62 protein-coding genes (2 of these 62 cut by a window edge) are annotated in these 53,965 nt (G+C 65.5%); 19 read left to right on the forward strand and 43 right to left on the reverse strand.

Going from position 1 to position 53,965, the window contains the following annotated elements; all coding sequences use genetic code 11:
* The 9 genes from hpf to ABNW52_RS15470 all read left to right on the forward strand — a co-directional run.
* Positions 1-208, forward strand: the 3' portion of a protein-coding gene (gene hpf / locus ABNW52_RS15430; protein ID WP_349589650.1) for a ribosome hibernation-promoting factor, HPF/YfiA family. Its footprint begins 122 nt before the window's first position; 208 of the gene's 330 nt are visible here — the last part of the coding sequence; its start codon lies off the left edge, out of view; its stop codon occupies positions 206-208.
* Between the two features lie 131 nt (positions 209-339).
* A complete protein-coding gene (locus ABNW52_RS15435) occupies positions 340-798 on the forward strand; it encodes a PTS sugar transporter subunit IIA (protein ID WP_349589653.1) in 459 nt (152 codons plus the stop codon).
* A complete protein-coding gene (gene hprK, locus ABNW52_RS15440) occupies positions 791-1,747 on the forward strand; it encodes an HPr(Ser) kinase/phosphatase (protein ID WP_349589655.1) in 957 nt (318 codons plus the stop codon). The genes ABNW52_RS15435 and hprK overlap by 8 nt, the downstream gene beginning before the upstream one ends.
* Positions 1,728-2,585 carry an RNase adapter RapZ gene (gene rapZ / locus ABNW52_RS15445; RefSeq protein ID WP_349589658.1) on the forward strand — a complete coding sequence of 286 codons (858 nt, stop codon included), beginning with the start codon at positions 1,728-1,730 and terminating at the stop codon, positions 2,583-2,585. Before hprK ends, rapZ begins: the two co-directional genes overlap by 20 nt.
* Positions 2,582-2,959 carry a NusG domain II-containing protein gene (locus ABNW52_RS15450; protein ID WP_349589661.1) on the forward strand — a complete coding sequence of 126 codons (378 nt, stop codon included), beginning with the start codon at positions 2,582-2,584 and terminating at the stop codon, positions 2,957-2,959. The genes rapZ and ABNW52_RS15450 overlap by 4 nt, the downstream gene beginning before the upstream one ends.
* The gene (locus ABNW52_RS15455) at positions 2,940-3,473 is read left to right on the forward strand and encodes a Gx transporter family protein (protein WP_349589663.1); all 534 of its coding nucleotides are present in this window, start codon (positions 2,940-2,942) and stop codon (positions 3,471-3,473) included. The genes ABNW52_RS15450 and ABNW52_RS15455 overlap by 20 nt, the downstream gene beginning before the upstream one ends.
* Positions 3,463-4,077 carry a flavin prenyltransferase UbiX gene (locus ABNW52_RS15460; protein ID WP_349589666.1) on the forward strand — a complete coding sequence of 205 codons (615 nt, stop codon included), beginning with the start codon at positions 3,463-3,465 and terminating at the stop codon, positions 4,075-4,077. The genes ABNW52_RS15455 and ABNW52_RS15460 overlap by 11 nt, the downstream gene beginning before the upstream one ends.
* Positions 4,074-5,549: an NAD(P)H-hydrate dehydratase gene (locus ABNW52_RS15465; protein ID WP_349589668.1), complete on the forward strand. Its 1,476-nt coding sequence runs from the start codon at positions 4,074-4,076 to the stop codon at positions 5,547-5,549. Before ABNW52_RS15460 ends, ABNW52_RS15465 begins: the two co-directional genes overlap by 4 nt.
* Positions 5,546-6,439, forward strand: coding sequence for a DMT family transporter (locus tag ABNW52_RS15470; protein ID WP_349589671.1), 894 nt, complete (start codon positions 5,546-5,548; stop codon positions 6,437-6,439). The genes ABNW52_RS15465 and ABNW52_RS15470 overlap by 4 nt, the downstream gene beginning before the upstream one ends.
* Positions 6,440-6,648: 209 nt before the next feature.
* Here the strand turns inward: ABNW52_RS15470 and ispH are convergent, their stop codons facing one another.
* The 8 genes from ispH to ABNW52_RS15510 form a co-directional block, all read right to left on the reverse strand.
* On the reverse strand, positions 6,649-7,599 hold the full coding sequence (ispH, locus tag ABNW52_RS15475; protein WP_349589673.1) for a 4-hydroxy-3-methylbut-2-enyl diphosphate reductase: 951 nt from the start codon (positions 7,597-7,599) through the stop codon (positions 6,649-6,651).
* 46 nt (positions 7,600-7,645) lie between these two features.
* Positions 7,646-8,158 carry a signal peptidase II gene (gene lspA / locus ABNW52_RS15480; protein WP_349589676.1) on the reverse strand — a complete coding sequence of 171 codons (513 nt, stop codon included), beginning with the start codon at positions 8,156-8,158 and terminating at the stop codon, positions 7,646-7,648.
* The gene (gene ileS / locus ABNW52_RS15485) at positions 8,151-10,934 is read right to left on the reverse strand and encodes an isoleucine--tRNA ligase (protein ID WP_349589679.1); all 2,784 of its coding nucleotides are present in this window, start codon (positions 10,932-10,934) and stop codon (positions 8,151-8,153) included. The genes lspA and ileS overlap by 8 nt, the downstream gene beginning before the upstream one ends.
* Positions 10,931-11,866, reverse strand: a complete 936-nt coding sequence (locus tag ABNW52_RS15490) for a bifunctional riboflavin kinase/FAD synthetase (RefSeq protein ID WP_349589682.1) — start codon at positions 11,864-11,866, stop codon at positions 10,931-10,933. Before ABNW52_RS15490 ends, ileS begins: the two co-directional genes overlap by 4 nt.
* Positions 11,867-11,991: 125 nt before the next feature.
* Entirely contained in the window at positions 11,992-12,651 is a 660-nt protein-coding gene (locus ABNW52_RS15495; RefSeq protein ID WP_349589685.1) for an OmpA family protein, read from the reverse strand.
* Positions 12,652-12,904: 253 nt separating this feature from the next.
* Entirely contained in the window at positions 12,905-13,399 is a 495-nt protein-coding gene (locus tag ABNW52_RS15500) for a DUF934 domain-containing protein (RefSeq protein WP_349589687.1), read from the reverse strand.
* Entirely contained in the window at positions 13,383-15,041 is a 1,659-nt protein-coding gene (locus ABNW52_RS15505) for a nitrite/sulfite reductase (RefSeq protein WP_349589689.1), read from the reverse strand. The genes ABNW52_RS15500 and ABNW52_RS15505 overlap by 17 nt, the downstream gene beginning before the upstream one ends.
* 60 nt (positions 15,042-15,101) lie before the next feature.
* On the reverse strand, positions 15,102-15,806 hold the full coding sequence (locus ABNW52_RS15510) for a phosphoadenylyl-sulfate reductase (protein ID WP_349589692.1): 705 nt from the start codon (positions 15,804-15,806) through the stop codon (positions 15,102-15,104).
* A 110-nt stretch (positions 15,807-15,916) separates the two neighbouring features.
* On the opposite strand from ABNW52_RS15510, the gene cysB reads away from it, so the two are divergent.
* A complete protein-coding gene (gene cysB, locus ABNW52_RS15515) occupies positions 15,917-16,855 on the forward strand; it encodes an HTH-type transcriptional regulator CysB (RefSeq protein ID WP_349589695.1) in 939 nt (312 codons plus the stop codon).
* Here the strand turns inward: cysB and ABNW52_RS15520 are convergent, their stop codons facing one another.
* From ABNW52_RS15520 to flgB, 13 genes are read right to left on the reverse strand one after another with little or no spacing between them, the layout of a single operon-like run.
* Positions 16,856-17,419 carry a hypothetical protein gene (locus ABNW52_RS15520; protein WP_349589696.1) on the reverse strand — a complete coding sequence of 188 codons (564 nt, stop codon included), beginning with the start codon at positions 17,417-17,419 and terminating at the stop codon, positions 16,856-16,858.
* A 17-nt stretch (positions 17,420-17,436) separates the two neighbouring features.
* Positions 17,437-18,462, reverse strand: coding sequence for a hypothetical protein (locus ABNW52_RS15525; RefSeq protein WP_349589698.1), 1,026 nt, complete (start codon positions 18,460-18,462; stop codon positions 17,437-17,439).
* A gap of 17 nt (positions 18,463-18,479) precedes the next feature.
* A complete protein-coding gene (locus tag ABNW52_RS15530; RefSeq protein WP_349589701.1) occupies positions 18,480-19,394 on the reverse strand; it encodes a flagellin N-terminal helical domain-containing protein in 915 nt (304 codons plus the stop codon).
* 11 nt (positions 19,395-19,405) lie between these two features.
* The gene (flgK, locus tag ABNW52_RS15535; protein ID WP_349589704.1) at positions 19,406-20,782 is read right to left on the reverse strand and encodes a flagellar hook-associated protein FlgK; all 1,377 of its coding nucleotides are present in this window, start codon (positions 20,780-20,782) and stop codon (positions 19,406-19,408) included.
* 58 nt (positions 20,783-20,840) lie between these two features.
* Positions 20,841-21,194 carry a rod-binding protein gene (locus ABNW52_RS15540; protein WP_349589706.1) on the reverse strand — a complete coding sequence of 118 codons (354 nt, stop codon included), beginning with the start codon at positions 21,192-21,194 and terminating at the stop codon, positions 20,841-20,843.
* The gene (locus ABNW52_RS15545; protein ID WP_349589709.1) at positions 21,194-22,303 is read right to left on the reverse strand and encodes a flagellar basal body P-ring protein FlgI; all 1,110 of its coding nucleotides are present in this window, start codon (positions 22,301-22,303) and stop codon (positions 21,194-21,196) included. The genes ABNW52_RS15540 and ABNW52_RS15545 overlap by 1 nt, the downstream gene beginning before the upstream one ends.
* Positions 22,304-22,341: 38 nt before the next feature.
* Complete coding sequence (flgH, locus tag ABNW52_RS15550) at positions 22,342-22,995, reverse strand: flagellar basal body L-ring protein FlgH (protein WP_349589712.1); 654 nt, start codon at positions 22,993-22,995, stop codon at positions 22,342-22,344.
* Positions 22,992-23,780 (reverse strand): flagellar basal-body rod protein FlgG, encoded by a 789-nt coding sequence (gene flgG / locus ABNW52_RS15555; RefSeq protein WP_349589715.1) that lies wholly within the window; start codon positions 23,778-23,780, stop codon positions 22,992-22,994. Before flgG ends, flgH begins: the two co-directional genes overlap by 4 nt.
* Positions 23,781-23,789: 9 nt before the next feature.
* Entirely contained in the window at positions 23,790-24,515 is a 726-nt protein-coding gene (locus tag ABNW52_RS15560; RefSeq protein WP_349589718.1) for a flagellar basal body rod protein FlgF, read from the reverse strand.
* Positions 24,516-24,518: 3 nt separating this feature from the next.
* Positions 24,519-25,706 (reverse strand): flagellar hook protein FlgE, encoded by a 1,188-nt coding sequence (locus ABNW52_RS15565; RefSeq protein WP_349589719.1) that lies wholly within the window; start codon positions 25,704-25,706, stop codon positions 24,519-24,521.
* A gap of 11 nt (positions 25,707-25,717) precedes the next feature.
* A complete protein-coding gene (locus tag ABNW52_RS15570) occupies positions 25,718-26,386 on the reverse strand; it encodes a flagellar hook capping FlgD N-terminal domain-containing protein (protein WP_349589722.1) in 669 nt (222 codons plus the stop codon).
* Positions 26,386-26,811, reverse strand: coding sequence for a flagellar basal body rod protein FlgC (gene flgC, locus ABNW52_RS15575; RefSeq protein WP_349589724.1), 426 nt, complete (start codon positions 26,809-26,811; stop codon positions 26,386-26,388). Before flgC ends, ABNW52_RS15570 begins: the two co-directional genes overlap by 1 nt.
* Before the next feature lie 15 nt (positions 26,812-26,826).
* A complete protein-coding gene (gene flgB, locus ABNW52_RS15580) occupies positions 26,827-27,195 on the reverse strand; it encodes a flagellar basal body rod protein FlgB (RefSeq protein ID WP_349589727.1) in 369 nt (122 codons plus the stop codon).
* A gap of 100 nt (positions 27,196-27,295) precedes the next feature.
* Here flgB and flgA point away from each other — a divergent pair, with 100 nt between their 5' ends.
* Complete coding sequence (gene flgA / locus ABNW52_RS15585; protein ID WP_349589730.1) at positions 27,296-28,009, forward strand: flagellar basal body P-ring formation chaperone FlgA; 714 nt, start codon at positions 27,296-27,298, stop codon at positions 28,007-28,009.
* A 23-nt stretch (positions 28,010-28,032) separates the two neighbouring features.
* Here flgA and flgJ read toward each other — a convergent pair whose 3' ends face one another.
* The 17 genes from flgJ to ABNW52_RS15670 all read right to left on the reverse strand — a co-directional run bounded on the left by flgJ (position 28,033) and on the right by ABNW52_RS15670 (position 41,273).
* Entirely contained in the window at positions 28,033-28,683 is a 651-nt protein-coding gene (gene flgJ, locus ABNW52_RS15590; protein WP_349589732.1) for a flagellar assembly peptidoglycan hydrolase FlgJ, read from the reverse strand.
* A gap of 34 nt (positions 28,684-28,717) precedes the next feature.
* Positions 28,718-29,143 (reverse strand): flagellar protein FlgN, encoded by a 426-nt coding sequence (locus ABNW52_RS15595; protein WP_349589735.1) that lies wholly within the window; start codon positions 29,141-29,143, stop codon positions 28,718-28,720.
* Positions 29,140-29,421: a flagellar biosynthesis anti-sigma factor FlgM gene (gene flgM / locus ABNW52_RS15600; protein WP_349589737.1), complete on the reverse strand. Its 282-nt coding sequence runs from the start codon at positions 29,419-29,421 to the stop codon at positions 29,140-29,142. Before flgM ends, ABNW52_RS15595 begins: the two co-directional genes overlap by 4 nt.
* A gap of 77 nt (positions 29,422-29,498) precedes the next feature.
* Positions 29,499-30,473, reverse strand: coding sequence for a flagellar motor protein MotB (locus ABNW52_RS15605; RefSeq protein ID WP_349589740.1), 975 nt, complete (start codon positions 30,471-30,473; stop codon positions 29,499-29,501).
* A 3-nt stretch (positions 30,474-30,476) separates the two neighbouring features.
* Complete coding sequence (motA, locus tag ABNW52_RS15610) at positions 30,477-31,340, reverse strand: flagellar motor stator protein MotA (RefSeq protein ID WP_349589743.1); 864 nt, start codon at positions 31,338-31,340, stop codon at positions 30,477-30,479.
* Positions 31,341-31,369: 29 nt separating this feature from the next.
* A complete protein-coding gene (gene fliA, locus ABNW52_RS15615) occupies positions 31,370-32,065 on the reverse strand; it encodes an RNA polymerase sigma factor FliA (RefSeq protein WP_349589746.1) in 696 nt (231 codons plus the stop codon).
* Between the two features lie 15 nt (positions 32,066-32,080).
* A complete protein-coding gene (locus tag ABNW52_RS15620) occupies positions 32,081-32,533 on the reverse strand; it encodes a flagellar basal body-associated FliL family protein (RefSeq protein WP_349589749.1) in 453 nt (150 codons plus the stop codon).
* 32 nt (positions 32,534-32,565) lie between these two features.
* Complete coding sequence (locus ABNW52_RS15625; protein WP_349589751.1) at positions 32,566-33,660, reverse strand: flagellar hook-length control protein FliK; 1,095 nt, start codon at positions 33,658-33,660, stop codon at positions 32,566-32,568.
* A 6-nt stretch (positions 33,661-33,666) separates the two neighbouring features.
* Positions 33,667-33,966, reverse strand: a complete 300-nt coding sequence (locus tag ABNW52_RS15630) for a hypothetical protein (RefSeq protein ID WP_349589753.1) — start codon at positions 33,964-33,966, stop codon at positions 33,667-33,669.
* Complete coding sequence (gene fliS / locus ABNW52_RS15635) at positions 33,959-34,348, reverse strand: flagellar export chaperone FliS (protein WP_349589756.1); 390 nt, start codon at positions 34,346-34,348, stop codon at positions 33,959-33,961. Before fliS ends, ABNW52_RS15630 begins: the two co-directional genes overlap by 8 nt.
* A gap of 11 nt (positions 34,349-34,359) precedes the next feature.
* Positions 34,360-35,724: a flagellar filament capping protein FliD gene (gene fliD / locus ABNW52_RS15640; RefSeq protein WP_349589759.1), complete on the reverse strand. Its 1,365-nt coding sequence runs from the start codon at positions 35,722-35,724 to the stop codon at positions 34,360-34,362.
* Between the two features lie 85 nt (positions 35,725-35,809).
* Positions 35,810-36,253, reverse strand: coding sequence for a flagellar FliJ family protein (locus ABNW52_RS15645; protein WP_349589761.1), 444 nt, complete (start codon positions 36,251-36,253; stop codon positions 35,810-35,812).
* Positions 36,250-37,557, reverse strand: a complete 1,308-nt coding sequence (fliI, locus tag ABNW52_RS15650; protein WP_349589764.1) for a flagellar protein export ATPase FliI — start codon at positions 37,555-37,557, stop codon at positions 36,250-36,252. The genes ABNW52_RS15645 and fliI overlap by 4 nt, the downstream gene beginning before the upstream one ends.
* Positions 37,554-38,240 (reverse strand): flagellar assembly protein FliH, encoded by a 687-nt coding sequence (fliH, locus tag ABNW52_RS15655; RefSeq protein ID WP_349589767.1) that lies wholly within the window; start codon positions 38,238-38,240, stop codon positions 37,554-37,556. The genes fliI and fliH overlap by 4 nt, the downstream gene beginning before the upstream one ends.
* Positions 38,237-39,262 carry a flagellar motor switch protein FliG gene (locus tag ABNW52_RS15660; protein ID WP_349589771.1) on the reverse strand — a complete coding sequence of 342 codons (1,026 nt, stop codon included), beginning with the start codon at positions 39,260-39,262 and terminating at the stop codon, positions 38,237-38,239. Before ABNW52_RS15660 ends, fliH begins: the two co-directional genes overlap by 4 nt.
* The gene (fliF, locus tag ABNW52_RS15665; RefSeq protein WP_349589774.1) at positions 39,255-40,928 is read right to left on the reverse strand and encodes a flagellar basal-body MS-ring/collar protein FliF; all 1,674 of its coding nucleotides are present in this window, start codon (positions 40,926-40,928) and stop codon (positions 39,255-39,257) included. The genes ABNW52_RS15660 and fliF overlap by 8 nt, the downstream gene beginning before the upstream one ends.
* Before the next feature lie 12 nt (positions 40,929-40,940).
* Positions 40,941-41,273 (reverse strand): flagellar hook-basal body complex protein FliE, encoded by a 333-nt coding sequence (locus tag ABNW52_RS15670; protein WP_349589777.1) that lies wholly within the window; start codon positions 41,271-41,273, stop codon positions 40,941-40,943.
* Between the two features lie 470 nt (positions 41,274-41,743).
* On the opposite strand from ABNW52_RS15670, the gene ABNW52_RS15675 reads away from it, so the two are divergent.
* The 7 genes from ABNW52_RS15675 to ABNW52_RS15705 are packed head-to-tail and all read left to right on the forward strand — an operon-like array spanning position 41,744 to position 47,993.
* Positions 41,744-42,622 (forward strand): FliM/FliN family flagellar motor switch protein, encoded by an 879-nt coding sequence (locus ABNW52_RS15675; protein WP_349589780.1) that lies wholly within the window; start codon positions 41,744-41,746, stop codon positions 42,620-42,622.
* 3 nt (positions 42,623-42,625) lie between these two features.
* The gene (gene fliN / locus ABNW52_RS15680) at positions 42,626-42,973 is read left to right on the forward strand and encodes a flagellar motor switch protein FliN (protein WP_349589782.1); all 348 of its coding nucleotides are present in this window, start codon (positions 42,626-42,628) and stop codon (positions 42,971-42,973) included.
* Positions 42,970-43,719, forward strand: coding sequence for a flagellar type III secretion system pore protein FliP (fliP, locus tag ABNW52_RS15685; RefSeq protein WP_349589785.1), 750 nt, complete (start codon positions 42,970-42,972; stop codon positions 43,717-43,719). The genes fliN and fliP overlap by 4 nt, the downstream gene beginning before the upstream one ends.
* Before the next feature lies 1 nt (position 43,720).
* Positions 43,721-43,993, forward strand: coding sequence for a flagellar biosynthesis protein FliQ (fliQ, locus tag ABNW52_RS15690; RefSeq protein WP_349589787.1), 273 nt, complete (start codon positions 43,721-43,723; stop codon positions 43,991-43,993).
* A gap of 7 nt (positions 43,994-44,000) precedes the next feature.
* Entirely contained in the window at positions 44,001-44,777 is a 777-nt protein-coding gene (locus ABNW52_RS15695) for a flagellar biosynthetic protein FliR (protein WP_349589790.1), read from the forward strand.
* Positions 44,770-45,903 carry a flagellar type III secretion system protein FlhB gene (gene flhB, locus ABNW52_RS15700; RefSeq protein WP_349589792.1) on the forward strand — a complete coding sequence of 378 codons (1,134 nt, stop codon included), beginning with the start codon at positions 44,770-44,772 and terminating at the stop codon, positions 45,901-45,903. The genes ABNW52_RS15695 and flhB overlap by 8 nt, the downstream gene beginning before the upstream one ends.
* A gap of 2 nt (positions 45,904-45,905) precedes the next feature.
* Positions 45,906-47,993, forward strand: coding sequence for a flagellar biosynthesis protein FlhA (locus ABNW52_RS15705; protein WP_349589794.1), 2,088 nt, complete (start codon positions 45,906-45,908; stop codon positions 47,991-47,993).
* 30 nt (positions 47,994-48,023) lie between these two features.
* Here ABNW52_RS15705 and ABNW52_RS15710 read toward each other — a convergent pair whose 3' ends face one another.
* The 5 genes from ABNW52_RS15710 to ABNW52_RS15730 form a co-directional block, all read right to left on the reverse strand.
* Entirely contained in the window at positions 48,024-48,764 is a 741-nt protein-coding gene (locus ABNW52_RS15710) for a PilZ domain-containing protein (RefSeq protein WP_349589797.1), read from the reverse strand.
* Entirely contained in the window at positions 48,761-49,726 is a 966-nt protein-coding gene (locus ABNW52_RS15715; protein ID WP_349589799.1) for a hypothetical protein, read from the reverse strand. The genes ABNW52_RS15710 and ABNW52_RS15715 overlap by 4 nt, the downstream gene beginning before the upstream one ends.
* A gap of 88 nt (positions 49,727-49,814) precedes the next feature.
* Entirely contained in the window at positions 49,815-50,729 is a 915-nt protein-coding gene (locus ABNW52_RS15720; RefSeq protein WP_349589801.1) for a flagellin N-terminal helical domain-containing protein, read from the reverse strand.
* Between the two features lie 208 nt (positions 50,730-50,937).
* The gene (gene fabG / locus ABNW52_RS15725; RefSeq protein WP_349589803.1) at positions 50,938-51,678 is read right to left on the reverse strand and encodes a 3-oxoacyl-ACP reductase FabG; all 741 of its coding nucleotides are present in this window, start codon (positions 51,676-51,678) and stop codon (positions 50,938-50,940) included.
* 297 nt (positions 51,679-51,975) lie between these two features.
* Complete coding sequence (locus tag ABNW52_RS15730) at positions 51,976-53,607, reverse strand: ABC-F family ATPase (protein WP_349589805.1); 1,632 nt, start codon at positions 53,605-53,607, stop codon at positions 51,976-51,978.
* Between the two features lie 171 nt (positions 53,608-53,778).
* Between ABNW52_RS15730 and dapA the strand changes: the two genes are divergently transcribed.
* On the forward strand, positions 53,779-53,965 hold the 5' portion of the coding sequence (gene dapA / locus ABNW52_RS15735; protein ID WP_349589808.1) for a 4-hydroxy-tetrahydrodipicolinate synthase. It continues 689 nt past the right edge of the window; the window shows 187 of its 876 coding nt (coding positions 1-187); its start codon is at positions 53,779-53,781; its stop codon lies beyond the right edge, outside the window.

The raw sequence follows: 53,965 nt of genomic DNA on the forward strand, positions 1-53,965 counted from the left end.
GTCCGTGGATAAACTGGTACAAAAAGCGGAGGTCAATGTGCATCTGGCCGGCAAGGACATCCATGTCGAGGCAAACGATTCCGACATGTACGCCGCCATTGATTCCCTGATGGACAAACTGGACCGTCAGGTACTGAAGTTCAAGGAAAAACAGGGGGAGCATCGTAGTATTGCGCCACAGGCTGACGCCGCCGACGCGGCACTGTAAACCAGTCGCCAGCACAAATAACAACGGGAGCCACAGGCTCCCGTTTTTGCTGGCCTCCAGACACGCTGTTGCTATGGAAAACGGCGGACTCAGCGTAGAATGGCCGACGTTTTTCCGCCCCTAAAGACATCATGAGCTTGATCGGCAAGATTCTTCCCCAGTCGCACGTACTGGCGGACCTGGAGATCTCCAGCAAGAAGCGCCTGTTCGAACAGATCGGCCTCTTGGTTGAAAACAGTTTCGGCATTGCACGCAGCGATGTGTTCGACAGCCTGTTCGCCCGCGAAAAGCTGGGCTCTACCGGGCTGGGCCAGGGTGTCGCCATTCCGCATGGCCGCATCAAGGGCCTGAAGGACGCTACCGGCTTCTTCGTGCGGCTGAAAACCCCGATTCCATTCGAGGCCCCGGACGGCAAGCCGGTCAACCTGCTGTTCGTGCTGCTGGTACCGGAGCAGGCCACCGATCTGCACCTGCAGGTGCTGTCGGAACTGGCGCAATTGTTCTCCAGCCGCAGCCTGCGCGAGAAAATGTGCTGCGCCGATAACCTCACCCTGCACGCCCTGCTTTGCGAAGACAGCCACCATGCCTAATGTCAGTGTCCGCCGCCTGTTCCAGGACAATCAGCACAAACTCAATCTGAGCTGGATCGCCGGCAAATCCGGCTCCGACAACCTGATTTCCAACGACGAACAGCGGCCGACACAGGCGCTGGTCGGCCACCTCAACTTCATTCACCCCAACCGGGTGCAGGTGCTGGGTCTGGCCGAGGTGGAATACCTGGACAAACTGGAGCAGGCCGCCGCCCGCACCGCGCTGGACCAGCTGTTCCACAAGACCATGGCGGTGGTGATCGTTGCCAACGGCCAGACGGTGCCCAAGCTGCTGCAGGACTACTGCCAGAGCCACAGCGTGCCGCTGATGAGCACGCCGCTGGAAAGCCCGTACCTGATGGACGTGCTGCGCATCTACCTGGCGCGCGCCCTGGCCGTATCTACCGTGATGCACGGCGTATTTCTGGACGTACTGGAAATCGGTGTGCTGATCATGGGCGACTCGGCAATGGGCAAGAGCGAGCTGGCGCTGGAGCTGATTTCGCGCGGCCACGGCCTGGTGGCCGACGACGCGGTGGAGCTGTACCGCATCGGCCCGGAAACGCTGGAAGGCCGCTGCCCGCCGCTGCTGCGCGACTTCCTGGAAGTGCGTGGCCTCGGCATCCTCAACATCCGCACCATCTTCGGCGAAACCGCGGTACGCCCGAAGAAGGTGCTGAAGCTGATTATCCAGCTGATCAAGGCCAACGATCAGGCGATGCAGGCACTGGACCGGCTGAATATCCAATCCGAAACCCAGGACATCCTCGGCGTCACCGTGCGCAAGGTGATCCTCCCGGTGGCCGCCGGCCGCAACCTGGCGGTGCTGGTGGAAGCCGCGGTGCGCAACTACATCCTGCAGCTGCGCGGCATCGACAGCACCCGCGAATTCATCGACCGTCACACCAATCTGCTTCGGGACCAGGAACATGCAACTGATCCTGATTAGCGGCCTGTCCGGCTCCGGCAAGTCGGTGGCGCTGCGGGTGCTGGAAGACCTCGGTTATTACTGTGTGGATAACCTGCCGGCCACCATGCTGATGGACGCGCTCAAGCTGTACAGCGAGTTTGGCTACCAGCATATCGCCATCAGTGTCGACACCCGTTCTGCCCCCACGTTGGCCGCACTGCCCAAAGCCATCAGCGAGCTGAAAGGCGTTGTCTCCGACGTACGGCTGATTTACCTGGAAGCCACCAGCGAAGTGCTGGTGAAACGCTTCTCGGAAACCCGCCGCCGCCACCCGCTGTCCGGCAATGCCCTGACCGTGGAAGAGTGCATCCGGCTGGAGCGCGAGATGCTGGAGCACGTGGTAGACCTGGGCCACCGCATCGACACCAGCAACCTGTCCGCCAACGCGCTGCGCAGCTACGTGAAAGTGATGGCCGAGGCCGACAGCAGCCGGCTGACGCTGGTCTTCGAATCCTTCGGCTTCAAGCACGGCATTCCGCTGGATGCCGATTTCGTGTTCGACGTGCGCTGCCTGCCCAACCCCTACTACGACGAGACGCTGCGCCCGCTCACCGGCCGCGACCAGCCCATTTGCGACTTTTTTGCCGGCGAGGCGGAAGTCAGCCAGATGCAGCAGGACATCGCCGGCTTCCTGCAACGCTGGCTGCCGCGCTTCAAGCAGGACAACCGCAGCTACGTCACCGTCGCCATCGGTTGCACCGGCGGCCAGCACCGCTCGGTGTACCTGGCCGAACAGTTGGCCGCGGGCTTTGCCGACGAACAGGTACTGCTGCGCCACCGCCAGCTGGATGGCCGCAGCGGCGACAGCCACAAATGAGCGGCCGCTGGCCACGCTTGCTGGCCGGCGACTGGCTGCTGCTGTTGCTGCTGCTACTGGCTTGTGGCGCCAGCTTTCGCTGGCTATGGTGGCAACAGGGCAACGCCGGCGAACTGGTGCTGAGCGCCAATGGCCAGCAGTTTACCCACTGGCCGTTGCGGCTGGATCATCGCTTTGAACTCCCCGGCCCGCTGGGCATCACCGTGGTGGAAGTCCGTGCCGGCCGCGCCCGTATCGTCAGCGATCCCAGCCCGCGCCAGTATTGCGTGCAGCAAGGCTGGCTGAGCCGCGCCGGCGAAACCGCACTGTGCCTGCCCAACCGTACCGCTATCAGCATTGGTGGCCAGAGCCAAGATGATTCACTGGCATTCTGACTCCCGCGAACTGCTCGCCAGCAACCACGACCACCACCTGGCCAGTCTGGCTGCCTGCGGCATCGTGCTGGCCTTGCTGGATGCCGCGCTGCCCAGCCCGCTGCCCGGCATCAAGCCCGGCCTGGCCAATATCGTCACCCTGTATGCGCTGGCGCGTCTGGGCTGGCGTGCCGCAGTGTGGGTCAGCCTGCTGCGCATTCTTGGCGCCGGCCTGCTGCTGGGCAGTCTGTTCACCCCCGGCTTCTGGCTGAGCCTGGCCGGCGGCGGCGGCAGCCTGCTGCTGCTGGCGCTGGCGCAATGGCTGCCCCGGCGTGGCTTCAGCGTGATCAGCTACAGCCTGCTGGCGGCCTGCGGCCATCTGGGCGGACAATTGCTGCTGGCGCGCGGCTGGCTGATTCCGCATCAGGGCGTGTGGCTGCTGCTACCGCCGCTGCTCACCGCCGCCACTGTCACCGGGCTGCTCAACGGCCTGTTTACCCTGCAACTGCTGGAGTCCGCCACGGATGAAACCTGACACCGTAACCGTCGCCCTTACCGGCGCCTCCGGCCTGCCCTACGGCCTGCGCCTGATCGACTGCCTGCTCGCCGCCGGCGTGCGGGTGTGGGTGCTGTACTCGCAGGCAGCACAGGTGGTGGCGCAGCAGGAGATGAACCTCACCCTGCCCTCGCGCCCGGCAGAACTGCAGCAATGGTTGGCCGCACGCTACCAGCCGCAGCCAGGCCAGCTGCGGGTATATGGCCGCGAGGAATGGTTCGCGCCGCCGGCCTCTGGCTCCAACCCGGCCGACGCCATGGTGATCTGCCCGTGCTCGATGGGCACGCTGGCAGCGGTGGCACAGGGCATGAGCGACAACCTGATCGAGCGCGCCGCCGATGTGATGCTCAAGGAAGGCCGCAAGCTGGTACTGGTACCGCGCGAGGCGCCGCTGTCGGCCATCCATCTGGAAAACATGCTCAAGCTGGCGCGCCTCGGCGTGTGCATCCTGCCGCCCTCGCCCGGCTTCTACACCCACCCGCAAACGGTGCAGGACATGGTGGACTTCGTGGTCGCCCGCATCCTGGACCAGTTGCGCGTGCCGCAGCAACTGCTGCCGCGCTGGGGCGAGGAGCGCGCATGAACCCGCACAGCGATATTCTTGACCTGCCCGCCCTGCGCCAGCTGGAGTTGGCTGCCGACGCCGCCGGACTGGCGCTGATGCAGCGCGCCGCCGACAGCATTGCCGACTGGGTACGCCGCCACTATCCACCGGCTAGCCGCATTCTGGTGGCGGTCGGCCCCGGCAACAACGGTGGCGATGCGCTGTTCGCCGCCTGCCGCCTGCGCCGCGCCGGCTATGCGGTGGAGGTACTGCTGCCAGCGCCTGGCAATGCCGCGGTGCAGGCGGCGCTGGCCGAGTGGCAGGCACTGGGTGGCAGCGTGCGGCCAACCTTGCCGCGCGAAGTTCCGGAACTGCTGCTGGATGGCCTGTTCGGTGTCGGCCTGGCCCGCCCGCTGCAAGACAACTGGCTGACGCTGCTGCAAGCGCTGGATGCCCTGCCCTGCCGCAAGCTGGCCATCGACATCCCCAGCGGGCTGGATACCGCAACCGGGCAAGCGCTGGGTGCGGCACTACATGCCGACATCACCCTGAGCTTTCTCTGTCCCAAGCCCGGGCTGTACACCGCCGCCGGGCCGGACCACTGCGGCGAGGTGATCATCGACGACCTCGGCTGCCCCGCCACGCTGTACCCACCGCATGCCGGCACCCTGGCGCTGCCGGATGCCGCCGTGCTGCGCCGCAAGCGCGATTCGCACAAGGGCAGTCATGGCGTGCTCAGCATCATCGGCGGCGCCCCCGGCATGACCGGTGCCGCGCTGCTGGCTGGCCGTGCCGCGCTGGCGATGGGTGCCGGCAAGGTGTTCGTGCACCCGCTGGATGGTGGCCTGACGCTGGACCCGCTGTGCCCGGAACTGATGCTGCGCCCGTGGCAGCACAATCTGCTGATTCCCGAGCAGCACCAGCTGGTGCTCGGCCCCGGCCTGGGGCTGAGCGACCAGGCACATGCCGCGCTCGCCCGCGCGCTGCCGCATGCGGGCACCCTGCTGCTGGATGCCGACGGCCTCAACCTGCTGGCCGCCGATCACGCCCTACAGCAGCAGCTGCTGCAGCGCCACGGCGCCACCATCCTCACTCCGCACCCCACCGAAGCCGCCCGCCTGCTGGATGTCGATACCGCCGCCATCCAGGCCGACCGCGTCGGTGCGGTGCGCGAGCTGGCGCGCCGCTTTGGCTGCGTGGTACTGCTCAAGGGCTGCGGCACGCTGCTGGCGCAGTACGGCCAACCTTATCGCCTGCTGCGCCGCGGCAGCCCGTCGCTGGCGGTGGCCGGCCAGGGTGATATCCTTGCCGGCGCCATTGTCGCGCTGCTGGCGCAAGGGCTGTCGCCGCTGGATGCCGCCCATCTGGCCGCCGACGTGCATGCCAGCGCCGGCGAGCATTACAGCGAACAGGCGGGCGGCCCCATCGGCCTTACCGCCGCCACCTTATTACCTTTGATGACACGCGAGCTGAACCGCCGTGTCAGCCCTGCCGGAGCCCCGTTGTTTTGAAGCAGCAAAGTAAAGCCTATCTGTTTGGTCTGTCCGCCGTTCTTGCCTGGTCCACCGTCGCCACCGCTTTCAAGATCAGTCTGCAACACCTGTCGCCGGCGCAGCTGCTGCTGTACGCCAGCGTGTTTTCATTGCTGTCGCTGCTCGCCATCCTGGGCTGGCAGCGCCGCCTGGGACAACTGCTACCGGCGCTGCGCCAGCACTGGCGCCGCTCGCTGCTGCTGGGGACGGTCAACCCGTTTGTGTACTACCTGATCCTGTTCCAGGCCTATGCGCTGCTGCCGGCGCAGGAGGCACAGGCGCTGAACTACACCTGGGCACTGACCATGACCCTGCTGGCGGTGCCGGTGCTGGGCCAGCGTCTGCGCGCGCAGGACGCCATCGCCGCGGTGGTGTGCTACAGCGGGGTGCTGACCATTGCCACCCGTGGCGCACCGTTCGCGCTGCAGTTCAGCAATCTGCCCGGTGTCGGTTTCGCGCTGCTGTCCACCCTGCTGTGGGCCGGCTACTGGCTGTTCAATACCCGCGACGAACGCGAGCCGGTGCTCGGCCTGACCCTCAACTTCCTGCTGTCGCTGCCGCTGACCTTGCTGTGGTGCGCGCTGCGCGGCGAACTGCAGCCGGTGGCGTGGCAAGGCCTTGCCGGTGCCGCCTATGTCGGCATGCTGGAGATGGGCTTTACCTTCGTGCTATGGCTGTCGGCGATGAAGCTGACGCAGAGCACCGCGCGCATTGCCAACCTGATCTTCCTGTCGCCGCTGCTGTCGCTGTTCCTGATCAACCTGTTGCTGGGCGAACCGATCCTGGCCAGCACGCTGGCCGGGCTGGGGCTGATCCTCGCCGGGCTGCTGCTACAGAAGCTGCCGCTGCCACGGCAGCAGCTGGCGTAGGCGGGAGCGGCGGCGACGAAAACGCCGCGACGCCGGCCATTGCGGCACGGGCGGCGGCGGTTGCCCGCAGCAGGCCGCAGCGCGCAAACCTGCGGCCAACGTTGTGGCCGGCATGGCGCGGAGCCTGCCAGGGTCTTGCCGTGGCGGTATAAAAAACGGCCAACCATGCTCACGCAAGGTTGGCCGCATGTGTTGGCTGCGGTGGGAAGCTAGCCCGCGCTGCCGCCTTTCGGCTCGCGCAGGCCCGGCGGCAAGGCGAAGGTGATGCTCTCCTCCACCCCGTCCAGCTCGCTGACGCTGTTGGCACCGTAAGCCTTGATCTGCTCGATCACCGCCTGCACCAGCACTTCCGGCGCGCTGGCACCGGCAGTCACCCCCACCCGCTGCTTGCCGGCAAACCATTGCGGCTGCAACAGGCTGGCGTTGTCCACCATATAGGCATCCACGCCGCGCAGCGCCGCCACTTCGCGCAGGCGATTGGAGTTGGAGCTATTGGGCGAGCCGACCACCACCACGATGTCGCACTCGTCGGCCAGCACTTTCACCGCGTCCTGGCGGTTCTGCGTGGCGTAGCAGATATCGTCCTTCTTCGGGCTGTGGATGGCCGGAAAGCGTGCCTTCAGCGCGGCGATGATGTCGTGGGTCTCGTCCACCGACAGCGTGGTCTGGCTGACGTAGGACAGTTGCGTCGGGTCCTGCACCTGCAGCGTGGCCACATCGGCAGCGGTTTCCACCAGGTACATGCGGTCGCCCACCTGGCCCATGGTGCCTTCCACCTCCGGATGACCGGCGTGGCCGATCATGATGATTTCCATGCCGGCCTGGTGCATGCGCTTCACCTCCACGTGCACCTTGGTCACCAGCGGACAGGTCGCGTCGTACACCGTCAGCCCCAGCGCCTCGGCCTCCTGCCGCACCGACAACGGCACGCCATGCGCGGAGTAGATCAGCGTGCTGCCAGCCGGCACATCCTTCAGTTCCTCGATGAACACCGCGCCCTTGGCGCGCAGGTTTTCCACCACGAAACGGTTGTGCACCACCTCGTGACGCACGTAGATCGGCGCGCCGTACAACTCCAGCGCACGTTCGACGATGGCGATGGCACGGTCCACCCCGGCGCAGAAGCCGCGCGGGTTGGCCAGCATGATGGTTTTCGTCATCGGAATGTCCTTGCAAGAAAAGGTTGGCCGCAACGCGGCCAACGGGTCAGTGCTGCGGCTTGCGCAGGCTGTCCAGCACCATTAGCGCCGCGCCGACACAGATGAAGCTGTCGGCCACGTTGAACGCCGGGTAGTACCAGCTCTGCTGCCAGTGCACCTGGATGAAATCGATCACGTGACCGTGGATCAGGCGGTCGATCACATTGCCCAGCGCGCCACCGATGATGAACGACGCCGCCAGGTTCATCAGGCAGCTGAAGCTGCCCTTGACGATATGCCAGCCCAGCCAGCCGGAAACCGCAAACGCCAGCCCGGTGAAGAAGAACTTCTGCCAACCACCGGCACCGGCCAGAAAACTGAACGCCGCCCCCGGGTTGTACAGCAGGGTGAAGTTGAGCACGGCCGGGATCACCTCGCGCTGCTCGCCGTACTGGTAGCTGCCATTGAAGTAGATCTTGGTCAGCTGATCCAGCACGATCACGATCAACGCGATGGTAAACCAGCGCAAGCTGCGCTTGGCGGCCGATTCGCCGGCCGCCACAGAACACGCTTTAAGCATGGACACGCGCCTCACCCGCTCCATCGATGTTGTCTACGCAGCGGCCGCACACGGTTTCGTGGCCGGCGTGGCTGCCGACATCGGCACGGTAGTGCCAGCAGCGATCGCACTTGGCATGCGCGGACGCCGCTACCGTGATACGGGTTTCGGCACCTTCGATCAGGCTCACGCGCGATACGATCAGCACGAACTTGAGGTCATCGCCCAGGCTGGCCAGCTGTTGGAACAGCTCGCCGGCAGCGACCACCTCCAGCTCGGCCTGCAACGAGGACCCCAGCTGCTCGGCGCTGCGCAGCGCCTCGATCTGCTTGTTCACCTCGGCGCGGAAGGCGCGAATCTGCTGCCACTTGGCCACCAGCGCGTCTTCTGCGCCAATTGTCGGGTTCGGGAACTCATGCCACACATGGAACAGCGGGGTTTCTTCCTCGCTGCCCAGCATCACTTGCCAAGCTTCGTCGGCGGTGAAGCACAGCACCGGCGACAGCAACAGCAACAGGCTGCGGGTGATGTGGTACAGCGCGGTCTGCGCGCTGCGGCGGGCATGGCTGTCGGCCTTGGTGGTGTACAGGCGGTCTTTCAGCACGTCCAGGTAGAAGGCACCCAGGTCTTCCGAGCAGTAGTTCACGATCTCCTGCATCGCGTGGTGGAAGGCGTAGCGCGGGTACAGTTCGCCGGTCACTTTCTCCTGCATTTCCTTGGCCATCATCAGCGCGTAGCGGTCGATCTCGGCCAGGCGTTCGTACGGCACGGCGTTTTCCATCGGGTCGAAATCCGACAGGTTGGCCAGCAGGAAGCGGATGGTGTTGCGCAGGCGACGGTAGCTTTCGGTCACGCGCTTAAGGATCTCGTCGGAGATCGCCAGCTCGCCGGAGTAGTCGGTGGAAGCCACCCACAGGCGCAGGATGTCGGCGCCCAGGGTATCGTTCACTTTCTGCGGTGCCACCACGTTGCCCTTGGACTTGGACATCTTCATGCCCTTGCCATCCACCACGAAGCCGTGGGTCAACAGCTGCTGGTACGGCGCGCGGCCGATGGTGGCGCAGCCGGTGAGCAGCGACGACTGGAACCAGCCGCGGTGCTGGTCGGAGCCTTCCAGGTACAGGTCGGCCGGCCACGCCAGTTCCGCACGCTGCTTCAGCACCGCGAAATGGGTGGAGCCGGAATCGAACCACACGTCCAGGGTGTCGCTGAGCTTGCGGTAGTTGGCCGCATCCTCACCCAGCAGTTCGGCCGCATCCAGGCTGAACCAGGCTTCGATACCCTGTTGCTCGATGCGCAGCGCCACCTGTTCCAGCAGCGCGGCGGAATCCGGGTGCAGCTCGCCAGTTTCCTTGTGCACGAAGAAAGTCATCGGCACGCCCCAGTTGCGCTGGCGCGATACGCACCAGTCCGGGCGGTTGCCGATCATCGCTTCCAGACGGGCACGGCCCCAGGCCGGGAAAAATTCGGTGCTGTCCACCGCCTGCTTGGCGCGCTCGCGCAGCACCTGGCTGTCGTTGCCGGCCTGATCCATGCCGATGAACCACTGCGCGGTGGCGCGGAAGATGATCGGCGTCTTGTGGCGCCAGCAATGCGGGTAGCTGTGCAGCAGCTTGTCCTGCTGGATCAGGTTGCCTTTTTCGATCAGCGTGTCGATCACTTTCGGGTTGGCTTCCCACACCGACAGACCGGCGAACAGCTCGGTAGTGGATTTGTAGCGGCCGTTGTCGGCTACCGGGTTTTCTACCGGCAGGCCGTACTGCTGGCCGACCTGGAAGTCTTCCAGACCGTGCGCCGGCGCGGTGTGCACCAAGCCGGTACCGGCATCGGTAGTCACGTGATCGCCGCAGATGATCGGCACTTCACGGCTGTAGAACGGGTGTTGCAGGTGGATCATGTCCAGCTTTTCACCCACCGCTTCGCCCAGCACCGACGCGCCTTCGAAGCCGTAACGCTTCAGTGCCGACTCGGCCAGTTCCTTCACCAGGATCAGCTTGCCCTTGGGGGTGTCGATCAGCTGGTAGGTCAGGCTGGCGCTCACCGCCACCGCCTGGTTGGCCGGCAAGGTCCACGGCGTGGTGGTCCAGATCACCGCGTAAGAGTCATCCACGCTGCCGGCCAGGCCGAAGGCTGCGGCCAACTTGTCGCCTTCCAGCACCTTGAAACCGACGTCGATCGCCGGCGAGGTCTTGTCCTCGTATTCCACCTCGGCTTCGGCCAGCGCGGAGCCGCACTCGATACACCAGTGCACCGGCTTCTCGCCCTTCATCAGGTAACCGTTTTCATAGACCTTGCCGAGGGTACGCACGATGTCGGCTTCGGTCTTGAACGCCATGGTCAGGTAGGGATTGTCCCAGTCACCGAGCACGCCCAGGCGGATGAAGTCCTTCTTCTGACGCGCGATCTGCTCGCTGGCGTACTCGCGGCACAGCTCACGGAACTTGGCGGCCGGAATATCCTTACCGTGCAGTTTTTCCACCATCAGTTCGATCGGCAGGCCGTGGCAGTCCCAGCCCGGCACGTACGGCGCGTCAAAGCCGGACAGAGTCTTGGAGCGGACGATGATGTCCTTCAACACCTTGTTGACGGCGTGGCCGATATGGATATCGCCGTTGGCATACGGTGGGCCGTCATGCAGGATGAACTTGGGACGACCGGCCGCAATCTTGCGCAGCTTCTGGTAGCGCTGCTGTTCCTGCCAGCTTTTCAGCCAGCCCGGTTCACGTTTGGCCAGGTCACCACGCATGGGAAACGGGGTGTCCAGCAGGTTTACGGTCTTGCGGTAGTCGATGCTCATGCCTGATCTCGTTGCAAACTGTTCAAATAGGTTTTGGCGCTGGCGGCGTCGCGTTCAATCTGCGCCACCAGCTCGTTCAAATCGTCGTAGCGCGCTTCGTCGCGCAGCTTGTGCAGGAAGTGCACGGTCAAACGTTGGCCGTACAACTCGCCCTGATAATCGAAAAGATGGACTTCCAGCTTGTAGTGCTGGCTGTCGGTCACCGTCGGGTTCTTGCCGAGGCTGGCCACACCGCCCAGACGCCCGTGCGGGGTATCCACCTGTACCACGAACACGCCTTCCAGCGGCGGACGGCGGTGCGGTAGGTGTACATTGGCGGTGGGAAAGCCGATAGTGCGCCCCAGCTTCTGGCCGTGCATCACCTTGCCGGACACTTGGTACGGGCGCCCCAGCAGGCGGGCGGCGCTATCCAGATCGCCGGCGGCCAACCTGTCGCGTACCAGGGTGCTGGAGGCGCGCTCGCCGGCCACCAGCACCGACGGCATCGCCTCGGTGACGAAGTCACGGCAGTTCTGCAGCAACTCGAAATTGCCCTTGCGGTCGGCGCCAAACTGGAAATCGTCGCCGATCAGCAGGTAGCGGCTTTTCAACTCCTGCAGCAATACCTGCTGCACGAAGTCTTCCGCCGCCATGCGCGAAAACGCATGGTTGAAGCGGTAGATGAACACGTAATCGACCAGGTTTCCCTGCGCCAGAAACTGCAGCTTGTCGCGCAGCACGGCCAGGCGCGCCGGCGGCTGGCCCTTGGCAAAGAATTCACGCGGATGCGGTTCGAACGTCAGCAGCGCCGTGGGCAGGCCACGCGCATCCGCCTCGTCGCGCAAGCGGGCAAGCATGCGTTGGTGTCCCAGATGCACGCCATCGAAATTGCCTATGGTCAAGGCACAGGGCGGCAGGTCAAAACGGCAGGGATTTCCCAGAAACGCACGCATGGCTACACGAAAACAAGGTAAAGGGCGATTTTAACCAGCCAACCCTCACAACGCCAGCAAAACCCCCAAACAAAAAGCCCCGGGAATCCCGGGGCTTTTGCAATGAAGATCAGCGATTTAGCCGATTACTTCACTTCTTCTTGCTTGGCGGTTTCAACGGTTACGTCGAAACGGCGATCGCCGGCCAGGCAGGCGATCAGGTCAGCACGCTTCTTGAACTTCTTGGCGGTGCATTCTGCAGTCAGCTTGGCTTCGGATTCGCCCTTGCCTACAGCGGAAACCTTGTCAGCAGCGATGCCGGCGGCAACGAAGTAGTCTTTCACAGCGTTAGCACGCTTTTCGGACAGTGCCTGGTTGTACTTCTCGGAACCCAGGTAGTCGGTGTGACCAGTGATGGCAACGGACTTCAGCTGGCTGTCGGCCTTCAGGCTGCCAACCAGGTCGTTCAGCTGCTGGTTGCCTTCGATGATCTTGGCGCTGTTGAATTCGAACAGGCCTTCAGCGGACAGGCTAACGCTCTTGGTTACATACTTCGGCGCAGCCGGAGCAACCGGGGCCGGAGCAACCGGAGCAGCAGCAACTACCGGAGCGCGGTCGCCACACTCAACCAGGCCATCACGAGCCTTGTCGTAGGTGGTCGGCAGGCGCCAGCATTCGCCGTAGGCATTCTTGATAACGTTGGTCAGCTGACCATCAACAGAATAACCCTGGTTCGGTGCAGCCAGTGCAGCAGCGGAAACCAGCAGGGAAGCAAGCAGGGCGCTCAGTTTGATCGAATTTTTCATGTGAGATCCTCTAAGTTGATGCAAGCATCACAGTGTGACTGCCTGCTCTTTAAAAAGCGCATTTTAAAGATAACAGGCTGAATCCAGTTATCACGCTCGCGTCTGGTTAAGTAAAACAAACGCATCTTTCGTGACTATAGGAAACCGGCAAACCACATGTCAATGTCGCATCTTTAAATAGTCGTGAAAAAAGCAACACTTTGGCGTGCCATTTTGCCGAAGCAGGCCAGAATAGTTGCTGTTTTGCCACACCTTAATTTGAAACACGCCGTTTAAGCAGCGGTACCGGCTTGAGCACGGTGCCCTGGTACTGCTCGCTGAAGTCGGCCAGCCCGTCCAGCGCTTCCGCCGCCGAGCGATCTTCGCGAATGGCAAAGGAATCAAAACCAACCTGCGCCATGTACGACAGTTGATCGCGCAGCACATCGCCGACGGCACGCAGTTCGCCACGGTAGGCCAGCCGTTCGCGCAGCAGGCGTGCAATGCTGTAGCCACGGCCGTCGGCGAAAGCCGGGAAATCGATGGCGATCAGCGGCAGATCGGCAAGATGCGGCTGCAAGGCCAGCGGATCGCTGTCCGGAGCCAGCAAGACCGCCAAACCGCCGCGATGTTCCCCGCCCTGCACTTGCAGAAAGCGGGCCAGCGGCAGGATCACGTCATCGTCGGCAGCAAACGCCGCATCTTCTGCGCGCAGCAGCTGCCAGCTGTCGTCGGTAGCGATCACGCCCTGCTTAATCAAGTTTTGCATATACACGCTCCTTGAACGGGACCAGGCCGATACGGCGCACGGTCTCGATAAAACGCTCACCCGCGAGACGTTGCTCAAGGTAAAGCTGCATGATTTTTTCGAATGCCAGCGGCACGTCGGCCTGGGCGAACGACGGCCCGATCACCTTGCCGATGGCGGACTGGTTGCCTTGGCTGCCACCCAGTGTGATCTGGTACCACTCCTCGCCGTTCTTATCCACGCCGAGGATGCCGATGTTGCCGATATGGTGGTGACCACAGGCGTTCATGCAGCCGGAGAAGTTGCAGTCGATGTCGCCCAGGTCGAACAGGTAGTCGAGGTCGTCGAACTTGCGCTGGATCGCCTCCGCCACCGGAATGGAGCGGGCATTGGCCAGCGAACAGAAATCGCCGCCCGGGCAACACACGATATCGGTCAGCAGGCCGATGTTCGGCGTGGCGAAGCCATGCTGTTTCGCCTGCAGCCAGACCTGGTACAGATCGCTTTCCTTCACGTCGGCCAGAATCAGGTTCTGCTCGTGCGCCACGCGCAGCTCGCCAAAGCTGTAGCGGTCGGCCAGATCGGCGGCCACATCCATCTGCGCCGCGGTAATGTCGCCCGGCGGCACGCCGGTCTTTTTCAGCGACAGCACCACCGAGCGGTAGCCCGGCTGCTTGTGAGCATGGGTATTACGCGCCAGCCAGCGGGCAAACGCCGGCTCGCTGGCCTGCTGCGCCACGAACTCGGCCGGGTTGGCCGCCAGCGCCTCGTAGCTCGGATCGGTAAAGAAGGCGGCGTAGTAGGCCACATCGGCATCGCTGAGGGTGGCCGGACCATCCTTCAGGTGCAGCCATTCGTCTTCCACCTTGGCGGCGAACGCCTCCACTGTCATCGCCTGTACCAGGATCTTGATGCGGGCCTTGTACTTGTTGTCGCGACGGCCAAAGCGGTTGTACACGCGCAGCACCGCGTCCAGGTAGGTCAGCAGATGGCAGGTCGGCAGGAACTCGCGCACCACCTTGCCCACCATCGGGGTACGGCCCAGGCCGCCACCGACGATGACGCGGAAGCCGATCTCGCCATCCTCGCTACGCACCACGTGCAGGCCGATGTCGTGCACCCAGGTGGCGGCACGGTCTTCCACGCTGCCGGATACCGCGATCTTGAACTTGCGCGGCAGGTAGGCGAACTCCGGATGCAGCGTGCTCCACTGGCGGATGATTTCGCAGTACGGCCGCGGGTCGATCAGCTCGTCGGCGGCCACGCCGGCAAAGGCGTCGGTGGTGGTGTTGCGCACACAGTTGCCGGAGGTCTGGATGGCGTGCATTTCCACTTCCGCCAGCTCGGCCAGGATGTCCGGCACGTTTTCCAGCGCCGGCCAGTTGAACTGCATGTTCTGGCGGGTGGTGAAGTGGCCGTAATCCTTGTCGTAGCTACGGGCGATGTGCGCCAGCTTGCGCAGCTGGGTGCTGTTCAGGTGACCGTAGGGAATGGCCACGCGCAGCATCGGCGCATGACGCTGAACATACAGGCCGTTCATCAGGCGCAGCGGACGGAACTCGTCTTCGCTCAGTTCGCCCGCCAGGAAACGCCGGGTCTGGTCGCGGAACTGGGCAACCCGTTCACGCACCAGCCGGTGGTCCACTTCATCGTACTTGTACATGCAGAAACTCTCTTTATCAGGCGGGCCGCCGGATGCGGCCAACCTTTGGTTATTGCGGGCTTACTCTGGGCGCTTGAGCGGGCTGGCCTTCACATGCAGGCCGCACTCCTTGCTGTCCGGGTTCTCCCACCACCAGCGACCGGCACGGATGTCCTCGCCCACGGCGATGGGACGGGTACAGGGCGCACAGCCGATGGACGGCACATGCTTGTCGTGCAGGCTGTTGTACGGCACGTCATTGGCGCGGATGTACTCCCACACCTCTTTTTCGGTCCAGTCCAGCAGCGGGTTGTATTTCATCAGGCCGTTGTCGGCATCGAACTCGGCTTCCGGCAGATCGACACGGGTCAGCGATTGCTGCCGGCGCAGGCCGGTGATCCAGCCATCCAGCCCGGACAGCGCGCGCTTGAGCGGCTCGATCTTGCGGATGTGGCAACAGGATTTGCGCAGCTCAACACTGTTATAGAAGGCATTGATGCCGTTCTGGTTGACATAGGCTTCCAGCGCCGTGGCATCCGGGTAGAACACGCGGATCGGATACGCCGGGTAGCGTTCGCCCACCTGCTGCATCAGGGTATAGGTTTCCACCGGCAGACGGCCGGTGTCCAGGCTGAAAATGCCGATCGGCAGGTTCAGGGTGGCGATCAGGTGCGTCAGCACCATGTCTTCGGCACCAAAGCTGTTGGCCAGCGCCACCTTGCCATGCTTGGCGGCGATGTCTTTCAGCAGCGCTTCGGTACGGGCGAGCTTCTCGGCAAGGCTCATCGGGTGCCTCCGGGGCATACGTTCAGAGCTTGCGATAGTAGCCAAAGCCTTTAAGTCCGAAAAGAATATTGTGTTAGTATTTAATTACTAACGGTTTTAAGAGCACGCCGATGAAACTCCAGCAATTGCGTTATCTGGTCGAAGTCGCCAAACAGGGTTTGAACGTATCCGAGGCCGCAGAAAAGCTGCACACCTCGCAGCCCGGCATTTCCAAACAGATTCGCCTGCTGGAGGACGAACTCGGTATCCAGGTGTTCATCCGCAACGGCAAGCGCGTAGTCGCGGTATCGGAGCCGGGCAAGGAGGTGCTGCGCATCTCCGAGCGCATCCTGCGCGAGGCGCAGAACCTGAAGCGCGTGGGCGAAGAGTTCTCGCGCGAGGCCGAAGGCGCGCTGACCATCGCCACCACCCACACCCAGGCGCGCTATGCGCTGCCGACGGTGATCGCCGAATTCGTGCAGCGCTACCCCAAGGTACGGCTGTCGATCAAACAGGGCAGCCCGACGCAGATCTGCGACATGGTGGTGTCCGGCGAGGCCGACCTGGCCATCGCCACCGAGGGCATCTCGCTGTACAAGGAACTGGCGATGCTGCCGTGCTACGAATGGAACCGTAGCGTGGTGGCGCCCAAGGGGCACCCGCTGCTGGCGCTGGAGCGTCCGATGACGCTGGCCGACATCGCCGCCTACCCGATCATTACCTACGATTTCGCCTTTGCCGGCCGCTCCAAGATCAACCAGTCGTTCCACAACGCCGGCCTCACCCCCAACGTGGTGCTCACCGCCATCGACACCGACGTGATCAAGACCTATGTGCGGCTGGGGCTGGGTATCGGCATCATCGCCAGCATGGCGTTCGAGCCAGAACAGGACCAGGGGCTGGATGCGCGCGAAGCCGGCCACCTGTTCGAGCCGTCCACCACCAAGATCGGCATTCGCAAGGATGCCTACCTGCGCGGCTACGCCTACACCTTCGTGGAACTGTTCGCCCCGCACCTGACGCGCAAGGCGGTGGATAACGCGCTGCACCACGGCGACGAAGACGAATAACTAGCGATACGCCGGCAGCCAGCCCTGGGTACGGGAGCGGTAGAACGGCACCCGCATATTGCGCTCCTCCAGCAACTCGCCCCGCTCGGTATCCGGCCGAAAGCCGTAGGCGCGGGCGGCATAGATCGCCAGCTGCAGATACGCCAGCTTGTCCTGATAGGCCGTCGCACTGTCCGCCTGCAGATACTGGCTGAAGCTGTGCGGCAGCCGCTCCGGCGCCAGCGTGTCGGCCGCCGCCGTCCCCTGCAGCAGCTGGCCAAGCTTGCCATGCAGCTGCGGCGGGTAGTAATGCTGCGGCTTGGCATCGATCAGGTCGACCAGCTTCAGCACCGCGCTCTCAAAATCGCTCTCGGCGCGAACCTCATAGGCAAAGTACAGGATGTAACGCTTGTCGCCGATGGCCTCCATCCGCGCCAGCCGGAAGCTGTCGGCGCGCGCCACTCCGGCAATGTCCTCGTACTGACTGATGTGCTGGATGGCGAGCTGCTCGTCCGGCTGGGCGGCACAGCCGGCCAATGCGGCCAACGTCAGCAGCAACAGTAGCCAGACGGCGCGTGGCAACATGAGTGGACGCGGCGGCATTACAGCGCCAACAGCGACACCACCCGGTAGCGGCTGATGCCGATCAACGCCGGGGCGACATTGCTCAGCAGCGCATAACTGCCACCCTGCTGCAGCGTCTGGTTGAAATCATCGGTAAACGCCTGCGCCCAGTCGCTGTCGCCACTGTCGCGCGCCGCCTCGATCATGCGCGCGGCGCGTTCCAGCGCCAGCTTAACCCGCTCGCGCGCCTGCTCCACCTGGGCGATGGCGCTGACCACCTGCTGCAGGGTACGGCGCAAGCCGGCAATATCGTTGCTGTGCCAGCCAGCAGGCTCGATCGCCTCGCCCTGCGCCTCCACCCGCACGCGGTGCGCCTGGCCACCGGGGAAACGGATGCCGTCGCCCTTGAGCTGTAGCTTGTCCACCACTCCCTGCCAGTCGGCCTCGGCCACACTCAGACTCAGCTCACCGTCCTCGGCCAGACGGGCGCGGATGCCGGCGGCGGCCAGCCCTTTATTGAAACGCTGCACGATCTGCTCCGCCGACATACCGGCGTCGATCAGCACCGACTGCGCCGGCTTGCCGACGCCGTCCGGGTAAAAACTGAGCGTTTCCGCCCCGCCCTGCTGCAGCGCCTGCAGATCCAGCCCGCGCAGGCGGAACTCGCGCCGCGCCTCGCCCGGCGGCACCAGCCCCAGCCGGGCATCCAGACTGCCGCTGGTTTCCCGGCTGCGCCGCGACCAGCCGGCGGCAAACGCCTCCAGCCGCTGCGCCAGCCCGGCCGGATCGCCCGGGCGGCCGGCCAGCCGCGCACCCAGCTCCTGCTTCAGCGCCTGTAGCCGGCTGGCGGTCTGGTCGAGAAAGCCCAGCGCCTGCTGCGCGGCGGTGACCTGGGCATTGAGTCCGCGTTCATTGTTCAGTGGTGCATTGCGCGGTGGCGTCGTGGCGGCCGCGCTGGCCATGCGGCCAACGTCGCGCGCGGCCGGCTGCCGGCCGGTGGCATGGATGCCACCACTACCGGCCAGGGCGCTGCTGCTATCGGCAAACGTTGGCTGTAGCTTCATCTGGCTGAGCCCCCGCCTTACAGCGCGTCAAACAGCGACAGCTGGCTGACGCGGCCATACACCTTCTGCGTCGCCTGCACCGCGGTGGTGTAGCCGTTCAGCTCCACCGCGGCCTTGCCGTAATCGAGCTGCCCCAGCGTCAGCGCCGCCTGCTGGTTGGACAGGCTGACGTTGGCGTGGCTATCGTCCAGCGTCTGCAGCGTGTTCTGTGCGCCGCCCTGCTGCGCGATCTTGGCGGCCACCACGCTCAGGCTGCTGTCCACCTGGTCCAGACTGCCCTTGATGCTGGCCTGGGTGGCCGGGTTGAGGATATCCAGCCCCGGCGCCTGCAATACGGCGATGGTGCTGTCGAGCTGGTTCAGCAGCGTGGCCATGTCGTCCAGGCTGACGTTGGCCGCCTGGGTAACGCCATTGCCCACCATCACCAGCTGCGGGCTGGTATTGCCGCCAAACGCGTAGCGGCTGCCGGCCGCCGCGGCAGCGTTGAAGCTCACCGTGGCCTGGTTGCTGGCGGTGCCGGAAAACAGGTAGTGCCCTTCGTCGTCGCGGCTGTTGACGCTGTAGTACAGGCTGTCACGCAGCGCGGCCAGCGAGTCGGCCATCGCCGCCACGTCCGGATTGCTGTTGCCGCCGTTGTCCGATGCCCACACCAGCAGATCGCGCGCCTGCTGCATGTCCTTGACCATGCCGTCCATCAGTGCCTCGTTCTTGGTCAACCGGGTCCGCAGCGCGCCGATATTGTCGCGGTACTGGCTCAGGGCGGCATCTTCGCGCTCCAGCCGGGCCAGCCGCACGCTGGTCACCGGCTCATCCGATGGCCGCAGGATGCGCTGGCCGGTGGCCATCTGCTGCATCAGGTCGGCCATGTGGCCGCTGGCAAGCTGCAGGGCGTGATTCATGGTGGCGCTGTACTGGGTGCTGGCGATACGCATGCTGACTATCCTCAGGACATCATGGCCATGGTGCTGTCGAACAGCTGGTTGGCCACGGCAATGACTTTCATGTTGGCCTGGTACATCTGCTGGTACTGCACCAGGTTGGTAGCTTCTTCGTCCTGGCTGACGCCGCTGGTGGATTTCCAGCTTTCCTCGGCCTGGGTACGTACGGTTTGCGCGGTGGTCAGCGCGGTCTGGTTCTGCTGGCTCTGGGTGCCCAGCCGGCCCAGCAACTGGGTGTAGGCATCGCCCAGCGTCACCGAACCCAGGCCGCTGATGCTCAGCGCCTGGCCACGCAGGCCGATGATCTGCAGCAGATTGCTGCTGTCGCCCGGCGTGCCGGCATTGCCGGAAAACGCCAGGTCCTGCGCCTGCAACCCGGCGACCACTGCCAGCGGGCTGCTGCTGCCCGGGGTAAAGCTGAACAGCGCCCCACCGGCCGCACCGGCCGGGGTAAAGCCGGCGGCCAGCTGCGCGTTGACGCCGCCCGCCACGCCGGCAGCCATGTCGGTCAGCGATTGCTGCAGCGGCACCAGCACCTGCTGTTCCATCTGCCCCAGGCCGCCCAGCTGGCCGCCCATCTGCGCGTCGCTGAGGGTGAAACTCTCCTTGGCAAACTGCAGCGTCAGCACTTGCGCGCCGCTGGCCGTGCCCTGCACCGCCAGCGTGGCGGCCAGACCGTCGGCCACCAGCGGCGGGCCGCTGAGCAGCGCCACATTGCGCGCGCCGTTGGGCTGATCCATCACCTGAATCCCCGCCAGCTTGGCCAGCTCGTCGATGGACAGATCGCGCTGGTCGATCAGGCCGGAGGCATTGATGCCGCGCGCCTGCGCCGCGGTGATTTCCTGATTGAGCTTGGCCACCGCGCTGCTCAACGAGTTGATCTGCGTCACCATGCTGCCGCGCTGCGCATCCACCGCCGTGCGCTGGTTCACCAGCACCTGCGACAGGCTGTTGAAGCTTTGCGCCAGCGCGCCGGCCGAGGTCAGCACCTGCTGCCGCAGCGGGCTGGAGGACGGATCCACGCTGGCGGCATTCAAGGCGCGGAAGAAACCGTCGAGGCCAACGTTGATGCTGGCGGTGCTGCTGTTCATCACCTGTTCCAGCTGCGTCAGATACGGCTGCATGGTGTCGTGCGCGCCCAGCTGCGAGTTGGCCGCCCACAGCTGCTGGCTCTTGTAGCTGTCGGCAAAGCGCAGCAGCGAGGTGACCTGCACGCCGCTGCCGGCGGTGACGGCGCCGGACATCAACGGCTGTTGCGCCGTCAGCAGCACGCCCTGCCGGGTGTAGCCGGGCGTCATCACGTTGGCGATGTTCTGGCTGCTGGCGTTCAGCGCCGCCTGCGACGCCACGGCGCCGGACAGCGCGATATTGATCATGCTCATGGGGAATACCGTTAAGGTCTTTTGCTCTCAGGGCGACCAAGCGCCGCCCAAACTTAAATCAACCTTCGCTGTCCTTGCCGCCGGCAGCCGGCGCAGACGGCAGCATCTGCCGCACGATCATGTCGGCAATGCCGAAGGCGCGCTGCGAAGCCAGGCTGTCGGCCACCTGGTTGTCGGCGAAATCCAGCATGTCGCGCTCGCGCCGGTTGTTGAAAATGCTGTCCTCGTCGCTGAACGCCTCGCCGCCCTTGCGCATTTCCTGCAGCAGCTGCTTGATGAACATGCCCTCGAACTTCACCGCCGCCGTTTCCAGTTGCTGGCGATACTCGGGCGTCACCGCCGCCAATGCCGCGCCGTCGATGGCCGGCAGTTGCTCAGTGGCGGTCAGCCCGCCAGCAAAAGTCGTCTTCATCAGATCACCACCAGTTCGCCGTCGATGGCGCCGGCTTCGTCCAGCGCCTGCAGAATGGCCATGATGTCGTCCGGCGTGGCGCCAGTGCTGTTGACGGTATCGATGATGGTCTGCAACCCGACACCGGACGGCCACTTGAACATGCGGCCAACCCCTTGCTCCACCTGGATGCTGGACGACGGCGTCACCGTGGTGTCGCCGCGGCCGAAGGCATTGGGCTGGCTGACGTTGTAGCCTTCCGAGATCACCACCTTCAGCACGCCGTGCGACACCGCCGCCGGCCGTACCCGCACGCCCTCGCCCACCACCACGGTGCCGGTGCGGGTGTTGAAGATCACCTTCGGCACCTCGCTGCCCACCTCCACATTGAGCGCATTCAGCCGCGCCACAAACGCCACGCGCTGGGTCGGGTCCACCGGCGCCTGCACCTCCACCGAGGTGGCATCGCGGGTACTGGCGATGCGGCCGAACTGGCGATTCACGGTGTTGACGATATTGGTGGCGGTCTGGAAGTTAGGTCGTTTCAGGCTCAGCTTCACCGTCGGCTTGCTGTCAAAATCGGTGGCAATCTCGCGCTCGATACTGGCGCCGCGGGGAATACGCCCGGCGGTAGGCAGGTTGACGGTGACGCTGGAGCCGCTGTTGCCCACCGCTGCCACCGCCGGCACCACCAGATTGCCCTGCGCCAGCGCATACACCTCGCCATCGGCGCCGCGCAGCGGCGTCAGCAGCAGCGTGCCGCCGCGCAGACTCTTGGCATCGCCCAGCGACGACACTGTCACGTCGATCACCTGGCCGCGGGTATAACCGGACGGAAACACCGCGCTGACCATCACCGCGGCGGTGTTCTTGGCGGTAGGCGAAGTGCCCGGCGGCAACTTGAGGCCGAACTGCTGCAGCAGGTTGTTTACCGACTGCCCGACATACTTGGCCTGGCTGCCGTCGCCACTGCCGGCCAGCCCCACCACCAGGCCGTAACCGAGCAGCTGGTTGTCGCGGATGCCTTCCACGCTCACCAGCGTGCGCAGCGGCTGCGCCGCCAGCAGCGGTGCCAGCAACAGGGCGGCCAGCAGCAGCACGCTGCGGCCCAAAACGGAATCGCGGTTCATCACGGTGTCACACATATATAAGGTTGGCCGCAGCCGGATCAGAACGGCATCCACGGGCTGTTGAAGAAACGCGTCAACCAGCCGGGGTTGCCGGCATCGGCCAGCGCACCCTTGCCGAAGTACTGGATGCGGGCATTGGCCACCCGCAGCGACGACACCTGGTTGTTGCTGTCGATGTCGCCGGCGCGCACGTAGCCGGACAGGCGGATCACTTCCTCGCCCTGGTTCAGCGTCAGGCTCTTCTCGCCTTTCACCAGCAGCAGGCCGTTGGCCTGCACCTGCTGCACGATCACCGTCACCGCGCCCTGCAGCGTGTTCTGCTGCGTGCTGGTGCCCTTGCCATCGAACTTGCGCTGCGCATCCAGCGAGGCATCCAGCTTCACGCTGCTGCCCAGCACCACTGCCGGCTGCACCGCCACGCTGCTGTTCTTGTCCATGGTGGTGCCGGCCGATTTGCTGGCCTGGGTAGTTTCCTGCAGCAGCACGGTAAGCACGTCGCCGACGCGGTAGGCGCGCTGGTCTGCCACCAGCGACCAGCCGCCGGCCGGGGTGTACAGCCCGCCGGACTGGCCGCGCGGTGCGGCCAACTGCGGCGCCGGCGGGTCGTAGCTGCCATCCGGCGGCGGCGGCAACAGCCCGCTGCAGGCGGCCAGCAGCAGCGGGAGCAGCAAGGCGGGCAGACGCGGCGTCATCGTGCTGCTTGCGCCAGGTACTGCAGCATGTTGTCGGAGGCGGACAGCACCTTGGTGTTCATCTCGTACACGCGCTGCGCGGCGATCATGTCCACCATTTCTTCCACCACCTGCACGTTGGAGCCTTCCAGCGCGCCCTGCTTGAGCTTGCCGATGGCGCCCTCGCCCGGCGTGCCCACCGTCGGCGTGCCGCTGGCCACGGTTTCCTTGAACAGGTTGTCGCCCATCGCCAGCAGCCCGGTCGGGTTGACGAAATGCGCCAGCTGCAGCTTGCCCACTTCACTCGGCGCAGTACTGCCCGGCAGCGTTACCGCCACGGTGCCGTCGTCGCCGATGGTGATGCTGGTGGCGTTGGCCGGAATGGTAATGTCCGGCTGCAGCGGCAGGCCCTGCGCGTTCACCAGCCGGCCATCGGCGTTCAGCTGCAGCTGGCCGGCGCGGGTGTAGCCGGTGTCGCCATCGGCCATTTCCACCTGCAGGAAACCGTTGCCGACGATGGCCACGTCCAGCGGCTGGCTGGTGGTCTGCAGATTGCCGGTGGTAAAGATCTTCTGGGTGCCGACCAGGCGGGTGCCGTTGCCCAGCTGGGTGCCGGACGGCGAGCTGTTGTTGGCACCGTTCTGCGCGCCCGGCTGCTGGTCGATCTGGTAGAACAGATCCTCGAACACCATGCGGTCGCGCTTGAAGCCGACGGTGTTGACGTTGGCCAGGTTGTTGGCGATGGCCTGCAGGCGGGCGTCTTCCGCCTGGATGCCGGTCTTGCTGATCCACATTGCCGGATTCATGTTGACTCCTTAGGAACGAATGAGACGGTTGCCGCTGTCGGCCATACCGTCGGCGGCCTTGAACAGCCGCATCTGCAGTTCGAAATCGCGGTTCAGGCCCATGGTCTGCAGCATCTCTTCCACTGCCGACACATTGCTGCGCTCCAGATGGCCGCCCTGTACCCGCACGCTGTCGTCCGCCTCCAGCGTCTGGCCGCTGCGCGGCACGATCAGGCCGGCCTCGTTCTTCACCACGCCGGCGGCCGGCGGGTTCACCAGCTTCAGGCGGTCCACCGCCTGCGCCTCGCTGCCGCCGGGCGGCACGATGCTGATCATGCCGTCCTGGCCGATGCTCAGCCGGTCGTACGGCGGCAGCACGATGGCGCCGCCGTCGCCCAGTACCGGGCGGCCGTTCAGGCTCAGCGCGCCATCGGCATCCACCTCGAAATTGCCGCCGCGGGTATAGGCCTCGCCACCGCGGTAGCCAACGGTGAAATAGCCGGGGCCGCGCACCGCTACGTCCAGCTCGCGGCCGGTCTGCACCAGCGTGCCGCTGGCGGCGTTGACCGCATTGGCCTGCAGCGAGGCCAGATGGCGGTCGTCGTAACCGTAGCCCGGCACCTGCTGCGACTGCGCCACTTCCAGGTCGGCGCGGAAACCGGTGGTTTCCACATTGGCCATATTGTTGGCGTGCACCTGCTGCGCGTGCAGCGCGCGGCTGGCGCCGCTCATTACCGTGTAGATCAAGGCATCCATGGCTTACACCGCCTGCATCAGCGCTTGCACCATGGCGTTCTCGGTCGAGATCACCTTGCTGTTGGCCTGGTAGTTGCGCTGCGCCGTCATCAGCCCCACCAGCTGGCTGGTCACGTCGACGTTGGACTGTTCCAGCGCGCCGGTGGCCAGCTTGCCGGCCATGCCGCTGCCCGGGGTGAACAGCAAGGCATTGCCGGAAGCGGCGGAAGACACCCAGGCGGTATCGCTGACCGCGGTCAGCGCGTCTTCATTGGGGAAGGTGGCCAGCGCCAGGGTGCCGGCGCTCTGCTTCTGGCCGTTGCTGTACTGCGCCAGCAGGGTGCCGTCGGCGGCCAGCGACACCCCGGTCAGCGTGCCGGAGGCATAGCCATTGGTGCTGTTGACGGTGGTGGTGGCCTGGCCGGCGAACTGGGTGCTGCCGGCATAGCTGAGGTTGACCGTCAGCGCCGCGGCACCGGCCGGGGTGCCCAGGTTCAGCGCCACCGGCGCGGCCGGCGCGGTGAGCTGGCCGGCGGTGTCGAAGGTCAGCGCGGTGGTGGTGCCCAGCGCGGTGCCGTCGAAGGCGTAGTGCACGTCGATGCCGGCGCCGGTTTTCACGAAGTACTGGGTGACGGTGTGCTGCGCGCCCAGCGAGTCGTACACGGTGGATACCGCCGAGCTGTTGAACGACAGCGGGTCCGTGCTGCTGAACACCGCCGACGACGGCGGCGTCCAGTCGGCGGACAGGTTGCCGACGTACTGCAGCGTATCGCTGGCCTTGGCCGCCACCTGGCCAGTGGGCACGCTCAGATCGCCGTAGGCGCCCAGCGCACTGGAGCCGGCAATGGCGGCATAACCCTGCGCGCGCTTGCCGTAGCTGTCGGTCAGGTAGCCATCCTTGTCGACGTTGAAAATGCCGACGCGGCTGTACTGGGTAGCGCCGCTGCCGGCATCGCGGGTAACGAAGAAGCCGCGGCCCTGGATGGCGGCATCCAGCGAGCGGCCGGTGGAGATGATGCTGCCGCCCACGGCGATGGATTGCGTCAGCGAGCCGATCTGCACCCCGGTCGGCTGGGTGCCGGCGTAGGCGGAGGCAAAGTTGGCGCGCGACGACTTGAAGCCATAGGTGCCGGAGTTGGCGATGTTGTTGCTGATGGTATCGAGCTGGTCGTTGATGGCATTGATACCGGAAAGCGCGATTTCGAAGCTCATGGGATGTCCTTTCAGCTGGCCACGTTGGCCGCTTGGCCGTTGAACTGGGTAATGGCGGATGCGTCGACGGCGCCGACACCGGAGACGGTCAGCACGGCATTGCCGCTGCTGCCCAGGCGTACGCTTTGCAGCCGGCCGGCGACTTCCACCGCCGGCAGCACGCCAGTGTCGGTCTGCACCGCCACCGAGTAATTGCCGGCCGGCAGGCCATGCTGCGCCGGATCGATACTGAAGTTCACATCGCCGGCCGGGTGTGCGCCCAGTGCCAGCGGGTACTGGCTGCCATCGCTGCCGGTCAGCAGCAGCGTCACCTTGCTCGAGCTGCTGCCCAGCGTGACGCGGCCGGCAACCGGCTCGCTGCCCAGCTGCAACGCCGAGGTGCTCACCATCAGGCTGCTGCCCACTTCGCGGCCCAGGGTCAGCACCTGCAGCCCCTGCAGCGAGCTGTTGCTGGCCACCGACTGGCTGGCCATCTTCTGCAGCGCCTCTACCTGGCTCAGCTGGGTGAGCTGGCTGACGAACTGGCTGGGATCAGACGGCTGCAGCGGGTCCTGGTTCTGGATCTGTGCCACCAGCAGCTTGGTGAACATGTCCGACAGCCCGCTGGCGTCGCCATTGCCGCCTACCGCGCTGCTGCCGCTAGCAGTGGTGGCGCTATTGTTGTTGAGCGTGGCCTGCATCAGCCTTCTCCCAGTTTCAACAGGTCCTGCTGCATGCCCTTCACCCGGGCCAGCACTTCCACATTGGTTTCGAATGCCCGCGAGGCGGACAGCATGTCGGTCATTTCTTCCACCGGGTTCACGTTCGGGTAGAACACCATGCCATCGGCGTTGGCCAGCGGATTGTCCGGCTCGTACGATTTGCGCAGCGGGCTGCTGCTTTGCACCACGTCCAGCACCTGCACCTTGGCGGCGGAGCCACGGTCGGCGAAGTCCTGCCCCGGCAGGAACACGCTGGCAAACACCGGCTTGCGTGCGTGGTAGGTAGCGTTTTCGCTGCCGGCTGCGCTCTGCGCGTTGGCCAGGTTGCTGGCGATGGTGTTGAGACGAATACTCTGCGCGGTCATCGCGGAACCGGCGATCTGGGCGATATCACGGAAACTCATGCTTGCTCTCTATGCTCAGGAAGTGCCGTTGATGGCCTTGGCCAGGCCCTTGAGCTTCATGTTCAGAAACGCAAGGCTGGTCTGGAAATCGGCGGTGTTTTGCGAAAAGGCGGCCTGCTCCACCCCCAGCTCGACGGTGTTGCCGTCCTGGCTGGGCTGGTTCGGCCGGCGGTAGCCCAGTGCCGGGCCATCGGACACGGCCAGCATGCCGTCCTCGTCGCCGCTGGCCAGCTGCTCCATGCTGGCGCGGAAATCCATGTCGCGGGCCTGAAAGCCCGGGGTGCTGACGTTGGCAATGTTCGATGCCAGCACCTTGCTGCGCTCGGCGCGCAGTCGCAGGGCATCGGCATGCAGGCCCAGCGCCTGCTCGAATTGAATCCCCATCTGTGTTTCCTCACTGCCTGCTGCTGTTTCGCCTCCCCGGCAGTTGCCGGGGCCGTATAATTTGCGGCCCTGCCTTGTGGCCAGACCGATACCTACCACCATGTCCGTATTCGCCCACTACCTGCGTACCGCGCTGCTGCTACTGCCGGCCACCAGCACGTTGGCCGCAACGCCGTCTGCCATGCAGCAGGCTGAACAGGCCGCCTACCGCTATCTGGCCGACTACGCCAGCACGCACCAGCTGGCCGATGCCCGCATCACGCTGCAGGCGCTGCCGCCACAGCGCAGCCTGCCGGCCTGTAGCCAGCCGTACAGCATCACCGCCGCCGACACCCGCTTCTGGCAGCGGCTGCGCTTTACCCTGCGCTGCCCCGGCGACACCGGCTACGCCGACATCATCGTGCGCGCTGAGCTGAACGCCCGGGTGCTGGTGGCGCAGCGCGACATCGCCGCCGGCCAGAGCATCGACGCCGCCAGCGTCAGCACGGAAAACCGCGAGCTGTCCGCCATGCCCGACGCGCTGGGCAGCCTGGCCATTGCCGCCGGCCAGACCACCCGCCGGCCGATTCGCAGCGGCCAGGTGCTGCAACAGCGCTTCCTGCAACCGCAAATCCTGATCCAGCGCGGCCAGGCGGTGCAGATCGTCGCCCGCCACGACGGCATCGAAGTCAGCGTGCCGGGCGAGGCGCTGCAAAGCGGCGGCCGCGACGAGCTGATCCGGGTACGCAACCTGGCCAGCAAACGCATCATCAGCGCCGTGGTGCTGGATGCCGGCAGCGTGGCGCCGGCCGATGCGGCCAACGTTGCGCCCTGATTGCCTTACTCAGCCTGTCTTGCTCAGCGTTGCGCCAGCAGGCGCGACGCTACTTGCTGCAGCTTGTCGGCATAGGCCGGGTCGGTGGCATAGCCACCACGGGCCAGCGCCGCGGCAAACGCCCGCGCATCGCTGCCCACCCCCTGCACCGCCGCGTACCGCGGATTGCCCTGCAACAGCTGCACGTAATCGTTGAAGGCGCTGCGGTAATCCGGGTAGGCGCGGAAGCGCTCCACCGTTTTTACCGCCTCGCCGTTCACATGCTCGGTGGTCAGCACATCCGCCACCGCGCCCTGCCAGCCGCGACCGGCCTTGATGCTGAACAGGTTGTGGCTGTCGCCGCCGTCGCCGTTGATCGGCCGCTGGCCCCAGCCGGATTCCAGCGCCGCATGCGCCACGATCAGCTCCGGCGCCACTCCCAGCCGCGCCGCCGCCTCGCCGGCCCACGGCGTCATTTCCGCGACAAAGCGCTGCTGCGCCGCATCGCTCTGCGGCAGCGCCAGGTTGGCCGCACCCTGGGTGCGCAGGCGCCAGGCTTGCGCCGCGGCGCTCAGCCCCGGCGCCTCGCTGGCGGCAAAGCCGTTGGCCACGGTGGCGGCGATGTCGCGCTGCGCATCCCCCACCAGGCGGCCGAAATCCACACCGCGACCGCTACCGCCCAAGGGCAACGCCACGTTGTCGCCGCTAAAGGCAGCGCTGCTTCCAGCCTCAATCCGCCACATAGGTATCGCTCTCGCCGTGCAGCACCCGCTGCATGATTTCCTGCTGGCTGCTCATCAGCCGGCCATTGCGCGCGTTCAGTTCCTTGCAGCGGCGCACCGCCTGCTGCAGCTCCGTCCACCAGCCGGCCAGCGCCGCCGACGGCACCCCGGGCAGGCAATCGATCACCGCCTCCATGCTCACCGCCTTGCTACTGCCCAGCAGCTGCGCGGCCAACGTTGGCCGCAGCCGACGGTGTGCATCCAGCCGTGCCAGCAGCACCTCGATGCGCTGGTTGAGCTCGCCGACGGCAGCGGCGTCATGCTGCAACGCGGCGGCGAACTGCTGCTCCAGCAGCTGCTCCAGCACGCGGTAGTCGTTGCGGTCGCTGGCCACATCGGCCAGCAGCGTCTTGGCGGCGTCGCGCGGGTTCATCCGCGCCCGCCGTGGTAGCGGCGGATCAGGCCGGCCAGCTTGCCGGCATCGAAACTGATGCGGCCGTCGGCCAATGCCGCCTTGATGTCGGCCACGCGCTCGGCATCAATCTCCGGCATGGCGGACAGTGCCGCCTGCGCCGGCTGCAACACTGCCGACTGCAGCGGTGCCGCCGCGGCGGCCGGGGTCGCCGGGCGCGGGGCCACATTGCCGCTGGCGCCGCTATTGGCGGCGGTGTCGCGGACTTCCGGGATAGCGCTACTGGTGCTGATCTTCATCTGTTCATCCTTGCCTGTGCGTTAACTGTGTCGTGCCGACACAGCGACGCAAAAGCCGCAATTCTTAAATGGTCGCCTCATGGCGCCGTGGCCTGCAGTTGCTGCTGCAGCGCCTGCAACGCCTTGCCGTTGGGCGCCACCGTGTCCACGCCGCGCACCAGCGGCACCACTTGCTGCGGCACGCCGTACATATTGGCAATCAACTTTGCCTGCCCGGTAGTCAGAATCAATAATTCGATGCGGCGATTGATGGCGGCCAGCGGCTGCGCCGCATCCAGCGGCGCGCGCTCGGCCATGCCCACCACCTGCAGCACCTGGCCGGCGGGCAGACCGCCCTGCAGCAGGTTCGCGCGCGCGCTCATGGCGCGGCCGCTGGACAGGCTCCAGTTGGAAAACGCGGCATTGCTCTGGCCGCGGTACTGCGCGGCGTCGGTATGGCCGACCACCACCAGCTGGTTGTCGATGCGCGCAAACATCGGCGCGATGCGCAGCAGCAGCTGGCGGAACGGGTCGCTGGGCACCGCGCTGCCGCGCTGGAACATGCCCTGCTTGTCGGTGTCGTGCAGCATCACGCGCAGCCCGTACGGCGTGATCATGGTCTGCAGGTTGCCGGCGAGGCCGGCCTGTGCGCTCAGGTCGGCCAGCACCTGCGCCAGCTCCTGCATGTCGGCGGCGTTATCGAAGCGGGTCTTGCTCAGGCGGATGTCGCCGTTATCGGTGTCGCCGGCACTGTGCTTGCCCGGCGCCTTGGCCTCGACGGCCTGGCCCGGCACCGGCTCGCGCGGAATCAGGCTGCCCGGCGGGTAGCTGATGTGGTCCAGCACGCTGTTGTTGCCTTCGGCGATCACGCTGCCGCCATTGGTGTTCATCACCGCTTCCAGCGCTTCCTGGTTGCGTGCGGCCAACACCCACAGCACCAGGAACAGGCACATCAGCGCCAGGCAGAAGTCGGCGAACGCCACCTTCCAGGCACCGCCGTGCTCGTCTTCCTCGTGGCCGCGCGACACGCGTTTGACGATGGCTTCTTCGCCGTGTTTGTCGTGGATGGCCATGGCTTAGGCGGCTTCCAGGGTGTTGATCCAGGTTTCCAGCTGCGCGAAGCTGGGCTTGATGTTCAGCTGCACCAGGCGGCGGCCGGCATCGATAGCCAGCAGCGCCGGCTTGCCGGACACATGGGTCACCAGCACCACCTTCACGCATTCGAAATCCGACAGCTCGGTGTTGACCAGCTGCTTCATCACGTTGGAGATCGGGTCCAGCACGCCGTAGCAGAAGAAAATACCGATGAAGGTACCCACCATGGCGGCAGCGACACGTTCGCTGATCTCGGCGGCGGAGGCGCCGGAGCTGACGGTGTTCATCGCCATCACGATGCCCAGCACCGCGGCCAGAATGCCGAAGCCCGGCATCGCCTCGGCGATCTTGTGCAGCGACTTGGACGGCTGCACCAGTTGTTCGTGAATCGCTTCCAGCTCCTGTTCCAGCACGCCTTCCAGCTCGTGCGCGCTGATCTTGCCCATCGCCATCAGGCGGAAGTTGTCGACGATGAAGGCCAGCAGCTTGGGATGCTGCAACACCAGCGGGTAGCGGCGGAACAGCGCGCTGTCGCGCGGCGCCTCCACATGCTCGTCCAGCGCCTTCAGGCCGCGGCTGGCGGTCTGCAGCAGTTCGTACATCAGCAGCAGCAGCTGGCGCTGGAACTCGGAATCGCGCTTGCGATGGGTAATGATCTTGCGCAGCTGGGTCATCATTTCCACCAGCACATGCTTGGGGTTGCCCAGCACGATGGCGCCCAGCGCCGCGCCGACGATGATGATGATTTCCACCGGCTGCCAGATCACGTGGAAGCTGCCGCCCATGAACACGAAACCGCCGAACACGCAGGCCAGTACGATGAAAACGCCGAATATCTGCTGCATCTGTGCTTACTCTGTTGAATGTTTCCGTTTCAGGCGTCCGCCAGGACCGCCCGCATTTTCTTCAGCGCCGCCTTGTTGATCTGGCACACCCGTGCCTCGGTCAACTCCAGCACCGCCGCGATTTCCTTCAGGCTCAGCTCGAACTCGTAATACAGCTGGATCACCCGCTGCTCGCGCGCATCCAGCGCCGTCAGCGCCTGCTCCAGGCTGCGGCGGTCCATGTACTGCGCCTCCACGCTGCCGGTCACCTGCTGCCCCACCTCGTCGTGCATCAGCTCGTCGAAGCTGGCCAGCGACTCGGCGTTTTCCGCCAGCAGATAGTCCTGGTAGCCGGCGGCATCCACCCCCAGCGCGGCGCTGGCTTCCGCCTCGCTCGGCTCGCGTCCCAGCTGGCGCGCCAGCTCGCGCAGCGCGTCGCGGTGGCGGTGCGCTTCCTGCCGCACCGAACGCGGCCGCCAGTCCTGGCGGCGCAGTTCGTCCAGAATCGCGCCGCGCACCCGCACCGCGGCATAAGCGCCAAAGCGCTCATCCGGCACGCCGCCGTAGCGGCGCAGCGCATCCAGCAGGCCCATCAGGCCGATCTGCTGCATGTCCTCGCGGTCCAGCGCGCCACCAACCTGCGACAACAGCTGCCGTACCACGCGCTTGACCAGCGGCGCGTAATCGCTCAACACCTGCCGCTCCGCCAGCTGGCCACCCAGCGGCGCCGCGGCTGCATACTCCATTACCAGCGCCATGGCTTACTCGATGATCAGCTTGCCGATCATCGCCTCGCTGAACGGCCGCGGCCGTCCCTCGCGGGCATAGGCACTGTTGAAAGCCTTGTTCACCACCGCCGAGAACTGGTCGATGCTCATCAGCCGCGCCTGCTCCATCGGGTAGGCCGACAGCGCGCGCAGCGCGATGCTGCGCAGCAGCGGCAGGTGCTCCTTGGTGATGGGTTCGTCTTCCGGCGTGGTCTTGAACACCAGATCCACCGCCAGGTAATGGCTCAGCGGCGCGCCGGCGTGGTCGCGCAGCATCACGATCACCTTGTCCAGGCTCACGTACTTGTATTCCTTCACCTCCGCCGGCTCGGCCGCGGCCAACGTTGGCGCCTTGCCCTGCGCCTGCAGCAGGAACCAGCTGCCGCCGGCACCCGCCAGCAGCGCCGTCAGCGCCATCACCCCCATGAATACCCACTTCTTCGCCATGCTTTGCTCACTGCCTGTTGGATGATCGGTGCTCAGGCCAGCGTAAACGCGGCCTGCGCATAGCCCTGCTCTGCTTCGTACAGCGCCTGGCCGGGCCGCTGCTCACGCGGTTCGCCCTGGCGCCCCTGCCCGCCCTGGCCGGCGTGCTGCTGGCGGCTGTCCGCCACCCACACCGCCACCTCGCCGTACTGGCGGTTGCCCAGCCCCTGCCGCAGGCTGTCGCTGATGGCATGCAGCTGGCGCAGCAACTCGCCGTTGCCGGCGGTCAGCTGCACCTGCAGGCTGCCGGCCTCGTGGCGGATGGCGATTTCCAGACTGCCCAGATGCGGCGGGTCGAGACGGATCACCGCGTTGTCGATGCCATTGCCGGCCTGCACCCGCAGGCGTTCACCCAGCGCCTGCTGCAGCGCCTGTCCCCATTGCGCCGGCTGGCTGGCCGGCAGCTTCAGCGGCGCCCACTGCGCCGCTGGCGGCTGTGCCGTGGCCACCGTGCCCGGCATGGCAGGGCTAGCGACGCCGGCTGCTGACGGGGCATCGGCGATGCCCTCGCCGGCACTGTCCTGCCGGCTGCCGCCGGCGGCCAACAGCGCCGCCAATTGTTCTGCTCCGGCGGTGCGCGCAGCGGCCGGGACGCTGCCGGCGCGCGGCGGCGCCAGGTTGGCCGCAACGCTGTTGCTGGCATCGTCGCGGCGGTTGTTGCTGATGGCGGCCAACGGTGGCAACGGCGCCGGGCGCTCTGCCGCGGCGCGCGGCGCCGTCGCGGTACTAGCGCCGATGGCGTAGCTGCTGCCATCCGCCAGTGGTGCGCTAGCGTCCGGCTGCGGCTGCGCCGCTGCCTGGCTCGGCAGCTGCAGCGGCAGCAGCCCGGCGCCCAGCAGCGCCAAGTTGGCCGCCGCGCTATCGGCCGCGCTGTCGCTGTCGCTGTCGGTGTCGGCCGCCGCATCGCTGTCGGCCGCCGCCACGGTGGCGTCGTCGGTTGGGGAGACGGGGTCGGCCGGCGGCTGCGCCGCCTGCAGCAGCGCGGCAAAGGCGGCCACTGCCGGCTGCGGCTGCGCCACCGGTGCGCTGTCGTCGCTGCCCGCGGTCTGGCGGGGCTCGCTGCTCGCGGGGGAGAGGTTGCTCAGCATGCGGGCTTACTCCATCTCTTCTGCGGCCAGGGCGTAGGCGACCCAGCCTTCACGGTTGTGCTGCCAGCCGGCCAGCTGCTCGCCCAGCCGCTGCGTCTCGCTGGCGCAGCTGCGGCGCGCCTGGCGGTGAGCCGCCAGCAGGCGTGGCAGCTGGCTGCGCTCGGCGCTGCTCAGCGGGCGTTGCTGCAAGCGCAGCGCCAGCTGGGCCAGCTCGGCGTCGGCCGCGGCCAACGCGTCCCAGTCCTGGCGCAGCGCCGCCTGCTCCAGCCGGCGCGCCAGCGCCTGCAACAGCGCGGCGTCAGCCATTGGCGGCCTCCACCTGATGCCAGCCGCCTTTCAACGTGGCCACCAGCTTGGTGACCTCGTCGATCATGGCGGTGTCCAGCTTCAGCCCGGCCTCGTTCAGGCGCCAGGCGCAGTAGTCGTACAGCCGCGCCAGGTTGGCCACCACTTCGCCGCCGGTATCCATTTCCAGCGCGCTGGACAGGCCGTTAAGGATGTCGATGCACTTGTTGATGCTGCTGCCCTTGGCCTCGAAGCGCTTGTGTTCGATATGGGCGCGGGCGCGCGCCATTTCTTCCAGCAGCCCGTTCATCAGCACCAGCACCAGTTGCACCGGCGAGGCATTGGCGGTCTGCGCGTCCAGGTTGACAGCGTGATAGCTACGGTAGCCTTCGTAATCCAACATCCACTCCCTTGTTACTGTGTTGCACTCAGGCCGGCGAGAATGCCATTGGTATCGCTCATGCGGGATTGCAGGGTCTGCAGTTGGGTGAACTGCAGCAGATAGCGGTTGAACGCCTGGTCATAACGCTGGCTCAGCTGATCCTGGCGCCGGGTCAGGTCGGTCTGCAGCCGATCCAGCGACTCCTGACGCTGCTTGAGCTGGCCATTGACCGAACCCAGCCAGAGGTTGAGATAGGTCTTGTTGCCAGCCAGCAGGCCGCTGCTGCCGCCCAGCAGCTGGTCCAGCCCGCTGGGGTTGGCCGCCAGTGCCGTCTCCAGCTTGCTCTGGTTCAGCGACAAGGTGCCGTTGCGGTCGGCGCTAACGCCGTAGCTGAACAGCGTCTGGCTGTTGAAGCTCTGGCGCAGCATGCTTTCCAGCTTGCTGCGCAGGCTGCGGATGCCGGCATCGCTGGCGAACACCGACGCCGCCTTGCCGCTGGCGGCATCGCCGGTGTCGGTCAGCTCATCCAGCTTCTGCTTCAGCGTGTTGTAGGCGTCGACAAAGCTCTGCACGTTCTTGGCGGTGCCGCCGTTGTCGGCTGCCACCGTCAACGTCACCGGCGCCGTACCCGGGGCCATGGCCTGGGTGAAGTTGATGCTCACACCGCTGATGCCGGTGTAGCTGTTACTGGCCTGCTGGATGTGGATGCCGCTGTTCTCGGCGCCCAGCCAGACGTCGGCGTCATCTGCCGCGGCCAGCACCACCGGCGCGGCGTTCAGCGCGTTCTGCAGGCTGCTGTCGCCCACCGCCGTGGTATTCAGCGTGATCTGGCTGCCGGCGCCGGTCTTGCCGGCGGTAAGCAGCAGCTGCGGCTGGCCGTTGACGGTCATCACACTGGCGGCCACCTTGCTGCTGTTGCCGGCGGCCTGATTGATGGCGCGGGCGATTTCGGTGGGGGTGAGATTGCCGTCGCCATCCAGGTCGCCGTTGCCCAGCGTCACCGAGAAGCTGGAGCCATCAGCCAAGCTCACACCCAGCGTGCCGGCGCTGCTGGCCGTCACGCTGGTGGGCACACCCTGGTAGGCCAGCTGGTTGGCGCTGGCGAGCTTGGTGACGAAGAAGCTGTAGCTGCCGGCCTGGGCGCTGCCATTGGTGCTGGCGTTGGCCACCGCGGTGTTGGAAAAGGTCGCCGTTTGCTGCAGCACGCTGCTCTTGCCGGACAGGCTGCCGATGGCACTCTGGAACGCCTGCAGGGCGCTGCGCAGCGACTGCAATGCCTTGCTGGTGCTGCTGGCACGCTGGCTCTGGCTATCCAGCAGGGTTTGCGCCTGCTGGGTGTAGGCGGTGGCCAGCTGTTGGGCCAGTTGTGACGGATTGATACTGGAAACGTCGCTCATCTTGCTTTCCCCTGTGCGCCATGGAACGTGGTTGTCACCCGTTCAAGGCGACCGCCCGGGCCGAAAACTGAAATCGGTCGCGCGGTCATGCGCGCCCCCGCAGCCATACCTGGGTGGCCAGATCGTCCTGCCGCTTCTGCTCGCCGCGCTGCTGCTCCAGCTGCCAGGCGCTGCGGCGGCGCTGGTAGCTGTGATCCAGCACTTCGCACTGCCGGCTCAGCTGCTGCAGCGCGCGCTGGCTTACCGCCATATCCGCCTCGTGCAGCGCCAGCTCCTGCTGGTGCTGCGCCATCAGCACCAGTACGTCGTGCTTATAGTTGGCGCAGTTCAGCGCCAGCGCCGGCGCCAGCTGGCCGCTGCTGCCGCTGCCGGCGCACAGCGCCGCCATGCGCGCCAGGTTGTTGCGGTAGCGCTGGCGCAGCGCTTCCTTCTGCGCCTGGCTGATGCCCAGCTGTGCCACTTCGTCCTGACGCAGCGCCACCAGGCGGGCCAGGCTCTGCAGATTGGCGGGGTTGGCGTGTGGGTTCATGCGGCCAGTGCCTCCAGTTGTGCCAGCGTGTGCGCCAGTGGCGCCGCTTCGTCGGTGTCTTGCTGCAGGAAGGCCTCGATCTGCGGGTACAGCTGCACCGCGCGGTCGGTGGCCGGGTCGGCGCCGGGCACGTAGCCGCCCAGCGGAATCAGTTCGCGCACCTGCGCGTAGCGCGCGGCCAGGTCTTTCAGCAGCCGCGCGGCGCGCAGATGGCCGCTGGCGGCCAGCTGGCTCATGCAGCGGCTGACCGAGGCGGCGATGTCGATGGCCGGATAGTGGCCGCGCTCGGCCAGCTCGCGCTTGAGCACGATGTGGCCGTCGAGAATCGCCCGTGCGGTATCGACGATCGGGTCCTGCTGGTCGTCGCCTTCCGCCAGCACGGTGTAGATGGCGCTCATGCTGCCGGCACCCTCGCCATTGCCGGCGCTTTCCACCAGCTGCGGCAGCAGGCCGAACACCGACGGCGGGTAGCCGCGGGTGGCCGGCGGCTCGCCCAGCGCCAGCGCCACTTCGCGCCGCGCCATGGCGTAGCGGGTCAGCGAATCCACCAGCAGCAGCACATGTTGGCCGCGGTCGCGGAAATGCGCGGCGATGGCATGGCACAGCTCGGTGGCCATCATGCGCATCAGCGGCGATTCGTCGGCCGGCGCCACCACCAGGATGGCCTTGGCCAGCCCCTGCGGCCCCAGCGCGTGTTCGACGAACTCGCGCACTTCGCGGCCGCGTTCGCCGATCAGCCCCACCACCACCACGTCGGCGGCGGTCTGGCGGGTAATCATGCCCAGCAGCACGCTCTTGCCGACGCCGCTGCCGGCGAACAGGCCGACACGTTGGCCGCGGCCGATAGTCAGCACGCCGTTGATGGCGCGCACGCCGACATCCAGCACCTCGCGCACCGGCTGTTTCTTCAGCGGGTTGACGCGCGGCGGATGCACCTCCAGTGGCGCGTCGCCGCCGAGTTTGCCCAGGCCGTCGATGGCTTCGCCCAGGCCGTTGACGATGCGACCGAGCCAGGACGGGCCGATCTGCAGGCCGCCCTGCTCGCCGGCCGGCAGCACGCGGGCACCGGTGGCCAGGCCGCGTGCCGGCTTGAACGGCATCAGGTAGGAAATCTCGTCGCGAAAGCCCACCACCTGCGCTTCCAGCCACTGGCCGCTGCCGGTTTCGATCAGGCAGCGCTGCCCGGTTTCGAACGGACAGCCGGTGGCTTCCAGCAACAGGCCGGCGGCGCCGGTGAGGCGGCCGGTGCGACGTGCCACCGGCACCTCGCCCAGTTCCAGCTGGCGCAGCGCGGCGGAAATCATGCGGCGGCCTCCGGCGGCAGCGGCTCGGCCAGCTGCTCGGCCACCTGCTCGATGCAGGCGTCCAGCCGCTGGCGGCAGCCGGCATCGGCTTCGTGGTTGCCGGCGCGCACGCGGCATTCGCCCGGCTCCAGCCGACTGTCCGGCGTCAGCGCCCAGCGCGCGGCACGCTCCGGCGCCAGTTCGCGGATGCGCTGGCATTCTTCCGGATTGAGGAACACGCTGACCTGCTCGTCCGCCACCGGCGGCAATGCGGCCAACGTTTCATCCACCAGCGCCAGCAGTTGTACCGGCTGCAGCGCCAGCTCGCAGCGGATCACCTGGCGTGCCACCTTGGCCACCAGCTCCACCACCTCGCGGCGCAGCGCCTGCTGGTAGTCGCCCTGCAGTTGTTGCAGCGCCTGCAGCATGGCGTCCAGCGGCTGTGCCAGGCTGTCGAAGCGGCTGCTCAGCTGCTGCTGCACGCTGGCATTGCCCTGCTGCCAGCCCTCGCTGTGGCCGGCGGCATAGCCGTCGCGCTGGCCCTGCTCCAGACCGGTGTCGTAGCCCTCGCGAAAGCCGCTTTCCATGCCCTGCTGAAAGCCCTGCGCCAGCTGTGCCTGTTGCTGCACGGCATCGTTGCCACAGCCGGCGGCCACGGACGGCAGCGACAAGGGCGGGAAGCGGTACGGACGGAAGGTGCTCACTCGACCACATCCTCGGCGAACAGCTGCAGGTCGATCTCGCCGCTCTCGGCCAGCTCGCGCACGGTCTGCATGATTTCCTGACGCACCTGCTCCACACGGCTGATCGGCACCGGGCCGGAGCGGCGCATGCTGTCTTCGAACGACTGCGCCTGGCGGCGCGGCATCGACTGCACGATGGCGTTGCGGATCGCCGGCTCGGCGCCCTTGAGCGCGATCGCCCACTGTTCCAGCGCCACCGATTCGACGATGCGCAGGATCACCTGCTCGCTCTGGCGCGACAGCAGGAAGAAGTCGTACATGCTGTCCTCGATGGCAGACACCACGCCCGGGTCGTGCGCGCGCAGCAGTTCCACCATCTGCGCGCGGTCGCCGCTCATGCGGTTGATGATCTCGGCGGCCTGGCGCACGCCTTCCACGCTGGCGCTCTGCATGCCCAGGCTTTCCAGGCAGCGGTTCACCACCTGTTCCAGTTCCTGCAGCAGTTCGCGGTCGATTTCCTTCAGCCGCGCGATGTTGACCAGTACCTGGTCGCGCTGCGCGGCCGGCAGCGCCTCGATGACCTCGCTGGCCTGCGCCGACGGCAGAAAGGCCAGGAACACCGCCTGCATGCGCACGTGCTCGCCGCCGATGCGTTCGGCCAGCCATGCCGGCTGCACCCACTGCAGCCGCGCCATTTTCGGGCGGATGGCATCGCCGTAGATGCTGTTGAGCACGCTGCTGGCGATGTCGCTGCCCAGCGCCAGATCCAGCGAGCGCTGCAGGAAGGAACGCGAGGCGCCATGCACCCCGCTCTGTTCGCGGTATTCGTCAAAGAACTGCTGCAAGCTGTGGCGCACGGTGTCCACCTTGATGCCGCTCATGCGCGACATCACCTGGGTGACCTCCAGCAGCTCGTCGCGCGACAGGCAGCGCAGCACCGCGGCGGCCGGCTCTTCGCCCATGCTCAACAGCACGATGGCGGCGCGCTCCACCGGCGACAGTTCTTCGCCCGGGTTGGCGGTGAGATTCAGCGTATCAGCCACGTTTCTGCACCCATTGTTTGACGACTTCGGCCACCCGCTCCGGCTCTTTGCCGGCCAGGGTCTTCAGGTGATCCACCAGCACGTCGACACTGGAACCGGCCGGCGGCAGATCGTAGTTTTCCAGCAGCGGCACCATCGGCAGCGCGGCGGCGGCCGGGGCGGCCAGCGCCGCTACCGGGTTGGCCGCCAGTGCTTCTTCTGCCCCCTCCTGCGGTGCGGCCAACGCCGCCTGCGGCGCCATGGCGATTTCGTTCAGCTCCACTTCCTGCTGGCGGGTGGCCAGCCACTCGCGCAGCAGCTTGAACAGCGGCCGCACTAGCAGCAGCCAGCCCAGCAGCAGCATCAGCGCGTACAGGCCATAGCCGACGGCGCTTTCCACCGTGCTGCGCTCCTGCCACCACGGCAGCGGCGCCTCGCGCGCCGGGAAGCTCAGCGACGACACCACCAGCTTGTCGCCGCGGGCGGCATCCAGCCCCAGGCCGTTGCGCAGGATGCGGTCGATATTGGCCAGCTGCGCCGGGCTCCAGCCGTTGGCCGGGGTCGGCGACGCACTGTTGTTGAGCACCACCGCCACGCTCAGGCGCTTGAGCGAGCCGCGGCTGCGCTTGACCTGGGTGATGGTGCGGTCGTAGGCGTACTGGCGGGTGGCGGCGTTCTTGCGCGACACATTCGGCGCGGCGCCGGCCGGCGCGGAGGCCTCGATGGTGACCGGACGATTGCTCAGCGAGCCGGGCACGCCCAGCGCCAGCGGTTCCTGGTCCTGTTCGTCGCGCACCGCCTCGTTGGTGACTTTCGGCGCTTCGCCGTATTGCTCGCGGGTTTCTTCCACCCGGTCGTTGTCGACGTCGGCGGTAACGCTGACCTTGAAGTTGTTGTCGCCCAGCGTCGGCGCCAGCAGTTCGCGCACATTGCGCAGGGTGTCGTTGCGGAAGCGGGAGGCGGCGTCGCTGCCGCCGGCCAGACCGGCCACGCCTTCGCTGGTATCGACGTGGGCGGACAGGAAGTTGCCGTCCTGATCCACCACCGTCACCCGCGCCGGCTCCAGGCTGGCCACGCTGCCGGACACCAGGTTGATTACCGCCAGGGTCTGCTCGGCATTCAGCTGCTGTCCCGGCTTGAGGTTGAGCATCACCGAGGCCGAGCTTTTCTCGCCGTCACTGCTGACGAACGAGCTGCTGCGCGCCAGCGACAGATGCACGCGGGCATTGGCCACCGGCCCCAGCGCCATGATGCTCTGCGCCAGCTCGCCTTCCAGCCCGCGGCGGAAGCGCACGTCCTGCACGAACTGGCTGACGCCCAGCGGATCGTTCTTGTCCACCAGCTCCAGCCCGTCCGGCAGCTTGGCCACCACCCCCTTGCCGGCCAGCAGCATGCGCACGCGGCCCAGCTCGTCTTCCGGCACCAGCACCTGGCCGCTGGCCGGGTGGATGCGGTAGTGGATTTGTTCGGCGTCCAGCACCGCCATCATGTCGGCGGCTGGTACGCGCTCCTGCGCGCCGAACACCGGTTTGTAGCGGGCATCGTCATGCCACAGGTACATCATCGCCAGCGCGGTGATACCGGCGGCCAACAGCAGCATCGGCAGCAGCATGCGCAGCGCGGATGGCGACCACAGGCTGCGCGCCGAAGCGATGCGGCCAACCCGGGATTTGAGCGAATTGATCACGTCCGGCCCACCTTACAGCGACAGCTTGCTCAGCTCATCCACGGCGCCCACTACCTTGTTGCGCACCTGGGTCAGCATCGAAAACGACAGACTGGCCTGCTGGCTGGCCAGCATGGCGCCCACCAGGTCGTCACTACGGCCGCTATCCACCGCGGCCAGACGGTCGGCGGCGGCGTGTTCCTTGGCATCCACATTGACGAAGGCCTGGCGCAGGCTGTCGCCAAAACTGGCGCCGCCCGGCTGGGCGCCGCTGGCCGGCTGGATAACCTCGCCACCCAGCGCCGTCATGTCGCTCTGGATACGCGCACGGTCGGCAAGAATGAGCTGGATCGACTGCTCGAACATGACACCCCCTGATACGGCACCGGCAGCCCTGCCGAAGCCCCTGAATTTCCAACAGAAAAAACGAATTACGTGTACGTAATAACGCCATCCACACCGTCACACTCCGTCACAAACTCAAAACGTAAGCAGTACGGAATGGATACATTTTACAGATAAACCGTCCGATATTAAAATTTATCCATCAACTGACGAGCTGTTTCTTTAACTTACAGTTACAAGAAGAACTTAAGTCCTTACCTTTACTAGGTTTTTTACTGTGACAAACTGCACACAGCGGCACAGAAACCGCACCGTGCTGGACCGGTACTTCATCGACAAAAATGATTGAAAAACAGTAATAAAGCCGCGCAGCAGGTGGGGGTACCACCTGCGCCGCGGCCTTGACGGGTAAAAAAACAACAGCAGCAAAAGTGCGCGCCCGCGATGGTGCAGCACCCGATTCCCCAATCGACTTGATGAGCAGCCAGTAAGTGACCAAACGTACGCAAGCCCTGAGCAGGGCCAGAAGCAAGCTGCTCGCCACCGACGACGCCAGCCGCTGTCCGGTACTCGACCCGCGCACGCTGGGGCGGCCGTTTCACCAGTTGCAGGATTTCACCGCGCGCCTGGGCGAGGCCCTGGGCCGCTACTTTTCCCAGCGCTTCAACCGCCGTTATGGCTGCGCCTTCAGCGTCGGCGGCGTACGCCTGCAGCTGGCGCAGACCCCGCCGGGCATGCAGTGGTGCAGCTACCGCACCGCCGGCGGGCAGATCAGCGTGGCGCTGAAACGCTCGCTGCTGCTGACGCTGCTGGACTACCGCTACGGCGGCAGCGGCGAGCTGCCGCCGGGCGCCGATGCCGCGCCGGAAACGGAAAGCGAGCTGCGGCTGCTGGACCTGCTGGGGCGCGAGTTAGCCGCCCTGCTGCAGCAAAGCATCCAGCCGGAAGCCACGGCCGCGGCCACCGATGCCGGGCCGCTGCTGTTGCAGCCGCCAGCAGCCGGCAGCCAGCTGCTGCAGATCACCCTGCACGAGAACACCCGCCAGCTCAGCGGCATGCTGTGGCTGGCCTTGGACGAACGCTGGCTGGGCCAGTTGCTGGCCAGCGTGGCGCCGCGCCAACTGCCCTCCCCGAGCGACGAGCACGCCACCCTGCCACTGGGGCGCCAACTGCAGCTGCGGCTGCACGCGCAGCTGCTGGAACTGCAGCTGCCGCTGGGCGAGCTGCTGGCGCTGCGCCCGGGCGACACCCTGCCGGTGCGCCTGCCGCCGCTGGCGCGGGTGCAGGTCGGCGACGCCCACCTTTTCGATGCCGCCGTGGCCGAACACGACGGCAAGTTGTGGCTAACCTCTTTTCAAGATGTGGAGTAAGGCATGGAGCCTACCGACGCTTTCGATATCGACGCCATGTTGGCCGCCCCGGCCGACACCGCCCCGGAACCCGCGGCCAACGCTGCGCCGCGCCGCGACAACCTGCAGATGCTGCGCAAGATTCCGGTCACCCTGACGCTGGAAGTGGGCAGCGCTAAGGTGTCGCTGCTGGAGCTGATGGCCATCGGCCCCGGCTCCGTAGTGGAGCTGGACCGGCTGGCCGGCGAACCGCTGCTGATCAAGGTCAACGGCACCACGGTGGGCCAGGCCGAGGTGGTGGTGGCCGGCGACAACTACGGGCTGAAAGTGGTGGAGCTGGCAGCGCTGGATCTGGACACGCTGCAACCATGATGCGACGCAGTTGGCGTTACGCCGTGCCGGCCGGCACGGCGTTGTTGTGTTCCGGTGCAGCCATGGCGGCCTCGGTGCCGTTGCTGTCCGGCACCGCCGCCGGCGCGCCGGTGGATTTCACCGTCAAGACGCAGATCCTGATCATCATGACGCTGCTCGGGCTGTTGCCCGTGCTGCTGTTGATGATGACCAGCTTCACCCGTTTCGTGATCGTGCTGTCGCTGCTGCGCCAGGCACTGGGGCTGCAGCAGGGCCTGCCCAACCGGGTGCTGACCGGGGTGGCCATGGTGCTGACCATCCTGGTGATGCGCCCGGTGGGGCTGGAGGTATGGCAGAAGGCATTTGTGCCCTACGACCAGGAACAGATCGGCTTCCAGCAGGCTGTGCTGATCGCCGAGGCGCCGCTGTCGCGCTTCATGCTGGCGCAGACCGGCAAGACCGCACTGGCGCAGGTGGCGCGGCTGTCCGGCGAGAGCAAGATCAGCCAGCCGCAGCAGCACAGTTTTCCGGTCAAGTTGGCCGCCTTCATGCTCAGCGAGCTGAAAACCGCGTTCCAGATCGGCTGCCTGCTGTTCATCCCGTTTCTGGTGATCGACCTGGTGGTGTCGTCGGTGCTGATGGCGATGGGCATGATGATGCTGTCGCCGCTGGTGATCTCGCTGCCGCTGAAACTGTTGCTGTTCGTGCTGGTGGACGGCTGGACGCTGACGGTCAACACGCTGGTCTCCAGCATTCAGGCGTATTGAGATGCTGACTCCCGAACTCGCGGTCGATCTGGTGACCGACTCGCTGCAGGTGGTGATGCTGCTGGTGGCGGTGCTGGTGGTGCCGGGCATGGTGGTGGGGCTGCTGGTGAGCCTGTTCCAGGCGGCGACCCAGATCAACGAGCAGACGCTGAGCTTCCTGCCGCGGCTGATGGTCACCCTGCTGGTGATCTGCGTCAGCGGGCACTGGCTGGCCGAGACGCTGATGGATTTCTGCGTCGATATCTTCCGCCGCGCCGCGCAGCTGGTGGGTTAGCGCCGGCATGGAAGCGCTGTTCACCCAGCTGCCGCAGCTGTTGCTGGCCGTGTGGTGGCCGTTCTGCCGCTTCATGGCGGCGCTGTCGATGTCGCCGATGGTGGGCGATGTGATGGTGCCGGTGCGCACGCGCCTGCTGCTGGCGCTGACGCTGGCGGTGGTGGCGCTGCCGGGCACGCCGGCGCCAGCCATCGACCCGTTCTCGCTGCACGGCATCGCCAGTGCGCTGGAGCAGGTGATCATTGGCAGCGTGTTCGGCCTGGTGTTCCAGCTCACCATCGCGCTGCCGCTGCTGCTGGGCAATCTGGTGTCGTCGCAGATGGGGCTGTCGATGGCGGTGATGAACGACCCGGTGAACGGCTCGTCGTCCGACGTGATCTCCAGCCTGCTGTTCGTGCTGTGCGCCCTGGTGTTTTTTGCCATCGACGGCCACCTGGTGCTGGTCAACGTGGTGTACGCCAGCTTTCGGGTGTGGCCGGTGGGGCACGGGCTGGATGTCACCGTGCTCAAGCTACTGGTCTACCAGGTGGGCTGGGTGTTTTCCGCCGCGCTGCTGCTGGCGCTGCCGATCATTTTTTCCACCCTGGTGGTGCAACTGGGTCTGGGGTTTCTCAACCGCGTGGCGCCGACGCTGAACCTGTTCTCGCTGGGCTTCTCGGTGGTGACGCTGTTCGGCCTGTTCATGCTGGCGCTGCTGGTGCGCACCCTGCCGGAGCATTACCTGCAGTTCACCCAGCACATGCTGGAACTGCTCGATCGTAGCCTGGAGGCGACGCATGGCTGAGCACAGCAGCGGCGACAAGACCGAAAAGCCATCGCAGCAGAAGCTGCGCAAGGCGCGCGAAGCCGGTCAGGTGGTGCGTTCGCGCGATGTGGCCACGGCCATCGGCATCGTGCTGAGCCTGAAGCTGCTGTTGCTGCTGCTGCCGGGCTGGCTGGATGACTTCCGCCGCCTGTTTGCGCTGAGCATGACTCACGGCGGCAGCGAGGGCGCGCTGGACAATGCATTGAGCGAGGCGTTTCCGGCGGTGCTGTGGCTGCTGGCCAAGATGCTGCTGCCGCTGGCGGTGATTCCGCTGGCCATCATCGCCGGCTCGCTGTTTCCCGGCGGCTGGATGTTCAGCATGTCGCACTGGCAGCCCAAGCTGGAGCGGCTCAATCCTGCGGCCAACGTTGGCCGCATGTTTTCCGCCAAGCAGCAGCTGCAGGTCGGCAGCTCGCTGCTGAAGGCGCTGCTGCTGTGCCTGCTGCTGTGGCACCTGGCGGCAGACAGCCGCATGGACTACCTGCGGCTGCAGTCGCTGCCGCTGTCCGAGGCCATCGCGCATGGCGCCGGGATGATGCTGGATGGGGCGCTGGCGCTGGGCATGGTGTTCGTGCTGTTCGCGCTGCTGGACCTGCCGCTGCAGTGGCTGCTGTTCCAGCGCAGCCAGCGCATGAGCAAGCAGGAAGTGAAGGAAGAACACAAGAGTAACGAGGGCCGCCCCGAAGTGAAAAACCGTATCCGCCAGCTGCAACGCCAGTTCGCCATGCGCGGGCTGCGCAAAGCCGTGCCCCAGGCCGACGTGGTGATCGTCAACCCGACCCACTACGCGGTGGCACTGAAATACGACGATAAGCGCGCCGAGGCGCCGTTTGTCATCGCCAAGGGGGTGGACGAAATGGCGCTGGTGATCCGCGAGCTGGCCAGCGCCCACCGCGTCGAGGTGCTGGAACTGCCGCCGCTGGCGCGCGCCGTCTACCACACCAGCCAGGTGAACCAGCAGATCCCCGCCGCGCTGTACCAGGCGGTGGCGCAGGTGCTCACCTATGTACTGCAACTGAAGGCGTTCCGTAACGGCCGCCGCCGCCGCGAGCCAGAGCTGCCCGCCGATTTCCACCTTCCGCACGAACTGACCGAGCCACGCTGACCATGACTGCCTTCCACCGACTGCTCGCCGCCCTGCGGCGCCACAAGTTCGCCACGCCACTGTTCCTGCTGGCGGTGCTGGCGATGGTGATCCTGCCGCTGTCGCCGGCGGTGCTGGACGCGCTGTTCACCTTCAACATCGTGCTGGCCATCGTGGTGATCCTGGTCAGCGTCAATGTGAAGCGACCGCTGGATTTCTCGGTGTTCCCCACCATCATCCTGGCCACCACCCTGCTGCGGCTGACGCTGAACGTGGCCTCCACCCGCGTGGTGCTGCTGCACGGCCATGAAGGCACCCATGCCGCCGGCCGGGTGATCGAATCCTTCGGCCAGGTGGTGATCGGCGGCAACTTCGTGGTCGGGCTGGTGGTGTTCGTCATCCTGATGATCATCAACTTCGTGGTGGTGACCAAGGGCGCCGAGCGTATCTCCGAGGTCTCGGCGCGCTTCACGCTGGACGCGCTGCCCGGCAAGCAGATGGCGATCGATGCCGACCTCAACGCCGGCCTGATCAACCAGGAAAAAGCCCAGCAACGCCGCAAGGACGTGGCGATGGAGGCCGATTTCTACGGCGCCATGGACGGTGCTTCCAAGTTTGTACGCGGCGACGCGGTGGCCGGCATCCTGGTGCTGCTGATCAATATGCTGGGCGGCCTGGCTATCGGCGTGGCGATGCACGACCTGAGCTTTGCCGAGGCGTTCAAGCAGTACGCGCTGATGACCATCGGCGACGGCCTGGTGGCGCAGATTCCGGCGCTGCTGCTGTCGGCCGCCGCCGCCATCATCGTTACCCGCATCAGCGACGACGGCGATTTCGAGCAGCAGGTCGGCTCGCAGCTGCTGGCCTCACCCGGCGTGCTGTACAGCGCCGCGGCGGTGATGTTCGTGCTGGCGGTGATCCCGGGCATGCCGTGGTTCAGCTTCCTGGTATTTGCCGCGCTGCTGGCCTATGTCGGCTGGCGTGTCGGCCAGCGGCAACCGTTGGTCGCCGACAACGGCCAGCAGGCGCTGAGCCAGGCGCTGCTGGCGGAAAACCACAGCGAACTGGAATGGCACAGCCTGCCGTTTGTCGAGCTGCTGTCGGTGCAAGTGGGCTACAAGCTGGTGAATCTGCTGGACCCGAGCCAGGGCGCGCCGCTGCTGAAACGGGTGAAAGGCATGCGCCAGAGCCAGAGCGAGGCGCTAGGGCTGCTGCTGCCGCTGATTCCGCTGCGCGACGATCTGGCGCTGAAACCCAACCAGTACACCATCCAGCTGGGCGGCACCGTGGTGGCGCAGGCGGAGATTCCGGCCGAGCGGCTGATGGCGATTCCCTCCCCCACCGTGTATGGCGAACTGGACGGCATGCCGGGGGTGGACCCGGCCTACCGCATGCCGGTGATCTGGATTGCCAGCGACGACAAGGCGCACGCGCTGGGGCTGGGCTACCAGGTGGTGGACCCGGCCAGCGTGATCGCCACCCATGTCGCCAAGACGGTGCGCGACTACCTGCCGGAACTGTTTCGCCACGACGATGTGGCGGCGTGGCTGGAACGACTTACCGCGCAGGCGCCCAAGTTGGCCGCAGCGCTGGACAAGGCGCTGACGCACAGCCAGTTGCTGAAGGTGTTCCGCGTGCTGCTGGCCGAGCATGTGGCGCTGAAGGACGTGGTGCCGATTGCCAGCACGCTGCTGGAAAACGCCGAGGCCACCAAGGACCCGATCCTGCTGGCGGCGGAAGTGCGCTGCGCGCTGCGGCGCCAGATCGTGGCCGGGCTGATCGGCCCGCAGGCGGAGATGCGCGCCTTCAATCTGGGCGGCGAGCTGGAAAACATGCTGCTGGGCGCGCTAAGCCAGGCGCAGCAAAGCGGCAAGGTGGCGCTGGACAATTACCCGGTGGAGCCGAACATCCTGTCGCAGCTGCAGCAGAACATGCCCATCATCCGCGAGCAGATGAAGCAGCAGGCCAGCGCGCCGCTGCTGCTGGTGATGCCGCAGATCCGCCCGCTGCTGGCGCGCTACGCCCGGCTGTTCGCGCCGGGGCTGGCGGTGCTGTCCTACAACGAGATTCCGGAAAACCGCGACGTCAGCATCATCGGCACCCTCGGTTAAGCATCCGGCCGCCGCCAACGTTGGCCGCAGTTACGGCGGCGGCAGCTGCAGTGCCGCCAGCTCGGCCAGACAACCGCGCAGCAGCGCGGCGCCGTGCTCGGTCAGCGCGCGGATACGGCAGCCGACGTGCAGCTGCTCGCCCAGCAGGCGGGAATGGAACGGCCGGCACAGCCGCACTTCCAGCTCGGCTTGCAGCACACGGCCGGCGCCCAACTCGATGCGCACCTTGGGCAGCAGCCGCCCCGGCAGCAACTGCGGCAGCTCGCGTGGCGACGCATACAGGCCGATGCCGCCCAGCGACAGGTCGTAGACATTGGCCTGATATTGCTCCCCCAGCAGGGTAAAGCTGGCGCTGAAGCTGCGCCCCAGCGGCGCATCCAGCCGCAGGAAGGCGCGCCGCTGCCAGCGGGTCAGCTGCCACGGCAGCCCACACTGCAATTGCTCGCCGTGCTGCAGCAGCGGCGGCAACTCGCACTGCACGATGCAGCCGGCGCCGATCGCCACCATACGCCAACCGTCCGCCTGCAGTGGTAGCGGCGGCTGCACCCCGACCGGCAGATACAGCTGCAGCAGCGGACCATCCAGCGGCAACAGCCGCGCGCCTTCGAAGGCAAGCTCGCTGCCCGGCGGGTACAGGTACAGTGCCGCCTTGTCCTGCTGCAGCGTGGTCAGCAAGGCGGCGATCTGCGCGCTGTCGCCCAGCTGCTGCGGACGGGTATCGGTGGCCGGGTTGATCACCCCGGCGGGCATCAGGCTATCGACTTCGCTCATGTAGTGGTGCTTTCTGCTTGCGCTGGCGGCGCGCCGGCCGCCAGTGCCTCCTCTGCCGCCGCTTGCAGCAGCAAGATCATGTGTGCCGCCAGCCGGAACTGCGCCAGTGCCGGCACGCTGGTGCGCCGGCCCGGCCCGGCGCGGGCCACGGCCACCTCCAGCCGGCCAAGCTGCAATTGCAGCAGCAGCGGGTAGCCCGCGGCCAACATGGCCTGCCGCCAGCGCGGCAGGCAGGCCTGCCACTGCGCCAGCACCGTGGCCGACTCGCTGTGCAATTGCAGCAGCGGGCCGGCGGAACTTGAGCGCAAACGCAGCAACACCGCGCCCCAGTACGGCAATTGCAGTTGCAGCAGCAGCTCGTCGCCGCTGTCGCCGCCCGCCGCCGGCTCTTCCTCCGCCAGCGCCAGCCGCAAGGTCTGCCCCGACCAGCAGTGCGCCAGACACCAGCCTTGTTCCGCCAGCCTTCTGGCCTGCGCCTGCGGATCGTGCTCGGCACGCACACCGGCCAGCAGCATGGCGGGCAGGGTCGCGCCGCCATCCGGCAGCGGCTTGGCGACCGCCGCCAGCAGCAGTCCGCGCCAGCCGGCAGCCAAGGTGTCCGCCGCCGGTTTTTGCAGCTGCCAGCCCTGCAGCCTCGCCTGCTCCGCCGCCGCCGGCAGCTGCCGTGGCGCGACCTCGGCCGCGTGGGCGGGGGTGTACAGCGGCAACAGCAGCAGCTGCAGCCGCGGCTGGGTGGCCACCACCCGCATCAACAGCTGCGCGCCGGGCTGCAGCTCGGCAGCCACCAGCCCCGGCAGCAGCAGCGTCAGCCCCTGTTCGGTGACCACCCGCACGCCCAGCTGCTCGCGGGATAGCACCGACAATTGCAGGGTGCTGCCCACCGCCGGCAGCGGCTGTGCCGGTGCCGCCGCTTGATGGTCGCTGCGCAATGCCTGCGCGCCGATCGAAGGCTCCACGATCATGATTCAGTCCCTGCCCCGGCGGGAAACGTAAAAAGCCAGCTGCAGGGCAGCTGGCATCAGTGAGCAAAACGCGAGATTTGCCGAGGAATTACTGCAGCAGGGACATGGCCATGGAGGACATGCTGCCGGACTGCTTCAGCATCGAGGTGCTGGCCTGCAGCAGCATCTGCTTGGTGGTCATGGTGGCGCTTTCCGACGCGTAGTCGGTGTCCATGATGCGGCCCTTGGCCTGGGATACGTTGTTGCTGATGTTGTTCAGGTTGTTGAACACGTGGTCCAGACGGTTGGCGACCGCACCCATCGAGGAGCGCAGGGTGCCAACCGAATCCAGTGCTGTGGCCAGTTTGTCGATGGTGGCATTGGCGTTGGCAGCATTGATTTCAGTGCCCAGAGTCGCCGCAGCCGGCGTTTTGTAAGTTGCGCTGACACCCTGCACGGCCCAGTCCAGATCACCCACTTGCTTGGAAGCATCGAAAGTCAGCTTTTCGGCCGAGGCGGCACCAATCTGGAAATTGATGGTGCCTGAAAATTTGCCACCAACTGTGGCCAGGGCGGTATTGGCAGCGGTACCGGTACCGGTTTGGGAGCCAGTCAGCAGCGCAGTGCCACCAAAAGTGGTGTTGGTCATGATGTTGTTCAGCTCGCGACCGAGCGCATCGTATTCCGCCTGCATTGCATCCTGGTCTTTAACGGTAGAAGAACCGTCGGCAGACTGGGTCGCCAGATCCTTCATGCGGGTCAGAATGTTGGTCACTTCGCCCAGTGCGCCTTCACCGGTCTGCAGCATGGAGATGTCGTTCTGGGTGTTGCGCATCGCCACCTTCATGCCGCTTACCTGGGCATTCAGGCGGGTAGCGATCTGCAGGCCGGCAGCGTCGTCCATGGCGGAATTGATGCGGAAGCCGGTACCCAGGCGCTGCATGGTGGTGGACAGGTCTTTCTGGGTGCCTGCCAGCGCGGACATGGTGGACAGGGAAGCGGCATTGGTGTGCAGACTGAGCATGACTAACTCCTTGTATGTTGTCGGATGCGGGCAGCGTTGCATGCCCTCACTGACACAAGGCGACGATCATGCGCCGAAGCTTAAATTTTATTTTGAAAATTTTTACTCCAGCCGAAAGCTGGCGCTGTAAATAGCGGCTATCCCGGCGGCCAGACATGAAAAAACGGGGCCGCAGCCCCGTTTCTTGTACCAGCCATTGCGGCCAACCTTACAGCGTCAGACCACCGGTTACTTCGATGGCGGCGCCGTTGATGTAGCTGGCTTCGTCGGATGCCAGCCAGGCGTACACATTGGCGATTTCTTCCGGCTGCGCCATGCGCTTCATCGGCACCTTGTCTTCCATTGCCTGGATCACTTTTTCCGGCATGGATTTCAGGATCGGGGTGGCCACAAAGCCCGGGCACACCGCGTTGGCGCGAATGCCCTTCTTACCCAGTTCCTTGGCCCAAGTCTTGACGAAGCCGATGACGCCGAACTTGGAGGCGGCGTAGTTGGTCTGGCCGAAGTTGCCGTACACGCCAACCACGGAAGACGCGTTCAGGATCACGCCTGCACCTTGCTCGATCATGGTGTCCACCACGGCCTTGGTACAGTTGTAAACACCCTTCAGGTTGATGTCGATGACCTTGTCGAACTGGTCTTCGCTCATCTTGATCAGCTGGGCGTCCATCACGATGCCGGCATTGTTGACGAGAACGTCAATGCGGCCGAACTGCGACTTCAGGGCACCAACCATGTCGGCGATCTGGGCCCTGTCGGTAACGTCAACCTTGTAACCAACCGCTTCGGCACCGCTTGCCTTCAGTTCTTCCACCACGGCATTCACCGCGTCCAGATTGATGTCGCACACGGCGACAATCGCGCCTTCCTTGGCGAATTTTTCGGCAGTGGCCTTACCAATGCCACTGGCACCACCGGTAATGATGGAGACTTTCCCTTTCAAGCGCATAGTTCTTCCTTTGCTGAAATTGCAGGCGACCCGATAGTCGACCGGTTGTTGCCTCCACCACCGACCTTCGAGATAGCTATCCCTGTTTTTATCTGTCTTTGTATTTGTTATGCAGGTTGGCTACTGCAATTTATTGCACCGCACAACCTATCGTGCGGTGCAATATAGCGCATGGTTGCCGCGAAGGTAAAGCAATCGCTCTAGCGGCTTTACTGGCGCTGCCATGGGTGTGGCAAGATGGGTGCAACATGCAAAAAGGGTGGCTTTCGCCACCCTTTCTTGCATTCCGGGAACCGTTTATTCCAGGCCCTTGCTGGCCAGATAGTCCTCGTAGTTGCCGGTGTAGTAATCGTAGCCGCCCTTGCCATCCAGTTCGATGATGTGGCTGGCCAGCGAGCTAACGAACTGGCGGTCGTGCGATACGAAGATCAGGGTGCCCTTGTACTTTTCCAGCGCCATGTTCAGGGCTTCGATCGACTCCATGTCCATATGGTTGGTCGGTTCGTCCATGATCATCACGTTCGGCTTCTGCAGGATCAGCTTGCCGTACAGCATGCGGCCCTTCTCGCCACCGGACAGCACGCGCACGGCCTTGTCCACGTCATTGCTGCCGAACAGCAGACGGCCCAGCGTGCCGCGGATCACCTGCTCGTCGTCGCCATCCTGGCCCCACTCGCGCATCCATTCGGTCAGCGTGCTGTCGCTGTCGAACTCGGCCTCGTGATCCTGGGCAAAGTAGCCTACCTGCGCCTTTTCCGCCCACTTGATGCTGCCGCTGTCAGCGGTCACGCCTTCGGCAAAATGCGCCTCAAAGGCACCGGCCATCAGTTTTACCAGTGTGGATTTACCGGCACCGTTCGGGCCGATGATGGCCAGACGCGCGCCCGCTTCCAGGATGAAGTTCAGATTCTTGAACAACACCTTGTCGCCATAGGCTTTGTTGATGCCGGAAACATCCACCGCCTGACGGTGCAGTTTCATTCTGTCGTCCATCTCGAAACGGATGAACGGGCTCTGGCGGCTGGACGGCTTCACTTCCACCATGTCGGCCTTCAGCTTGTCCACCTGCTTCAGGCGGCTGGTGGCCTGACGCGCCTTGGACTTGTTGGCCGAGAAGCGGGCCACGAATTCCTGCAGTTCCTGGATACGCTCCTTGGCCTTGGCATTGGAGCTGAGCTGACGTTCACGCGCCTGGGTGGAGGCGATCATGTAGTCATCGTAGTTACCCGGGTAAATGCGGATGGTGTTGTAGTCCAGATCCGCCATGTGGGTGCACACTTCGTTCAGGAAGTGGCGGTCGTGCGAGATGATGATCATGGTGGAGTTGCGCTCGTTCAGCACATGCTCCAACCAGCGAATGGTGTTGATGTCCAGGTTGTTGGTCGGTTCGTCCAGCAACAGGATGTCCGGATTGGAGAACAGCGCCTGCGCCAGCAAAACGCGCAGCTTCCAGCCCGGCGCCACTTCGCTCATCGGACCAAAATGCTGCTCTACCGGAATACCCACACCCATCAGCAGCTCGCCAGCGCGCGCCTCGGCAGTGTAGCCATCGTACTCGGCGAACTTGGCTTCCAAGTCGGCCGCACGCATGTAATCGTCTTCGGTGGCTTCCAGGTTGGCATAGATGGCATCGCGCTCGGACATCGCGGCCCACATCTCGGTATGCCCCTGCAGGACCACGTCCAGCACGCGCTGGTCTTCATAGGCGAACTGGTCCTGGCGCAGCTTACCCAGGCGCAGGCCGCTTTCGATCGCGACTTCACCGCTGGTCTGCTCCAGGTCTCCGCCCAGGATCTTCATGAAAGTGGACTTGCCGGAACCGTTGGCACCGATCAGGCCATAGCGGTTGCCTTCGCCAAACTTCACGGAAACCTTGTCGAAAAGCGGCTTGGCGCCGAACTGCATGGTAATGTTGCTTGTCGTAATCACGCGGCTAATTCCTTATACCAGTCTCTGATGTGTACCGGAAAACCGTGCATTTTAGCACAAACGTCCTAACAATCAGCGGCTTGCGCCTTGTACGTATTGCTTGCGCCCGGCAACGGGAATTCCGCTACAATCAGCCGTCTCTATTCAACTCTTATCCAGATAGGCAGACCCATGCTCACCGGCAGCCTTGTTGCACTGGTCACCCCGATGTTCGAGGACGGCCAGGTCGATTTCGAATCGCTCAATCGTCTCGTAGACTTCCATATCGCCAACGGTACCGACGGTATCGTTGCTGTCGGCACCACCGGTGAATCCGCCACCCTGGGCGTGGAAGAACACATCAAGGTCGTCGAGGCCG

The organism is Vogesella oryzagri (assembly GCF_040148885.1).
Taxonomy (GTDB): Bacteria; Pseudomonadota; Gammaproteobacteria; order Burkholderiales; family Chromobacteriaceae; genus Vogesella; species Vogesella oryzagri.

What these genes read in the sequence shown, in the direction of transcription:
- ABNW52_RS15435 (WP_349589653.1), top strand. Translation starts at nt 340, where the DNA reads ATGAGCTTGATCGGCAAGATTCTTCCCCAGTCGCACGTACTGGCGGAC.
- hprK (WP_349589655.1), top strand. Translation starts at nt 791, where the DNA reads ATGCCTAATGTCAGTGTCCGCCGCCTGTTCCAGGACAATCAGCACAAA.
- rapZ (WP_349589658.1), top strand. Translation starts at nt 1,728, where the DNA reads ATGCAACTGATCCTGATTAGCGGCCTGTCCGGCTCCGGCAAGTCGGTG.
- ABNW52_RS15450 (WP_349589661.1), top strand. Translation starts at nt 2,582, where the DNA reads ATGAGCGGCCGCTGGCCACGCTTGCTGGCCGGCGACTGGCTGCTGCTG.
- ABNW52_RS15455 (WP_349589663.1), top strand. Translation starts at nt 2,940, where the DNA reads ATGATTCACTGGCATTCTGACTCCCGCGAACTGCTCGCCAGCAACCAC.
- ABNW52_RS15460 (WP_349589666.1), top strand. Translation starts at nt 3,463, where the DNA reads ATGAAACCTGACACCGTAACCGTCGCCCTTACCGGCGCCTCCGGCCTG.
- ABNW52_RS15465 (WP_349589668.1), top strand. Translation starts at nt 4,074, where the DNA reads ATGAACCCGCACAGCGATATTCTTGACCTGCCCGCCCTGCGCCAGCTG.
- ispH (WP_349589673.1), bottom strand. Translation starts at nt 7,599, where the DNA reads ATGACGAAAACCATCATGCTGGCCAACCCGCGCGGCTTCTGCGCCGGG.
- lspA (WP_349589676.1), bottom strand. Translation starts at nt 8,158, where the DNA reads ATGCTTAAAGCGTGTTCTGTGGCGGCCGGCGAATCGGCCGCCAAGCGC.
- ileS (WP_349589679.1), bottom strand. Translation starts at nt 10,934, where the DNA reads ATGAGCATCGACTACCGCAAGACCGTAAACCTGCTGGACACCCCGTTT.
- ABNW52_RS15490 (WP_349589682.1), bottom strand. Translation starts at nt 11,866, where the DNA reads ATGCGTGCGTTTCTGGGAAATCCCTGCCGTTTTGACCTGCCGCCCTGT.
- ABNW52_RS15495 (WP_349589685.1), bottom strand. Translation starts at nt 12,651, where the DNA reads ATGAAAAATTCGATCAAACTGAGCGCCCTGCTTGCTTCCCTGCTGGTT.
- ABNW52_RS15500 (WP_349589687.1), bottom strand. Translation starts at nt 13,399, where the DNA reads ATGCAAAACTTGATTAAGCAGGGCGTGATCGCTACCGACGACAGCTGG.
- ABNW52_RS15505 (WP_349589689.1), bottom strand. Translation starts at nt 15,041, where the DNA reads ATGTACAAGTACGATGAAGTGGACCACCGGCTGGTGCGTGAACGGGTT.
- ABNW52_RS15510 (WP_349589692.1), bottom strand. Translation starts at nt 15,806, where the DNA reads ATGAGCCTTGCCGAGAAGCTCGCCCGTACCGAAGCGCTGCTGAAAGAC.
- cysB (WP_349589695.1), top strand. Translation starts at nt 15,917, where the DNA reads ATGAAACTCCAGCAATTGCGTTATCTGGTCGAAGTCGCCAAACAGGGT.
- ABNW52_RS15520 (WP_349589696.1), bottom strand. Translation starts at nt 17,419, where the DNA reads ATGTTGCCACGCGCCGTCTGGCTACTGTTGCTGCTGACGTTGGCCGCA.
- ABNW52_RS15525 (WP_349589698.1), bottom strand. Translation starts at nt 18,462, where the DNA reads ATGAAGCTACAGCCAACGTTTGCCGATAGCAGCAGCGCCCTGGCCGGT.
- ABNW52_RS15530 (WP_349589701.1), bottom strand. Translation starts at nt 19,394, where the DNA reads ATGCGTATCGCCAGCACCCAGTACAGCGCCACCATGAATCACGCCCTG.
- flgK (WP_349589704.1), bottom strand. Translation starts at nt 20,782, where the DNA reads ATGAGCATGATCAATATCGCGCTGTCCGGCGCCGTGGCGTCGCAGGCG.
- ABNW52_RS15540 (WP_349589706.1), bottom strand. Translation starts at nt 21,194, where the DNA reads ATGAAGACGACTTTTGCTGGCGGGCTGACCGCCACTGAGCAACTGCCG.
- ABNW52_RS15545 (WP_349589709.1), bottom strand. Translation starts at nt 22,303, where the DNA reads ATGAACCGCGATTCCGTTTTGGGCCGCAGCGTGCTGCTGCTGGCCGCC.
- flgH (WP_349589712.1), bottom strand. Translation starts at nt 22,995, where the DNA reads ATGACGCCGCGTCTGCCCGCCTTGCTGCTCCCGCTGCTGCTGGCCGCC.
- flgG (WP_349589715.1), bottom strand. Translation starts at nt 23,780, where the DNA reads ATGAATCCGGCAATGTGGATCAGCAAGACCGGCATCCAGGCGGAAGAC.
- ABNW52_RS15560 (WP_349589718.1), bottom strand. Translation starts at nt 24,515, where the DNA reads ATGGATGCCTTGATCTACACGGTAATGAGCGGCGCCAGCCGCGCGCTG.
- ABNW52_RS15565 (WP_349589719.1), bottom strand. Translation starts at nt 25,706, where the DNA reads ATGAGCTTCGAAATCGCGCTTTCCGGTATCAATGCCATCAACGACCAG.
- ABNW52_RS15570 (WP_349589722.1), bottom strand. Translation starts at nt 26,386, where the DNA reads ATGCAGGCCACGCTCAACAACAATAGCGCCACCACTGCTAGCGGCAGC.
- flgC (WP_349589724.1), bottom strand. Translation starts at nt 26,811, where the DNA reads ATGAGTTTCCGTGATATCGCCCAGATCGCCGGTTCCGCGATGACCGCG.
- flgB (WP_349589727.1), bottom strand. Translation starts at nt 27,195, where the DNA reads ATGGGGATTCAATTCGAGCAGGCGCTGGGCCTGCATGCCGATGCCCTG.
- flgA (WP_349589730.1), top strand. Translation starts at nt 27,296, where the DNA reads ATGTCCGTATTCGCCCACTACCTGCGTACCGCGCTGCTGCTACTGCCG.
- ABNW52_RS15595 (WP_349589735.1), bottom strand. Translation starts at nt 29,143, where the DNA reads ATGAACCCGCGCGACGCCGCCAAGACGCTGCTGGCCGATGTGGCCAGC.
- flgM (WP_349589737.1), bottom strand. Translation starts at nt 29,421, where the DNA reads ATGAAGATCAGCACCAGTAGCGCTATCCCGGAAGTCCGCGACACCGCC.
- ABNW52_RS15605 (WP_349589740.1), bottom strand. Translation starts at nt 30,473, where the DNA reads ATGGCCATCCACGACAAACACGGCGAAGAAGCCATCGTCAAACGCGTG.
- motA (WP_349589743.1), bottom strand. Translation starts at nt 31,340, where the DNA reads ATGCAGCAGATATTCGGCGTTTTCATCGTACTGGCCTGCGTGTTCGGC.
- fliA (WP_349589746.1), bottom strand. Translation starts at nt 32,065, where the DNA reads ATGGAGTATGCAGCCGCGGCGCCGCTGGGTGGCCAGCTGGCGGAGCGG.
- ABNW52_RS15620 (WP_349589749.1), bottom strand. Translation starts at nt 32,533, where the DNA reads ATGGCGAAGAAGTGGGTATTCATGGGGGTGATGGCGCTGACGGCGCTG.
- ABNW52_RS15625 (WP_349589751.1), bottom strand. Translation starts at nt 33,660, where the DNA reads ATGCTGAGCAACCTCTCCCCCGCGAGCAGCGAGCCCCGCCAGACCGCG.
- ABNW52_RS15630 (WP_349589753.1), bottom strand. Translation starts at nt 33,966, where the DNA reads ATGGCTGACGCCGCGCTGTTGCAGGCGCTGGCGCGCCGGCTGGAGCAG.
- fliS (WP_349589756.1), bottom strand. Translation starts at nt 34,348, where the DNA reads ATGTTGGATTACGAAGGCTACCGTAGCTATCACGCTGTCAACCTGGAC.
- fliD (WP_349589759.1), bottom strand. Translation starts at nt 35,724, where the DNA reads ATGAGCGACGTTTCCAGTATCAATCCGTCACAACTGGCCCAACAGCTG.
- ABNW52_RS15645 (WP_349589761.1), bottom strand. Translation starts at nt 36,253, where the DNA reads ATGAACCCACACGCCAACCCCGCCAATCTGCAGAGCCTGGCCCGCCTG.
- fliI (WP_349589764.1), bottom strand. Translation starts at nt 37,557, where the DNA reads ATGATTTCCGCCGCGCTGCGCCAGCTGGAACTGGGCGAGGTGCCGGTG.
- ABNW52_RS15670 (WP_349589777.1), bottom strand. Translation starts at nt 41,273, where the DNA reads ATGTTCGAGCAGTCGATCCAGCTCATTCTTGCCGACCGTGCGCGTATC.
- fliN (WP_349589782.1), top strand. Translation starts at nt 42,626, where the DNA reads ATGGAGCCTACCGACGCTTTCGATATCGACGCCATGTTGGCCGCCCCG.
- fliP (WP_349589785.1), top strand. Translation starts at nt 42,970, where the DNA reads ATGATGCGACGCAGTTGGCGTTACGCCGTGCCGGCCGGCACGGCGTTG.
- fliQ (WP_349589787.1), top strand. Translation starts at nt 43,721, where the DNA reads ATGCTGACTCCCGAACTCGCGGTCGATCTGGTGACCGACTCGCTGCAG.
- ABNW52_RS15695 (WP_349589790.1), top strand. Translation starts at nt 44,001, where the DNA reads ATGGAAGCGCTGTTCACCCAGCTGCCGCAGCTGTTGCTGGCCGTGTGG.
- flhB (WP_349589792.1), top strand. Translation starts at nt 44,770, where the DNA reads ATGGCTGAGCACAGCAGCGGCGACAAGACCGAAAAGCCATCGCAGCAG.
- ABNW52_RS15705 (WP_349589794.1), top strand. Translation starts at nt 45,906, where the DNA reads ATGACTGCCTTCCACCGACTGCTCGCCGCCCTGCGGCGCCACAAGTTC.
- ABNW52_RS15710 (WP_349589797.1), bottom strand. Translation starts at nt 48,764, where the DNA reads ATGAGCGAAGTCGATAGCCTGATGCCCGCCGGGGTGATCAACCCGGCC.
- ABNW52_RS15715 (WP_349589799.1), bottom strand. Translation starts at nt 49,726, where the DNA reads ATGATCGTGGAGCCTTCGATCGGCGCGCAGGCATTGCGCAGCGACCAT.
- ABNW52_RS15720 (WP_349589801.1), bottom strand. Translation starts at nt 50,729, where the DNA reads ATGCTCAGTCTGCACACCAATGCCGCTTCCCTGTCCACCATGTCCGCG.
- fabG (WP_349589803.1), bottom strand. Translation starts at nt 51,678, where the DNA reads ATGCGCTTGAAAGGGAAAGTCTCCATCATTACCGGTGGTGCCAGTGGC.